This is a genomic window from Streptomyces sp. NPDC059142 (assembly GCF_042755665.1).
Taxonomy (GTDB): Bacteria; Actinomycetota; Actinomycetes; order Streptomycetales; family Streptomycetaceae; genus Streptomyces.
This window is the reverse complement of sequence record NZ_JBHZDA010000003.1, coordinates 63,108-119,450: the sequence shown is the minus strand read 5'-3', so window position 1 is coordinate 119,450 and position 56,343 is coordinate 63,108. Positions and strand designations below refer to the sequence as shown.

General features: G+C 73.3%; 48 protein-coding genes and 1 pseudogene (1 of these 49 cut by a window edge). 16 read left to right on the top strand and 33 right to left on the bottom strand.

Translation table 11 applies throughout. The annotated features are described in order from the left end of the window. Both ACFXPK_RS02785 and ACFXPK_RS02780 read left to right on the top strand, forming a co-directional pair. Positions 1-1,068, top strand: the 3' portion of a protein-coding gene (locus tag ACFXPK_RS02785; RefSeq protein ID WP_385070846.1) for a M24 family metallopeptidase. The gene continues 99 nt to the left of window position 1, outside the view; the window shows 1,068 of its 1,167 coding nt (coding positions 100-1,167); the start codon falls outside the window, past its left edge; it ends in the stop codon at positions 1,066-1,068. 199 nt (positions 1,069-1,267) lie between these two features. Next, the gene (locus ACFXPK_RS02780) at positions 1,268-2,113 is read left to right on the top strand and encodes a class I SAM-dependent methyltransferase (protein ID WP_385070843.1); all 846 of its coding nucleotides are present in this window, start codon (positions 1,268-1,270) and stop codon (positions 2,111-2,113) included. Here ACFXPK_RS02780 and ACFXPK_RS02775 read toward each other — a convergent pair. From ACFXPK_RS02775 to treZ, 3 genes are all read right to left on the bottom strand, one after another. After that, positions 2,110-2,481: a DUF4180 domain-containing protein gene (locus ACFXPK_RS02775; protein ID WP_384993997.1), complete on the bottom strand. Its 372-nt coding sequence runs from the start codon at positions 2,479-2,481 to the stop codon at positions 2,110-2,112. The genes ACFXPK_RS02780 and ACFXPK_RS02775 overlap by 4 nt on opposite strands. After that, on the bottom strand, positions 2,474-2,977 hold the full coding sequence (locus ACFXPK_RS02770) for a helix-turn-helix domain-containing protein (protein ID WP_385070840.1): 504 nt from the start codon (positions 2,975-2,977) through the stop codon (positions 2,474-2,476). Before ACFXPK_RS02770 ends, ACFXPK_RS02775 begins: the two co-directional genes overlap by 8 nt. A 102-nt stretch (positions 2,978-3,079) precedes the next feature. Beyond that, positions 3,080-4,990 (bottom strand): malto-oligosyltrehalose trehalohydrolase, encoded by a 1,911-nt coding sequence (gene treZ / locus ACFXPK_RS02765; protein WP_385070837.1) that lies wholly within the window; start codon positions 4,988-4,990, stop codon positions 3,080-3,082. A gap of 192 nt (positions 4,991-5,182) precedes the next feature. Between treZ and ACFXPK_RS02760 the strand changes: the two genes are divergently transcribed. Next, positions 5,183-5,731, top strand: a complete 549-nt coding sequence (locus ACFXPK_RS02760; protein ID WP_384993990.1) for an FHA domain-containing protein — start codon at positions 5,183-5,185, stop codon at positions 5,729-5,731. A 118-nt stretch (positions 5,732-5,849) separates the two neighbouring features. On the opposite strand, the gene ACFXPK_RS02755 is transcribed toward ACFXPK_RS02760, so the two are convergent. From ACFXPK_RS02755 to glgX, 4 genes are all read right to left on the bottom strand, one after another. Then, complete coding sequence (locus ACFXPK_RS02755) at positions 5,850-6,920, bottom strand: lytic polysaccharide monooxygenase (RefSeq protein WP_385070832.1); 1,071 nt, start codon at positions 6,918-6,920, stop codon at positions 5,850-5,852. A gap of 178 nt (positions 6,921-7,098) precedes the next feature. Beyond that, a complete protein-coding gene (gene treY, locus ACFXPK_RS02750; protein ID WP_385070829.1) occupies positions 7,099-9,441 on the bottom strand; it encodes a malto-oligosyltrehalose synthase in 2,343 nt (780 codons plus the stop codon). 88 nt (positions 9,442-9,529) lie between these two features. Next, on the bottom strand, positions 9,530-10,366 hold the full coding sequence (locus tag ACFXPK_RS02745; protein ID WP_385070825.1) for a GNAT family N-acetyltransferase: 837 nt from the start codon (positions 10,364-10,366) through the stop codon (positions 9,530-9,532). 161 nt (positions 10,367-10,527) lie between these two features. After that, positions 10,528-12,648, bottom strand: a complete 2,121-nt coding sequence (gene glgX / locus ACFXPK_RS02740) for a glycogen debranching protein GlgX (protein ID WP_384993980.1) — start codon at positions 12,646-12,648, stop codon at positions 10,528-10,530. 377 nt (positions 12,649-13,025) lie between these two features. Here glgX and ACFXPK_RS02735 point away from each other — a divergent pair, with 377 nt between their 5' ends. Together ACFXPK_RS02735 and ACFXPK_RS02730 are read left to right on the top strand one after the other, a co-directional pair. Next, the gene (locus ACFXPK_RS02735; protein WP_384993978.1) at positions 13,026-14,258 is read left to right on the top strand and encodes an SAV2148 family HEPN domain-containing protein; all 1,233 of its coding nucleotides are present in this window, start codon (positions 13,026-13,028) and stop codon (positions 14,256-14,258) included. 104 nt (positions 14,259-14,362) lie between these two features. After that, positions 14,363-15,070 carry a 3'-5' exonuclease gene (locus ACFXPK_RS02730; protein WP_385070821.1) on the top strand — a complete coding sequence of 236 codons (708 nt, stop codon included), beginning with the start codon at positions 14,363-14,365 and terminating at the stop codon, positions 15,068-15,070. Between the two features lie 69 nt (positions 15,071-15,139). On the opposite strand, the gene ACFXPK_RS02725 is transcribed toward ACFXPK_RS02730, so the two are convergent. Continuing rightward, positions 15,140-16,012: a phosphotransferase enzyme family protein gene (locus ACFXPK_RS02725; protein ID WP_385070918.1), complete on the bottom strand. Its 873-nt coding sequence runs from the start codon at positions 16,010-16,012 to the stop codon at positions 15,140-15,142. A 172-nt stretch (positions 16,013-16,184) separates the two neighbouring features. Between ACFXPK_RS02725 and ACFXPK_RS02720 the strand changes: the two genes are divergently transcribed. From ACFXPK_RS02720 to ACFXPK_RS02695, 6 genes are all read left to right on the top strand, one after another. After that, positions 16,185-17,144 (top strand): carbohydrate ABC transporter permease, encoded by a 960-nt coding sequence (locus ACFXPK_RS02720; RefSeq protein WP_384993975.1) that lies wholly within the window; start codon positions 16,185-16,187, stop codon positions 17,142-17,144. Continuing rightward, positions 17,141-17,980 (top strand): carbohydrate ABC transporter permease, encoded by an 840-nt coding sequence (locus tag ACFXPK_RS02715; RefSeq protein ID WP_384993972.1) that lies wholly within the window; start codon positions 17,141-17,143, stop codon positions 17,978-17,980. The genes ACFXPK_RS02720 and ACFXPK_RS02715 overlap by 4 nt, the downstream gene beginning before the upstream one ends. Next, positions 17,980-19,326: an ABC transporter substrate-binding protein gene (locus ACFXPK_RS02710; RefSeq protein WP_385070816.1), complete on the top strand. Its 1,347-nt coding sequence runs from the start codon at positions 17,980-17,982 to the stop codon at positions 19,324-19,326. Before ACFXPK_RS02715 ends, ACFXPK_RS02710 begins: the two co-directional genes overlap by 1 nt. Positions 19,327-19,344: 18 nt before the next feature. After that, complete coding sequence (gene mgt, locus ACFXPK_RS02705; RefSeq protein WP_385070813.1) at positions 19,345-20,598, top strand: macrolide-inactivating glycosyltransferase; 1,254 nt, start codon at positions 19,345-19,347, stop codon at positions 20,596-20,598. A 67-nt stretch (positions 20,599-20,665) separates the two neighbouring features. Next, positions 20,666-21,214: a DUF1697 domain-containing protein gene (locus tag ACFXPK_RS02700; protein WP_385070810.1), complete on the top strand. Its 549-nt coding sequence runs from the start codon at positions 20,666-20,668 to the stop codon at positions 21,212-21,214. Next, on the top strand, positions 21,207-21,569 hold the full coding sequence (locus tag ACFXPK_RS02695; RefSeq protein WP_384993962.1) for a DUF4440 domain-containing protein: 363 nt from the start codon (positions 21,207-21,209) through the stop codon (positions 21,567-21,569). Before ACFXPK_RS02700 ends, ACFXPK_RS02695 begins: the two co-directional genes overlap by 8 nt. Positions 21,570-21,578: 9 nt before the next feature. Here the strand turns inward: ACFXPK_RS02695 and ACFXPK_RS02690 are convergent, their stop codons facing one another. Both ACFXPK_RS02690 and ACFXPK_RS02685 read right to left on the bottom strand, forming a co-directional pair. After that, positions 21,579-22,778 (bottom strand): GDSL-type esterase/lipase family protein, encoded by a 1,200-nt coding sequence (locus ACFXPK_RS02690; RefSeq protein ID WP_385070807.1) that lies wholly within the window; start codon positions 22,776-22,778, stop codon positions 21,579-21,581. 83 nt (positions 22,779-22,861) lie between these two features. Next, the gene (locus ACFXPK_RS02685) at positions 22,862-23,443 is read right to left on the bottom strand and encodes a TetR/AcrR family transcriptional regulator (protein ID WP_385070804.1); all 582 of its coding nucleotides are present in this window, start codon (positions 23,441-23,443) and stop codon (positions 22,862-22,864) included. A gap of 71 nt (positions 23,444-23,514) precedes the next feature. On the opposite strand from ACFXPK_RS02685, the gene ACFXPK_RS02680 reads away from it, so the two are divergent. Beyond that, on the top strand, positions 23,515-24,006 hold the full coding sequence (locus ACFXPK_RS02680; RefSeq protein WP_384993956.1) for an FBP domain-containing protein: 492 nt from the start codon (positions 23,515-23,517) through the stop codon (positions 24,004-24,006). A 20-nt stretch (positions 24,007-24,026) separates the two neighbouring features. Here ACFXPK_RS02680 and ACFXPK_RS02675 read toward each other — a convergent pair whose 3' ends face one another. From ACFXPK_RS02675 to ACFXPK_RS02665, 3 genes are all read right to left on the bottom strand, one after another. Continuing rightward, a complete protein-coding gene (locus ACFXPK_RS02675) occupies positions 24,027-24,851 on the bottom strand; it encodes an ABC transporter ATP-binding protein (protein WP_385070801.1) in 825 nt (274 codons plus the stop codon). Between the two features lie 113 nt (positions 24,852-24,964). Beyond that, positions 24,965-25,900, bottom strand: a complete 936-nt coding sequence (locus tag ACFXPK_RS02670; protein WP_385070798.1) for an aldo/keto reductase — start codon at positions 25,898-25,900, stop codon at positions 24,965-24,967. Positions 25,901-26,027: 127 nt separating this feature from the next. Beyond that, positions 26,028-30,326, bottom strand: coding sequence for a molybdopterin-dependent oxidoreductase (locus ACFXPK_RS02665; RefSeq protein ID WP_385070795.1), 4,299 nt, complete (start codon positions 30,324-30,326; stop codon positions 26,028-26,030). Positions 30,327-30,675: 349 nt separating this feature from the next. Here ACFXPK_RS02665 and ACFXPK_RS02660 point away from each other — a divergent pair, with 349 nt between their 5' ends. Then, positions 30,676-31,257 carry a hypothetical protein gene (locus tag ACFXPK_RS02660; protein WP_384993946.1) on the top strand — a complete coding sequence of 194 codons (582 nt, stop codon included), beginning with the start codon at positions 30,676-30,678 and terminating at the stop codon, positions 31,255-31,257. Between the two features lie 69 nt (positions 31,258-31,326). Here ACFXPK_RS02660 and ACFXPK_RS02655 read toward each other — a convergent pair whose 3' ends face one another. Further along, positions 31,327-31,890, bottom strand: a complete 564-nt coding sequence (locus ACFXPK_RS02655) for an adenylate kinase (protein ID WP_384993943.1) — start codon at positions 31,888-31,890, stop codon at positions 31,327-31,329. A 154-nt stretch (positions 31,891-32,044) separates the two neighbouring features. Between ACFXPK_RS02655 and ACFXPK_RS02650 the strand changes: the two genes are divergently transcribed. Further along, the gene (locus ACFXPK_RS02650) at positions 32,045-33,043 is read left to right on the top strand and encodes a ketopantoate reductase family protein (RefSeq protein ID WP_385070791.1); all 999 of its coding nucleotides are present in this window, start codon (positions 32,045-32,047) and stop codon (positions 33,041-33,043) included. Positions 33,044-33,113: 70 nt separating this feature from the next. Here the strand turns inward: ACFXPK_RS02650 and ACFXPK_RS02645 are convergent, their stop codons facing one another. The 14 genes and pseudogenes from ACFXPK_RS02645 to ACFXPK_RS02580 all read right to left on the bottom strand — a co-directional run bounded on the left by ACFXPK_RS02645 (position 33,114) and on the right by ACFXPK_RS02580 (position 46,776). Next, positions 33,114-33,914: a sirohydrochlorin chelatase gene (locus ACFXPK_RS02645; protein WP_385070788.1), complete on the bottom strand. Its 801-nt coding sequence runs from the start codon at positions 33,912-33,914 to the stop codon at positions 33,114-33,116. Further along, a complete protein-coding gene (locus tag ACFXPK_RS02640; protein ID WP_384993936.1) occupies positions 33,914-34,858 on the bottom strand; it encodes an ABC transporter permease in 945 nt (314 codons plus the stop codon). Before ACFXPK_RS02640 ends, ACFXPK_RS02645 begins: the two co-directional genes overlap by 1 nt. Further along, a complete protein-coding gene (locus tag ACFXPK_RS02635; protein WP_384993933.1) occupies positions 34,845-35,645 on the bottom strand; it encodes an ABC transporter ATP-binding protein in 801 nt (266 codons plus the stop codon). Before ACFXPK_RS02635 ends, ACFXPK_RS02640 begins: the two co-directional genes overlap by 14 nt. Before the next feature lie 87 nt (positions 35,646-35,732). Continuing rightward, positions 35,733-36,845: an ABC transporter substrate-binding protein gene (locus ACFXPK_RS02630; protein WP_385070785.1), complete on the bottom strand. Its 1,113-nt coding sequence runs from the start codon at positions 36,843-36,845 to the stop codon at positions 35,733-35,735. 252 nt (positions 36,846-37,097) lie between these two features. After that, positions 37,098-38,459, bottom strand: a complete 1,362-nt coding sequence (locus ACFXPK_RS02625) for a sulfate adenylyltransferase subunit 1 (RefSeq protein WP_385070782.1) — start codon at positions 38,457-38,459, stop codon at positions 37,098-37,100. Positions 38,460-38,461: 2 nt separating this feature from the next. Further along, the gene (gene cysD / locus ACFXPK_RS02620) at positions 38,462-39,400 is read right to left on the bottom strand and encodes a sulfate adenylyltransferase subunit CysD (protein ID WP_385070779.1); all 939 of its coding nucleotides are present in this window, start codon (positions 39,398-39,400) and stop codon (positions 38,462-38,464) included. Further along, entirely contained in the window at positions 39,397-39,942 is a 546-nt protein-coding gene (gene cysC / locus ACFXPK_RS02615) for an adenylyl-sulfate kinase (RefSeq protein WP_385002498.1), read from the bottom strand. Before cysC ends, cysD begins: the two co-directional genes overlap by 4 nt. Positions 39,943-39,977: 35 nt before the next feature. Next, positions 39,978-40,676 (bottom strand): phosphoadenylyl-sulfate reductase, encoded by a 699-nt coding sequence (locus ACFXPK_RS02610; RefSeq protein WP_385002490.1) that lies wholly within the window; start codon positions 40,674-40,676, stop codon positions 39,978-39,980. After that, positions 40,673-40,849, bottom strand: a complete 177-nt coding sequence (locus tag ACFXPK_RS02605) for a hypothetical protein (RefSeq protein ID WP_385002487.1) — start codon at positions 40,847-40,849, stop codon at positions 40,673-40,675. The genes ACFXPK_RS02610 and ACFXPK_RS02605 overlap by 4 nt, the downstream gene beginning before the upstream one ends. Then, the gene (locus ACFXPK_RS02600; RefSeq protein ID WP_385070773.1) at positions 40,846-42,543 is read right to left on the bottom strand and encodes a nitrite/sulfite reductase; all 1,698 of its coding nucleotides are present in this window, start codon (positions 42,541-42,543) and stop codon (positions 40,846-40,848) included. The genes ACFXPK_RS02605 and ACFXPK_RS02600 overlap by 4 nt, the downstream gene beginning before the upstream one ends. A gap of 120 nt (positions 42,544-42,663) precedes the next feature. Then, a pseudogene (locus ACFXPK_RS02595) lies at positions 42,664-42,735 on the bottom strand (putative leader peptide); the annotation flags it as partial. A 162-nt stretch (positions 42,736-42,897) separates the two neighbouring features. Then, positions 42,898-43,473, bottom strand: coding sequence for a GNAT family N-acetyltransferase (locus ACFXPK_RS02590; protein WP_385002481.1), 576 nt, complete (start codon positions 43,471-43,473; stop codon positions 42,898-42,900). 148 nt (positions 43,474-43,621) lie between these two features. Continuing rightward, positions 43,622-44,881: a GAF domain-containing protein gene (locus ACFXPK_RS02585; RefSeq protein WP_385002496.1), complete on the bottom strand. Its 1,260-nt coding sequence runs from the start codon at positions 44,879-44,881 to the stop codon at positions 43,622-43,624. A gap of 260 nt (positions 44,882-45,141) precedes the next feature. Then, on the bottom strand, positions 45,142-46,776 hold the full coding sequence (locus ACFXPK_RS02580; protein WP_385070770.1) for an acyl-CoA dehydrogenase family protein: 1,635 nt from the start codon (positions 46,774-46,776) through the stop codon (positions 45,142-45,144). Between the two features lie 17 nt (positions 46,777-46,793). Between ACFXPK_RS02580 and ACFXPK_RS02575 the strand changes: the two genes are divergently transcribed. Then, positions 46,794-47,987, top strand: a complete 1,194-nt coding sequence (locus tag ACFXPK_RS02575) for a YihY/virulence factor BrkB family protein (RefSeq protein ID WP_385070767.1) — start codon at positions 46,794-46,796, stop codon at positions 47,985-47,987. On the opposite strand, the gene ACFXPK_RS02570 is transcribed toward ACFXPK_RS02575, so the two are convergent. Genes ACFXPK_RS02570 through ACFXPK_RS02555 form a run of 4 tightly spaced genes read right to left on the bottom strand, consistent with a single transcriptional unit; the run spans position 47,984 to position 54,915 of the window. Then, the gene (locus ACFXPK_RS02570; RefSeq protein WP_385070764.1) at positions 47,984-51,574 is read right to left on the bottom strand and encodes an SAV_2336 N-terminal domain-related protein; all 3,591 of its coding nucleotides are present in this window, start codon (positions 51,572-51,574) and stop codon (positions 47,984-47,986) included. The two genes, ACFXPK_RS02575 and ACFXPK_RS02570, sit on opposite strands and share 4 nt — an antisense overlap. Positions 51,575-51,589: 15 nt before the next feature. Then, positions 51,590-52,600, bottom strand: a complete 1,011-nt coding sequence (locus ACFXPK_RS02565; RefSeq protein ID WP_385002470.1) for an AAA family ATPase — start codon at positions 52,598-52,600, stop codon at positions 51,590-51,592. Between the two features lie 42 nt (positions 52,601-52,642). Further along, positions 52,643-54,478: a trypsin-like peptidase domain-containing protein gene (locus ACFXPK_RS02560; protein WP_385070761.1), complete on the bottom strand. Its 1,836-nt coding sequence runs from the start codon at positions 54,476-54,478 to the stop codon at positions 52,643-52,645. Next, on the bottom strand, positions 54,475-54,915 hold the full coding sequence (locus tag ACFXPK_RS02555; protein ID WP_385070758.1) for a CU044_2847 family protein: 441 nt from the start codon (positions 54,913-54,915) through the stop codon (positions 54,475-54,477). The genes ACFXPK_RS02560 and ACFXPK_RS02555 overlap by 4 nt, the downstream gene beginning before the upstream one ends. A 106-nt stretch (positions 54,916-55,021) precedes the next feature. On the opposite strand from ACFXPK_RS02555, the gene ACFXPK_RS02550 reads away from it, so the two are divergent. Continuing rightward, positions 55,022-55,816, top strand: coding sequence for a helix-turn-helix domain-containing protein (locus ACFXPK_RS02550; RefSeq protein ID WP_385070755.1), 795 nt, complete (start codon positions 55,022-55,024; stop codon positions 55,814-55,816). Here ACFXPK_RS02550 and ACFXPK_RS02545 read toward each other — a convergent pair. Further along, positions 55,756-56,160 carry a VOC family protein gene (locus tag ACFXPK_RS02545; RefSeq protein ID WP_385002459.1) on the bottom strand — a complete coding sequence of 135 codons (405 nt, stop codon included), beginning with the start codon at positions 56,158-56,160 and terminating at the stop codon, positions 55,756-55,758. The genes ACFXPK_RS02550 and ACFXPK_RS02545 overlap by 61 nt on opposite strands. Between the last annotated feature and the right edge of the window lie 183 nt (positions 56,161-56,343).

The window sequence follows — 56,343 nt, the reverse complement described above, 5'->3', positions numbered from 1 at the left end:
GCCGCCGACGCCGCGGCCGGTGCCGGCCTCGCCGGGCTGCTCGTCGCCCCCGGGCCCGACCTCGTCCATCTCACCGGCTACCGGCCGACCGCCGACACCGAGCGGCTCACCCTGCTCGTCGTCGCCGCGGGTCGCGACCCCGTCCTCGTGGTGCCCGCCCTGGAGGCGCCGGACGCCGCCCGGGCCGCCGGGGCGCCCGCGCTCACCCTGCGCGACTGGACCGACGGTACGGACCCGTACGGCGTGACGGCGCCGCTGCTCGACCCCGCGGGCCGGTTCGGCGTCAGCGACAACGCCTGGGCGATGCATCTGCTCGCGCTCCAGCGGGCCCTGCCCGGCACCTCGTACGCGGCGCTGACCGAGGCGCTGCCGATGCTGCGCGCGGTCAAGGACGCGCGGGAGCTGGAGCGGATCGCGGCGGCGGGCGCGGCGGCCGACGCCGCGTACGAGGAGATCCTGAAGGTCGAGTTCGCCGGCCGCAGGGAGACCGACGTGGCCGCCGACCTCGCCCGCCTCCTGCGGGAACACGGCCACTCCCAGGTCGACTTCACGGTCGTCGGCTCGGGACCCAACGGCGCCGATCCGCACCACGAGGCCGACGAGCGGGTCATCGACCGCGGCGACATGGTCGTCCTCGACTTCGGCGGCCTCAAGTACGGCTACGGCTCCGACACCACCCGTACCGTCCATGTCGGCGAGCCGACCGCCGAGGAGCGGCGCGTCCACGAGGTCGTACGGGCGGCGCAGCAGGCCGGGTTCGAGGCGGTGCGGCCCGGGGCCGCCTGCCAGGAGGTGGACCGGGCGGCCCGCGCGGTCATCGCGGACGCCGGGTACGGCGCGTACTTCATCCACCGCACCGGCCACGGCATCGGCGTCACCACGCACGAGCCGCCGTACATGATCGAGGGCGAGGAACGGCCGATGGTGCCGGGCATGTGCTTCTCGGTCGAGCCGGGTGTCTATCTGCCGGGGCGCTTCGGGGTCCGGATCGAGGACATCGTCACGGTCACGGAGGACAGCGGCCGCCGGCTCAACAACACCCCGCGCGAGATGGCGATCGTGGAGTAGCCGGAGAGCGGCCCCTGACCGGGACCGGTGGGGGCGCGGAGGGTGTTTCACGGCCGGGCGGGGGGTACGGGGTCCCCGGCCTCCCGAGCGGCCGCCCGGCCCCCGCCCACGCCGCGCCGCCTCCGCCGCCGAACCGGGTCCGACCTGGTCTTCCCCGGCGTGCGCTGACACCGTACTCCCCATGAGTGAAGGGGAGTTGATGGACCGGAGCATACGCACGACCGAGGATGTGCTGAGGCTGCTGGACGGCCTGTTCGCGCCGGAGGCCGACCGCTGGACGGCCGGTGGGGCCGGCTGGTGGGACGGCTTCTACGCCGACCGTTCCAAGGCGGTGCCGTTCTTCGTGGCGAAGCCCGACGAGAGCCTGGTCTCCTTCCTCGACCGGGGCCTGGTCGCACCGGGCCGCGCGCTCGATCTGGGGTGCGGACCGGGCCGTAACGCGCTGCATCTCGCCTCCCGGGGGTTCCGGGTGGACGCCGTCGACCTCTCCGCGACGGCCGTCGACTGGGCACGGGAGCGCGCCCGCGAGGCCGGCGCGGCCATCCGCTTCCACCACGGCGACGCCTTCGCCGCCGACGCGACCGTGCCGGACGGCCCGTACGACCTGATCCAGGACTCGGGCTGCTTCCACCATCTGCCGCCCCACCGGCGCGTCAGCTATCTCGCCCTGGTCGACCGGGTGCTCGCCCCCGGCGGCCATCTCGCCCTGACCTGCTTCGCCGCCGGTGAGGCGGGCATGGGCTCCGAACTCCCCGACGCGGCGTTCTACGGCGCCTCCGGGACGTCCGGGCGCCCCGGGCTGCACGGCGGGCTCGCGTACACACCGGAGGCGCTGCGCCGGATCTTCTCGGACCTCACGGAGGTCGAGCTGCGCCGCATGCGCGACGAGCCGCCCGCCTCGCCCCGCTTCGGCGAGCCCTTCCTCTGGACGGCCCTGTTCCGCCGCCCCTCGTCCGGCGGCCCCCTCGCCCAGGCAGCCGAGGCCGCCCAGGCCGCCCAGGACGTCCAGGCAGCCGAGGCCGCCCAGGACGTCCGGACAGGCTAGGTCGCCGGGGCGAGGCGGGCGGCGAGTTCGTCCATGTCGGCCACGAACCAGACCTGCCTGCCGCGGTTCGACTCACGGACGAGATCGGGCAGGGCCGCGCTCGCCCGCAGATGGCGGGAGATGTCCCCGACGACCACCAGGCGGAGCCGGTAGTTCGCCAGCTTCTGGAGGATCGCGCCGGCCACACCGGTGCTGAGGTCGAAGAACCGCGCGTCGAACCGCTCCGCCGGAACCGCGACCACCTCCGCTCCCTGGAAGGCCGCCGGGACCAGATGGTCGAGCGCGTCCTGCTCGGTGGCGAGGGGCGGCCCCGCGGCGTCGCAGACCAGCACCGGTGTGCCGTGGTGCTCCACGAACAGGTCAGGCACGGTGCGCCGCCCCCGTCCCGCCGGAGGACCCGCCGCTCTCCGTGAACAGGCCGTTGTCCGGGCCGAGTACGCCGTCGATCAGATGCAGCACATCGGCGGTGGTGGCGGCGTCGCCGAGGATCACGATCTTCATACCGGCTCGTTCCTTGTCGTGGACCGTCTGGATGCGCAGCGGCTCCCGGGTGCCCCGTACGGACTGCGCGGCGGCCGTGAGACAGGTGCTCAGCCGGTCGGCCCCGGCCGGTCCGAGCCCGTCGATCCGCACGATGGCCGACACCTCCACACGGCCGGGAGGCGGCCCGGCCCCCGGAGTCTCCTCGGGGGCCGGGCCACTGGTCAGCGCTTCGAAGTCCGCCCGGCTGATGCGGTACTGCTTGCCGATCCTGACGGCCTTCAGCTTGCCGTCGCGCACATAGTTCCGCACCGTCCGCACATGCAGGCCGAGCCGCTCGGCGACCTCGCCGACCGAGTACAGCTCCTGTTCAGGACTCTCCATGCGTCTGTACGTTACCTCAAACGTCCTTCCGGAGAGAATATAGGAGTAGAAAGGGAAGGATGGGGAATGAGGGAGGGGGCTTCCGTGGAGGCGCCCCGCCGGTCAGCGGTCGGCCAGGACCACGCACGACTCCGGCGGCAGCCGCAGCACCCCGTCCGTCCCCGGCGCCGTCACCGGCTCCCACGCCGCGAGCACCCGGCCGGTGGGGCCCGTGGACAGGCCGTCCAGCGGGATCTCCGCCTCCCGCGCGGAGAGGTTCACCGCGATCCGCAGATCGCCTCTGCGGTACGCCAGCCAGCGCGCCCCCTCGTCGTACGCGACCCGTACCGCCGCCAGATCGGGATCGGCCAGGTCCGGCTGGTCGTGGCGGAGCGCGATCAGCTCGCCGTACCAGGCCAGCAGCCGTGCGTGCGGCTCGCGCGCCTGCTCGGAGCGGTCCAGGCACGAGCGGGCGCGCGTCGCCGGGTCCTGCGGGTCGGGGATGTCCTCGGCCGCCCAGCCGTGCGCCGCGAACTCCCGGCGCCGGCCGCTGCGTACGGCCTCCGCCAGCACCGGATCGGTGTGGTCGGTGAAGAACTGCCAGGGTGTGGTCGCGCCCCACTCCTCGCCCATGAAGAGCATCGGGGTGTGCGGCCCGGTCAGTACGAGGGTGGCCGCGCAGGCGAGCAGCCCGGGGGAGAGCGTGGCCGAGAGCCGGTCGCCGAGCGCCCGGTTGCCGATCTGGTCATGGGTCTGGGCGTAGCCGAGGAAGCGGTGCGCGGGCGTGCGCGTACGGTCGACGGGGCGGCCGTGCGTACGGCCCCGGAAGGTCGAGTACGTGCCGTCGTGGAAGAAGGCGCGCGTCAGTGTCTTGGCCAGCGCGGCCAGCGGCTCGCGGGCGAAGTCGGCGTAGTAGCCCTGGGATTCGCCGGTGAGCGCGGTGTGCAGGGCGTGGTGGAAGTCGTCGTTCCACTGGGCGTGCAGCCCGAGGCCGCCCTCCGCGCGGGGGGTGGTGGTACGGGGGTCCCCGAGGTCGGACTCGGCGATCAGGAACAGCGGCCGGCCGAGATCGCCGGAGAGCGCGTCGACGGCCGTGGACAGCTCTTCGAGGAAGGTCAGCGCGCGGTGGTCGGCCAGCGCGTGCACGGCGTCCAGCCGCAGCCCGTCCAGCCGGAAGTCCCGCAGCCAGGCCAGGGCGCTCTCCCGCAGATACGCGCGGACCTCGTCGGAGCCGGGGGCGTCGAGGTTGACGGCGGCGCCCCACGGGGTGTGGTGGGTGTCGGTGAAGTACGGTCCGAACGCGGGCAGATGGTTCCCCGACGGGCCGAGATGGTTGTGGACGACATCGAGGACGACCCCGAGTCCCAGGCCGTGCGCCGTGTCGACGAACCGCTTCAGCGCCTCGGGGCCGCCGTACGGCTCGTGCACCGCCCACAGCGACACCCCCTCGTACCCCCACCCGTGGGTCCCCGGGAAGGGGCAGACCGGCATCAGCTCGACATGGGTGATCCCCAGCTCGGCCAGGGGGGCGAGCCGCGCCGCCGCCGCGTCGAAGGTGCCCTCGCGGGTGAAGGTGCCGATGTGCAGCTCGTAGAGGACCGCGCCGGACAGCGGCCGGCCCGGCCAGGGGACGCGCCAGTCGTACGCGGCCTGGTCGACGACGGCGCTGCGTCCGTCGGGGCCCTCCGGCTGACGGCGCGAGCGCGGATCGGGGTGGACGGGGCCGCCGTCCAGCGAGAAGCCGTAGCGCGTGCCGTCCCCCGTCCCGGCGCCCGTTCCGTCACCCGTCCCTGTTCCCGCGCCCGTCCCGTCATCCGTCCCCGTCTCCGCGCCCGCGCCCGTCCCCGCGCCCGTCGCGTCGGGCGTCCCGGGGTGCGTCTCCGCGGTCCACCAGCCGGGTCTGCCCTGGTCGCGCTCCATGGGCAGCACGACGGGGCCGCTCCCGCCGCCGCGGTCGGGTCCGTCGCGTCCGGTCCGCTCCAGATGGAGGTCGACCCGCTCCTGCGCCTTCGGTGCCCACACCTCGAACTGCACGGGTGGTTCCCCCTTGTCGTCGGCACTGTCCCTCTGACGGTGACACCTCTCATGGTGGCAAGGGAGACGGCCGGGGGCGCGGTGATCACGGTGAATCGGGTGGTCGTGGCGCGGACGGGGACGACGCAGCGTGCTGACGGAAACACCGGTCCGTCTGGACACGTCAGGCCCGCCGGAAGGACAATCACGTCTGTGACGTCCTCCTTCGAGTCTCCCGCGTACCCCGTGCGGCTCTCCGACGCCGAGCGCGACCGTGTCCTCGCGGTACTCAGGGAAGGGATGGCGCAGGGCCGGCTGTCGCACGACACCTTTCTGCGCCGGACGGACCTGGCGCTCGCCGCCCGGGGGATCGACGAACTGAAGCCGCTCACCGCCGACCTGGAGGCCGAAGGCCGCTGGTCCCGTGGGGTGTTCGCGGCGGTCGGCCGGCTCTCCGCGTTCTCGCACCGGCTGAGCAGGGCGTGGCAGGCCGAGCGGCTGCCGAAGCTGCTGCTGCCGTCGCCGGGACCGTATCCGCTGCGGATCGGACGCGACCCGGTCAACGGGCTGCGGCTCAGCCATGACACCGTCTCCCGGCTGCACGCCGAGCTGAGCAGGCAGGACGAGCGGTGGGTGCTGCGCGACCTCGGCTCGACGAACGGGACGACCGTCAACGGACGGCGTGTCACCTCGACGGTCGTCGTGCGGGACGGCGACATGGTGACGTTCGGTCAGATGAGCTTCCGGCTCTCCTCCCACTGAGCGAGCCCGGCCCGCCGCCCGGTGTGGGGGGTGTGACGGCGGGCCGGGTGCCGTCCGGCGTCCGGGTGGGGGCCGGGCCGGAGTGTGCGGGTGGTGCCGCGGTGACCGCGCGCCCGGGTCAGTGCACGGAGCAGGGCGCTGTGGTGGCGGTGTCCGGCGGTCCGCCCGAGGCGACGTAACTGAAGGCGGTCGAGGCGCCGGCCGCCAACGACCCGTTCCAGTCGACGTTGTGGACCATCACCCCCTGACCGCCGTACGTGGCGTTGCCGTTCCAGAGGCTGTCGACCTTCTGGCCGGTCGGCAGGGTGAACTCGACCATCCAGCCCAGGATCGGGTTGGCGCTCGTGTTCTTGACGGTGATCTCCGCCTGGTAGCCGCCGGTCCAGGTGCCGGTGGTCTTCCGGGTGGCGGTGCAGGTGGCCGTCGGGTCGGTCGGCGGGTCCGTCGGGGTGGTGCCCGGCTCACCGACGCCGGTCACCTCGCCGTTGCCGCCGTCGAAGACGACGTCCGAGCAGCTGTAGAAGGTCTCCTGGCTGTCCGAGCGCTGCCACACCATGTAGATGATGTGCCGGCCGCTCTTGCCGGTGGGCAGCTTGCCGGTCCACTTGTACGCGCCGTCCACGGTGCCGACGCTCCCGGTGACCTGCGGGTGGTCGACCGTCATGAACGGGGTGGCCTCCAGGTCGTCCCAGGAGAAGGTCTTCGTGGGGTCGAAGCCGTTCTTGGTGACGTACACGTAGAACCAACCGGGGTGCGCGGCCCACGCGTTGTACGAGAAGTCGAGGGACGCGCCCGAGGTCAGGTGGGTGAGCGGCCAGTCGCTCCGGGACTTGTCGAAGCCGCCGAACGTGGTGTTGCCACCGCTGCACAACTGGCCGTCGGGGATGAAGCCCTTGGTCCGCCCGGCGCCGTCGGAGCGCAGTACGGAGAACCAGTTGTAGAGCGGGGTCGTACCGCTCTCCGCGACGGCGGCCTTGCACGCGGGGTTGACGGGCTTGATCTCACCCGTGCTGGTCAGACCGTCCCGCCAGCACATGAACGTGCGGCTGGCGGGCTTCATCGGGGTGCCGTGGGCGGACGAGGGCCGGCTTTCGGTGACGACCATGAGCAGGGCGGGGAGTACGGCGAGCAGGGCGAGGAGTACGACTCTGCGGGGGTGTAACAGCCACGGTGGGGGGCGGTTCATCATGCGTGTCCCTTCAGCATGATCATGACAAGTGACCGTATGTGCCGGTGATGGGAGCGCTCCCATTTCTCGGAACGTAGCGCGGCCCGGTCACTCTGTAAACGCCGTGGACCGAACTTCCCGGAACCGGCCTTCGGCCCCGGGTCACCTCAGGGCCGCCGCCGCGTTCACCCCGCCGCCTTCATACCGTCTCCAGGAGGGCCACCGGGAACGTGTCGAGCAGCTCCGCGAGCCGCGCCGTCCCCGACACCTCACGCCCCGTCAGCACATCCCGCCACGTGCCCGGCGGCAGCGGCAGCTCCGTCGTACGCCAGCCGCCGGCCCGCTCCAGACCGTACGGAAGCCGGGTCGTCACCGTGACCGTGGCGCCCGTGCGGGCGAAGGCCAGCGCGTGCGCGGCGGCCGGACCCGCCGCGTGCAGCGGGGTGTACGTGCCGGACTCGCCGAAGACCTCGGGCCGCTCCCGGCGCAGCCGCAGCGCCGCCGTGGTGACCACCGTACGGTCGTCGGGCGGCCCCGTCCTGAACGGCCGCCGGTTGTCCGGGTCGACCAGCGCCGTGTACTCGCGCTCCGTGCCCTGGTAGAGGTCGGGCACCCCCGGCATCGTGAGGTGCACCAGCGCCGCGCCGAGCGCGGAGGCCCGTACGTACGGCGCCAGCGCGCGGTTGAACGCCGTGACCGTACGCCGCGCCTGACCCGCGGGGCCCGCCTCGACGAACGCCGCCACCGCCTGCTCGTACAGCGGATCCGGCTCCGTCCAGCTCGTCCGCAGCCCCGCCTCCCGTACGGACTTCAGCAGCGCGGGCACCATCCGCGCCCCGTCCGGCGGGGTCCCGTCCACGGCGGGGGTGAAGCCCACCGCCGTCTGCCACGCCTGCCACGCCACCTGCGGGTCCGGCGCCGCCACCCCGGCCACCTGCTCCAGCAACTGGTCCCACCGCTCGGGGCATTCGGCGAGCATCGCGATCCCGGCCCGTACGTCCGCGCTGCGCTTGGTGTCGTGCGTGGTCAGTACGGTGCCGGTGGACGGCCAGTCCCGCGCGAGCCGCAGGCAGTACGCGTGGAACCGCTCCGGGCTCACCGCCGGGCTGCCCGGGTCGCCGCCCACCTCGTTCGCCGAGATCAGCGGCACGTACCGGTAGAACGCCGTGTCCTCCAGCGACTTGGCGCGCAGCGCGGACGCGGTCTGCGCGAACCGGGCGCAGAACACCGCCTGGTCCTCGCCCGTACCGAGCCGGCCGAGCGCCAGCTCCCGCACCACGTCCACGACGGCCGCCTCCCGCTCCACCGCGAACGCCGTCTTCGCCTGCCGGACCGCCTCCTCGGAGACCGCCGCCTCCGCCGCCTCGGGGCAGGGCCCGCCCGCCGTCGTGTACGGGCGGTAGACCGGTACCCGGACCAGCAGCTCCCGGATCGCGGTGCGCAGCGCCCAGGGCGCGTGGTCGCGCAGCGCCGGGTCGGCGGCGCAGACGCGCAGCGCCGTACGGACCAGGAAGGCGGTCTCGGCGGCCAGTTCGTGGAAGACCACCTTGTACGCCGCGCGCCGGGCCGTACCGTTCCAGTAGCCGCCCCGGTCGCCCGCCGGGCCCGCGACGTCGCGGTAGCGGCGCTCCAGGACCTCGGCGCCCGCGCCGTCCGTGAACACCCCGTCGATGTGGCGCAGCGCGTCGTAGCCGGTGGTGCCGGCGACGGCCCACCCGGCGGGCAGCACCTCGTCGTCCGTGAGGATCTTCTCCACGACCGTCCAGCAGCCGCCGGTCGCCTCGTTCAGCCGGCGCAGATACCGCTCGGGGTCGGCGAGCCCGTCCGGGTGGTCGACGCGCAGCCCCTCGACGACCCCGTCCCGTACCAGCTCGACGATCTTCGCGTGGGTGGCGGTGAAGACCTCCGGGTCCTCCACGCGGACCCCGATCAGCTCCGGGATGGTGAAGAACCGGCGGTAGTTCAGCTCCGTGCGCGCCAGCCGCCACCACGCGAGCCGGTAGTGCTGGGCGTCGAGCAGCGCGGGCAGCGCCAGCTCCTCGCTCCCGGCGGCGAGCGGGAAGCGCTGCTCGCCGTGGTGGAGCATCCCGTCCTCGACGCGCAGCGTCCCGGCCGCCAGCTCGTCCCCGACCGGGGAGGGCAGCACCGGCAGCAGCACCTTGCCGTCGCCCGCGTCCCAGTCGATGTCGAACCAGCGGGCGTACGGCGACGCGGGACCCTCGCGCAGCACCTCCCACAGGGCGCGGTTGTGGGCGGGCGCCGCGGCCATGTGGTTGGGCACGATGTCCAGCACGATCCCGAGGCCGTGCTCGCGGGCGGTGGCGGCGAGGGCCCGCAGCCCCTCCTCGCCGCCCAGCTCGGCCCGTACGGCGGAGTGGTCGACCACGTCGTAGCCGTGCGTGGAGCCCGGTACGGCCTCCAGCACCGGCGACAGATGCAGATGCGAGACCCCGAGCGCGGCGAGATACGGCACGGCGCGCCGGGCGGCCGAGAACGGGAATTCCGGCTGGAGCTGGAGCCGGTAGGTCGCAGTGGGCGTCATACGGTCGTACGTACCCCGCTTCTCGACTTCTGTTTCATCGGTACCAGTGGATTCGGCGGCGGTGGTTTCGGAGGCGACGACTTCGGATTCACCGACTTTCGGCGTGGGCGGCGGACGGGTCGCCCTCCACCGTAGAGCCTGTGGCCTCCACCGTGTGCACGTACGGGGTGGTCGTGGTCAGGGCGGCGAAGCCGAGGCGGGCGAGGATCGGCCGGCTCGTCTCCAACGCGTCCACGTGGAGATGGCGGTAGCCCCGTTCGGCGGCGATCCGCGCCCGGTGGGCGACCAGCGCGCGGTAGACGCCCCGGCCGCGCCACTGCGGCAGCGTGCCGCCGCCCCAGAGACCGGCGAAGTCCGAGCCGGGCGGCAGCTCCGCCCTGGCGGCGCTCACCGGGGTGTCGCCCGCCAGGACGACGGCCGCGGCGACCGTGTGCGGCGCCTCGGCGAGCTGGGCGGAGAGCCGTTCCCCGATCCTGCTCCCGTCCGTGCCGAACGCCTGCTCATGGACGCGGGCCACCAGCTCGGCGCCGGCCGCGTCGGTGACGGGGAGCAGCCGCAGCCCCTCGGGGAGCGGCGGGCCGTGGAGCAGCTCCGCCGTCTCCGCGACCATCAGCGTCTCGGTGGGCCCGGGGGTGAACCCGGCCGCGCGCAGCCGCTCCCCGAGGCCGGCGGGGCGGTCGTGCGCGTACAGCTTCCACTCGCACTCCAGGCCGAGCGCGGTGAAGTACTCCCGCTGCGCGGCGATCTCCGCGTCGGCCGCCCGCCCGTCGGGCAGGTCCGACCAGAGGACACCGTTCCACGTGGAGGCGTCGCCCACCTGGCGGACGACCCGGCCCGCCCGCTCGACCCGGGCGCCGGGGCCGTCCGGGCGGGCGTCCCGCCGCATCTGCCGGTCGTACGCGGCCAGTACCGCTCCGTGGTCCATCCGGCCACTGGAGCACCGGAGGGCCGGTCCGGCAACCGGATTTCGCCGCGACGGGACCGGCCGTCCCGTCACGGCTCCGTCCCCACCGGCCGTCCCGTCGTGGGCCCGTCCGCACCGGCCGTCCCGTCACGGCACCGTCCCGGCGCGGGCCCGGAGGCGCCCTACGCCGGGCGCATCAGCACCGTCATGCTGCGGCCGATCATCTTGAGCCGTTCGCCGCCGTCGACCTTCTCGCCCTGCCCGCGCACCACGCCCTCCGGGCGGGCCGTGTCCACCATGACCTGCCACTGGCGTCCGTGGTTCACCGGCACCCGGAACTCCAGCTCGTCTGCGCTCGCGTTGAACATCAGCAGGAACGAGTCGTCCGAGATCCGCTCGCCGCGCGGCCCCGGCTCCGAGATCGCGTGGCCGTTGAGGAAGACCGTCATCGCCTGGGCGTGGGCCGCCTGCCAGTCCTGCTGGGTCATCTCCTCACCCTCGGGGGTGAACCAGGAGATGTCCGAGAGGTCGTCGTGCGTGCCCTCCACCGGGCGCCCGTGGAAGAAGCGCCTGCGCCGGAAGACCGGATGGTCCCGGCGCAGCCACACCATCGCCTGGGTGAAGGCCAGCATCGTCCGGTCGGTCTCCGCGCCCGGCTCCGGCCAGCGGACCCAGGAGACCTCGTTGTCCTGGCAGTACGCGTTGTTGTTGCCGCCCTGCGTACGGGCGAACTCGTCGCCGTGGCTGAGCATGGGCACGCCCTGCGAGAGCATCAGCGTCGCGATGAAGTTGCGCATCTGGCGGTTGCGCAGCTCCACGATCTCCAGATCGTCGCTCTCGCCCTCCACCCCGCAGTTCCAGGACCGGTTGTGGCTCTCGCCGTCCCGGTTGGACTCGCCGTTGGCCTCGTTGTGCTTGTCGTTGTACGAGACGAGGTCGTGCAGGGTGAAGCCGTCGTGGCAGGTGGTGAAGTTGATGGAGGCCAGCGGACGGCGCCCGTCGTCCTGGTACAGGTCGGACGAACCGGTCAGCCGGGACGCGAACTCGGCGAGGGTCCTGGGTTCGCCGCGCCACAGGTCCCGTACGGTGTCGCGGTACTTCCCGTTCCACTCGGTCCACAGCGGCGGGAAGTTCCCCACCTGGTAGCCGCCCTCGCCCACGTCCCACGGCTCGGCGATCAGCTTCACCTGGCTGACCACCGGGTCCTGCTGGACGAGGTCGAAGAACGACGACAGCCGGTCCACCTCGTGGAACTGGCGGGCCAGGGTCGCCGCGAGGTCGAAGCGGAAGCCGTCCACGTGCATCTCGGTCACCCAGTACCGCAGCGAGTCCATGATGAGCTGGAGCACATGCGGGCTGCGCATCAGCAGCGAGTTCCCGGTGCCCGTCGTGTCCGTGTAGTAGCGCTGGTCCTCGGAGAGCCGGTAGTACTGCGCGTTGTCCAGGCCGCGGAAGGAGAGCGTCGGGCCCAGATGGCTGCCCTCGGCCGTGTGGTTGTAGACGACGTCGAGGATGACCTCGATCCCGGCCTGGTGCAGCGCCCGTACGGCCTGTTTGAACTCCAGGACCTGTTCGCCCCGGTCGCCCCACGACGCGTAGGCGTTGTGCGGGGCGAAGAAGCCGATGGTGTTGTAGCCCCAGTAATTGGCGAGCCCGGCGTCCGCCAGCCGGTGGTCGTTGACGAACTGGTGCACCGGCATCAGCTCCAGCGCCGTGACCCCCAGCTCGGTCAGGTGCTCGATCACCGCCGGATGGGCGAGCCCGGCGTACGTACCGCGCAGCTCCTCCGGGAGCGCCGGGTGGAGCATCGTGAGGCCCTTCACATGGGCCTCGTAGAGCACCGTGCGGTGGTAGTCGGTCCGCGGGCGCCGGTCGTCGCCCCAGTCGAAGTACGGATTGACGACGACCGAGGACATCGTGTGGGGGGCGGAGTCCATGTCGTTGCGCGAGTCGGGCTTGCCGAAGTGGTAGCCGTACACCGACTCGCCCCACTCGACGGAGCCGCTGATCGCACGCGCGTACGGGTCGAGCAGTAACTTGGCGGAGTTGCAGCGGTGGCCGCGCTCCGGCTCGTACGGTCCGTGGACCCGGAATCCATAGCGCTGACCAGGCATGATGCCGGGCAGATACGCGTGGCGCACAAAGGCGTCGGTCTCGCGCAGCTCCACCGCCGTTTCTGATCCGTCGTCGTGCAAGAGGCACAACTCGATCCGGTGCGCGACCTCGGAGTAGACCGCGAAGTTCGTACCGGCGCCGTCGTACGTGGCGCCGAGGGGATATGTCTGTCCCGGCCAGACCTGCATAGGGAGGACTCTTCCATTTCTGATCCGGGTGGAGCGGGCTGTTGAGCCAGATCTTCCCCGAAAGTAGGGCGAGCACCTAGGAACCCGCAGCGTTCTTGGCGCTTCTTGCGCCGAGGGTCAACCTGGTGCACCGTGCCGTCGCCCGGACCGGTCATGGTGCTCAGTGGTCCCACCGGGCTCCTCCCGCCCCGCCGGGCGCGCCGGGAGGATCGGGCGGAATCGTGATGAACCATCCCACTCCGGTCGAAGTCACCACCGGGAACAAGCCTCACGAACAAGGGAGTTGAGAAAGGAGCCTGTGCATCCTGCTGCACCTGGTCCGGTCGGCGGAGTACCCTTCCTTGATCGTTGAAAAGGGAGAAGAAGGCGGTGCGCGGGTGAGCTCGGGAGGGCTGGAGCTGCCCCCAGGTGACGCAGGTCATGCGGGGGAATCCGGCGACATCCAGCCCGGAGTGGTCTCCCTCGCGCGACCGATGGAGATCGGGGCGGAACTGGACTGGGGCGCGGACGCCTGGAACGAGGTCCGTACGCGCGCACAGCGGGCCGGGCGGGCCTACATCTGGCTGAATCTGGTGGAGCAGCGGCTGCGCGCGGTCGTCGCCGCGGTACTGCGGCCCATCTACGAGCCCGTGCACGGCGAGGAGTGGGTGGTCGCCGCCGCCGGGCCCGCCGGGCAGGAGTGGGTGCAGCGCGCCGTCGCCGTACGGGAGGTGTCCCGGCGCAAGGGCTACCTCCTCGACCCGGCCGACGACAACGTGCTGAGCTTTCTCACGCTCCCGCAGCTCAGAGAGCTGATGGTGCAGCACTGGCCGTGCTTCGAGCCGTACTTCGACGACCGCCGCGACGTGGAGCTGGCCCTCGACGAGCTGGAGGTCGCGCGCAATGTCGTCTCCCGCAACCGGGCGCTCTCCGAGACGGTTCTCGCCCAGGCGGAGCGGGCCTCCGCCAGGCTGCTGGAGATCCTCGGCGGCGGCAGCGGCATACCCTCCTCGCAGCGGCTGCGCGTCGACGCGGTGGAGGACCTGGTCGGCGACCGGTACGGCGACGTCGTCTCCGTCCACTCCGACCGGGTCAGGCTCCAGCGCCAGCTCCCCGCGGAGGACCTGTTCGGCGGGGCGCGGCGGCTCGACGCCATCGGTATCGGCCTCAACCTCCTCGTCCAGAACTTCTCCGGGCGCCGGCTCATCCGGCTCGCCGAGTCCGGCTGCCGGACCCGGCTGGTCTTCCTCAACCCGGCGAGCAGCGCGGTCAAGCGCCGCGAGCGCGAGCTGGGGCTGCGCAAGGGGGAACTGAGCCGTTCGGTGGAGATGAACATCCTCCACATGCGCCGGGTGCGCTCCAAGCTGCGCGACCCGGGCGCCTTCGAGATCCACGTCTTCGACGAGACCCCGCGCTTCACCGCCTACCTCGTGGACGGCGACGGCTCCGACGGCCTGGCCGTCGTCCAGTCGTACCTGCGCCGGGCCCGCGGGATGGAGGCGCCGGTCCTCGTGCTGCGGGGCGGCGGGCGTGAGGTCGTCCGTGCGGGGCAGGACACGGAGCACGGGCTCTTCCAGACCTACCGCGAGGAGTTCGACGCGGTCTGGACCGACTCCCGGCCGGTCTCCTGAACCGGGGCGTTGTCAGTGGCCCGTGGCAGGGTGAAGGTCCGGCGGGGAGATCCGACGGGGGGAAGCGGGGGAAGCGCCACCGCACCACGAAGGAGGGCCACACGATGACTTGGCACGGGGAACCACTGGTCGGCTTCGACCTGGAGACCACCGGTACGGAGCCGCTGGAGGCCCGGATCGTGACGGCGGCGGTCGTCGAGGTCCGGGGCGGCGAGGTGATACGGGAGCGGAGCTGGCTCGCGGACCCGGGCATCCGGATCCCCGAGCAGGCGTCCGCGGTGCACGGCATCAGCAGCGAGCGCGCGGCCTCGGAGGGGCGCCCGGCGCCCGAGGTGGCGGCCGAGGTCGCGGAGGTCCTGCGCGGCTACTGGGCGCGCGGGGTCCCAGTCGTGGCGTACAACGCGCCGTTCGACCTGACGCTGCTCGCCGCGGAGCTGCGGCGCCACGGGCTGCCGCGGCTCGATCCGGTCGGCCCGGTGATCGACCCGTACACGATCGACCGGGCCGTCGACAAGTACCGCAGGGGCAAGCGCAATCTGGAGGCCGTCTGCGGGGAGTACGGCGTGGTGCTGGACGCGGCCCACGAGGCGGGCGCGGACGCGCTGGCGGCGGCCCGGGTGGCCACCGCGATAGCCGAGCGGCACGCCTCGGTGGCCGCGCTGACCCCGACGGAACTGCACGAGCGTCAGATCGCCTGGTACGCGGAGTGGGCGGTGGACTTCCAGCGCTTCCTGCGCAAGAAGGGGAACACGGACGCGGTGGTCGACGCGGTCTGGCCGCTGCGCGAGCCGGCCGTCACGACGGCGCCCTGACCCCCCGGGCCGCGCGGATCCGTACCGCCGCGGCCGGTTCCGCGCCCCGGCAGGGGTGGGGCGTACGGGTCAGAAGGGGTACCAGCGGACCTCGGGGTCGTCGGCGCGCAGGGAGGCGACCCGGCGCCGGAACTCCGTGAGCGCCTTCGGGTTGGCCGGGGCGTGCTGCGCCACCCAGGCGCAACTGGCCGTCTCGCGGGCGCCGCGCAGCACCGGGCAGCCGGACCAGGCGCGGACGTCCCAGCCGTAGACCCCGGTGAAGGTGTCGTACGCCTCGGGGGCCAGCCCGTACCGGTCCCGGGACAGCGCCATGACCACCAGGTCGTGTTCGCGGAAGTCCACGGAGAAGGTCTCCAGATCCACCAGTACCGGCCCCTGAGGGCCGACATGGACGTTGCGCGGCAGCGCGTCGCCGTGGATCGGGCCGGGCGGAAGGTGCGGGGTGAGCGTCGCGGCGGCCTCGGCGAAGCCGTCCCTGCGGCCGCGCAGATACTCGGCGTCGGCGGGGTCGATGGTGTCGCCCGCGATCCGCAGCCAGCGCTCCACCCCGCCGAGCAGTTCACGGCGGGGGAGGGTCAGTACGGCGGGATCGGGGGCGGGCAGCGCGTGGACGAGCCGCAGCAGCGCGGCCAGATCGGCGGGCTCCGCCGGGCGTACGGCCTCGGGCAGCCGGTGCCAGAGCGTCACCGGATGGCCGTCCACGGACCGCGCCCCGGATGCGGCGGCCCGTACGGCCGGCACCCCGGACTCCGCGAGCCAGGACGCGAGGGCGACCTCGCGCCCGGCGCGCTCCAGCAGCTCCGGGTGGTCCCGCGCGTCCCTGCCGACCTTGACGACCAGCCCGTCCGTCCCGAACACCGCGTTCTCACCCAGGGCCAGCAGCTCCGCGTCGTGCGGCAGCCCCGTCGCGGTCAGGATCTCCCGCGCCCGCGCCTCGTCCATCGTCGGCTCACTTACTTCCGGTCGTCTCTCGGCGCGTTCCACCGCGTCCTGGTCCACCCAGAAGTCTCCCATCCGCCCGCGTGCGCGTGCTTGACGTACCGCACCGGCGTCCCCACGATGACCAGGACGGACGGGACGGCCCCTGACAGCCCCACCCGAAGGAGTCGTATCCGTGACATCGGCCACCGCGACGACGCGGTCGGCGCGCGAGCCGGCCGGCACGGACCCCTCCGGCACGGGCCGTACGGGACGCCCCCGGAAACCGCTGGACCACGGCGCCTGGTTCCTGGTGCTGCCCGCGCTGCTGCCGATCCTGGTGCTGAGCGTCGGCCCGCTGCTCTACGGCGTCGCGCTCGCCTTCACCGACGCGCAGTCCGGCCGGACCGAACCCACCCGGTGGATCGGCGCCCTCAACTTCCAGGACCTGCTCCACGACACGCTCTTCTGGGACTCCTTCGGCATCGGCCTGCTCTGGGCGGTCGGGGTGACCGTGCCGCAGTTCGCGCTCGGCCTCGGCCTCGCCCTGCTGCTCGACGCGGAGCTGCGGCTGCGCTGGCTGGCCCGCGCCCTGGCGATCATCCCCTGGGCCATGCCCGAGGTCGTCGTCGCCGTCATGTGGCGGCTCGTGTACCACTCCGACGCCGGGGTCCTCAACGAGACGCTGCGCGATCTGGGCCTGGGCGAGGGCCGGGACTGGCTGACCGGTCTGACCACCGCCCTGCCCGCGGTGATCGTCGTGGGTGTCTGGGCCGGTCTGCCACAGACCACCGTCGCCCTGCTGGCCGGCCTCCAGAACACCCCGCGCGAACTGCACGAGGCCGCCGCGCTCGACGGCGCGGGCGCCTGGCGCCGCTTCCGCACCGTCACCTGGCCCGCGCTGCGGCCGGTCGCCCTCGCCGTCACGGCGCTCAACTTCATCTGGAGCTTCAACTCGTTCGCGCTGGTCTATGTGCTGACCAGCGGCGGCCCCGGCGGCCGTACCCGGCTGCCGATGCTCTTCGCGTACGAGGAGGCGTTCCGCTACGGCCAGTTCGGCTACGCCGCCGCGATGGGATGCGTGATGGTCGCCGTGGTCTCCGTACTCCTCGCGCTCCATCTCGTCGGCCGGCTCACGAAGGGGGCGGAGGCATGAGCCCGCGCGTCAGCGGCTCCGTGCGCGCCGGACAGTACGCCGCGCTCCTGTGCTACCTCGTCTTTCTCGCCTTCCCGTTCCTCTGGCTGATGTCCACGGCCTTCAAACCGGCCCGGGAGCTGGGCAGTCTCCACCCGACCTGGATCCCGCACCACCCGACGCTCGACAACTTCCGGCAGGCGTTCGACGAGCAGCCGCTGCTGCGCGCGGCGGCCAACAGCCTGACGGCCGCCCTCGCCGCCGCGCTGATCGCCGTCCTCGTCGCCACCCCGATGGCCTATGCGATGGCCCGCCGGCGCGGCAGGCTCGCGGCGGCGGCCACCGGCTGGGTGGTGGTCAGCCAGGCGTTCCCGTTCGTCCTGGTGATCATCCCGCTCTTCCTCGTCCTGAAGAACCTGCGGCTGATCGACTCCCTGGGCGGGCTGGTCCTGGTGTACGTGGTGTGGTCGCTGCCGTTCGCGCTCTGGATGCTCACCGGGTACGTCCGCGCCCTGCCCGCCGAACTGGAGGAGGCCGCCGCCGTGGACGGCGCGGGCCGGATCCGTACCCTCGTCTCCGTCACCGCGCCGCTGCTCGCGCCCGGCATCGTCGCCACGGCGCTCTTCGCGTTCATCACGGCGTGGAACGAGTTCTTCTTCGCGCTCGTCCTGCTCAAGTCGCCGGGGAAACAGACCCTGCCGGTGGTGCTCACCCACTTCCTCGGGGCCGAGGGCGTCGCGGACCTCGGGCCGCTCGCCGCCGCCGCGTTCCTCGCGACCCTGCCCTCGCTCCTCGTCTTCGCCCTCATCCAGCGCCGGATCACCGGCGGGATGCTGGCCGGGGCGGTGAAGAGCTGATGCGCCGGCCGACGGCCCTCGTGGCGGTCGCCGCCGTGCTCGCCCTGCTGCTGGGCGGCTGCTCCGGTGGCGGCGACGGCGCGCGGGACGGCCGGATCACCCTGCGCTTCCAGTCCCTGGCCTGGCAGGACGAGTCGGTCCGCGCCACCAGGGAGCTGGTCGAGGAGTGGAACGCGGCCCATCCCGGCATCCGCGTCGAGTACGTCCAGGGGAGCTGGGACAGCGTCCACGACCAGCTCCTCACCTCCTTCGAGGGCGGCGAGGCGCCCGACCTCATCCATGACGCCGCCGACGATCTCGCGGACTTCGCCTACGGAGGCCACCTGGCCGACCTGCGTCCCCTGCTCCCCGGCCGGCTCACCCGGGACATCCCCCGGCGCAGTTGGGACACGGCCACCTTCGGGGACGGCGTGTACGGCGTGCCGTTCCTCCAGGAGCCCCGCGTCCTGATCGCCGACCGGAAGGTCCTGGCGGCGTCCGGGGTCCGCGTCCCCACCGCGGAGCGGCCCTGGAGCTGGCCGGAGTTCCGGCGGATCAGCGGTGAGCTGACCGCGTTCATGCGGCAGGGGAAGGACGGGAAGGGGCCGGACGGCAAGCGGTACGCGGTCGCCTGGCCGCTCAAGGACCCCGTCTCCGCCACCCTCAACCTCGGCCTCTCCACCGGCGGCCGACTCTTCCACCGGGGCGCGGACGGGAAGGTGACGATCCGGTTCACCGAGGACGACGCCGTGGTCCCCGACACGATCAGGCGGCAGGTCACCGTCGACCGGAGCGCGTCGGGCGCCACCCTCGGCATGGGCGGCTCCGACACCCTGCCCGGCCTGTTCGGCGGCCGGTACGCGATGGTCCCGCTCGGGTTCTCGTACCGCCGGCAGATCATTCAGCAGGCGCCCGAGGGGTTCGAGTGGACCGTCCTGCCCGCCCCCGCCGGTGACGGCGGCACGGCCCCCGGGGCCGCCGCGTCCGTGCAGGGCGTCAGTCCGCAGACCCTCTCCATCGCCCAGGACAGCCCGCACAAGAAGGAGGCCGCGCGCTTCCTCGACTTCCTGCTGCGCCCCGCGAACATGGTGCGCCTCGCGAAGGGCGACTGGATGCTGCCCACCGGCACGGCGGCCCTCGCGGACCCGTCGCTGCACACCGCCGAACACGGCTGGGCGACGGGCGCGGCGCTCGCGGGCGGACTGAGCCCGGCGCCCGCCCAGTCCGTACGCGGCTACCCGGAGTGGAAGGACAAGGTGGCGACCCCCGCGCTCCAGGAGTACTACAGCGGCGCGATCGACCGGAAGGAGCTGCGTGCCCGCCTGGTCGAGGACGGCAACCGGGTACTCGCCCGTTACCAGCGGTAGTCGGGGCGGGCCCCGGAAATGAAGTTGCACGAGACGTATCGTCTCGCTTACGTTGTGGCCATGACCGCAGCCGAGCCCGCCCACATCGCCATGTTCTCCATCGCCGCCCACGGACATGTGAACCCGAGCCTCGACGTCATCAGGGAACTCGTCGACCGGGGCCACCGCGTCAGCTACGCGATCCCCGAGATCTTCGCGGAGAAGGTCGCGGTCACCGGCGCCACGCCGGTGATCTACACCTCCGTCCTGCCCACCCCGGACGACGACCCCGAGGCATGGGGCACGGAACTCATCGACAACCTGGAGCCCTTCCTCGACGACGCGATCCAGGCCCTGCCGCAGCTCGCCGCCGCCTTCGAGGACGACCGCCCCGGCCTCGTCCTCGGCGACACCACCTCGTTCCCGGCGCCGGTCCTCGCCCACCGCTGGGGCGTGCCGTTCTTCCAGATCTCCACGCACATGGTCGCCTGGAACGGCTACCTGGAGGAGGTCGCGGAGCCGATGCGCGCCGAGCTGGAGAAGTCCGAGCGCGGCAGGGCCTACCGGGCACGGTTCGCCCGGTGGCTCGCCGACCAGCACATGGACCACACCGACCCCGACCGGCTCTCCGCCGAACCGGGCCGCTCCCTCGTCCTGATCCCCAAGGCCCTCCAGCACCGGGCCGACGAGGTGGACGAGTCCGTCTTCACCTTCGTCGGCGCCTGCCAGGGCGACCGCGCCGACCAGGGGGAGTGGCGGCGGCCCGCCGGGGCGGAGAAGGTCCTGCTCGTCTCGCTCGGCTCGTCCTTCACCAAGCAGCCCGCGTTCTACCGGGCGTGCGTCGCCGCCTTCGGCGGGGATCCCGAGTGGCATGTCGTGCTCCAGATCGGCAAGAACGTCGAGGTGTCGGAGCTGGGGGAGATCCCCGCCAACATCGAGGTACGCGACTGGGTGCCGCAGCTCTCCGTCCTCCGGCAGGCCGACGCGTTCATCACCCACGCGGGCGCCGGCGGCAGCCAGGAGGGGCTGGCCACGGCCACCCCGATGGTCGCCGTACCGCAGGCCGTCGACCAGTTCGGCAACGCCGACATGCTGGTCGACCTCGGTGTCGCGCGCCGGATCGACACGGCCGAGGCCACCCCCGAGGCGCTGCGCGAGGCCGTCCTCACCCTGGTCGCCGACCCGGAGGTCGCCCGGGAACTCGCCGGGATCCGGGCCGGGATGGCGGCCGAGGGCGGCACCCGCCGGGCCGCCGACCTGATCGAGGCCGCGCTCACGGAAGCCGGACGGTGATCGCCGGGGGATCCGTGCCCGGCGCACGCCGGGTGCCCCGGGCGCGGCCCCGCCCTATCGTGGGCACATGATCACGACGTACGTGGCGCTCCTGCGCGGCATCAATGTCGGCGGCCACCGGAAGGTCCCCATGGCGGACCTCCGGGCGCTGCTCACCGGACTGGGCCATGGGCAGGTCCGTACGTACCTCCAGAGCGGCAACGCCGTCTTCACCAGCACGTCCGGCGACGAGCGGGCCCTCGCCGCCGGGGTGGAACGGGCCGTCGAGGAGCGCTTCGGCTTCACCGCCGACTGCCTGGTGCGCAGCGCCGCGTATCTGCGGGCCGTGGCCGACGCCTGTCCCTTCCCGGCCGCCACACTGGAGGGCAGGCAGCTCCATCTTCTCTGCGCCTCCGAACCGCTGGAGCCCGAACGGTTCGCCTCGCTCGACCCGGCCGTCTATCTCCCGGAGGAGTTCCGGCTCGGCGACCGGGCCCTGTACCTGTACGCCCCCGACGGGCTCGGCCGCTCCAGGCTCGGCGACGCGCTCGGCCGGCCCGCCCTGTTCAAGGGCGTCACGGTCACCAGCCGCAACTGGAACACCGTCGTCCAACTGCTGGAACTGGCCCGTGACTGACCGCACCTCGCCCATCGCCGCGGCCATCGCCGCCGAACTGCGCCTCCTCGACCCGGTCGTCCGCGCCTCTCCCGCGCTGCTCGCGGAGCTGCTGCACCCGGAGTTCCGGGAGTTCGGCGCCTCGGGCCGGGAGTGGGACCGTGCCGCGATCATCGCCGCGCTCACCGAGCCGGGCGGGCCCCCGCCGCGCCCCGTCACCACCTCCAAGATGCGGGGCGCCCGGCTCGCGCCCGACGTGGTGCACCTCACCTACGACACCGAGACGGACGGCCGCCGCGCGCACCGCAGTTCGCTGTGGCGGCTGACGGGGGACACCTGGCTCCTCCACTTCCACCAGGGCACGCCGTACGGCTAGGAGCCTTCGTTACGAGAGGCCCTCACCCCGGCCGGCCCCGGTGAACGGGCCGCCGGTGGCGAAGGCCAGGCCGGCGAAGCGTTCGCCCATGCGGCGGTGGGCGGTCGCGTCCGGGTGGAGGTCGTCGGGCAGCGGCAGTTCGGCCGAGTCGGCCTCGCCGTAGAGGGCGCGGCCGTCGAGGTGGTGCAGATGCGGGTCCTCGGCCGCCCGCTCCGCCACGATGCGGGCCAGCTCGTCCCGGATGACGGCCAGCGTCAGCTTCCCCTGGGCGCGTTCCGCGGGGTCGCCCGTCGCCCGGAACCGCAGGCGCCCCGCGCTGAGCGCCGCCAGGTCCGGGGCGGTGGGCCCGGGGGTGTCCTCGTGGATCGGGCAGTGGATGGGCGAGACGACGAGCAGCGGGGCGGTGGGGTGGCCCTCGCGGAGGGTGTCGAGGAACCCGTGGACGGCGGGGGCGAAGGCGCGCAGCCGCATCAGATCGGCGTTGACCACATTGATGCCGATCTTGACGCTGATCAGGTCGGCGGGGGTGTCCCGCATGACGCGGGCGGTGAACGGGTCGAGCAGGGCGCCGCCGCCCAGCCCCAGATTGACCAGCTCGACACCGCCGAGGGAGGCGGCCAGCGCCGGCCAGGTGGTGGTGGGGCTCGCGGCGTTGGAGCCATGGCTGATCGAACTGCCGTGGTGCAGCCAGACCGCCCGGCCCGGGTCGGGCGCGGGCTCGACGGGGGCGTCGGTGCGCAGGGCGACGAGTTCGGTGGTCTCGTCGTGCGGCAGCCAGATCTCGATGTCCTTGACGCCCTCGGGCAGCTCGCCGAAGCGGAGGGTGCCGACCGGGCCCGGCGTGGTCTCGGCCGAACCGGTGGTCATGTCGAGGGTCACGGTGTTGCCGCCGGTCACCACCGCCTGCCCGGTGAGCCGGCCGTCGACGAGCAGGTCGTACACACCGTCCGGGCGGGCCGGGGCGCCGACGTAGGCGCGCTTGGTGGGCAGGGTGTCCAGCTCCAGGGCGGTGGCCCGGGTGCGCAGGGCGAGCCGTACCCCGGAGGGCTGGGACTCGGCGAGGGCGAGCTGCGGGTCGGCGCACTGTGCGCGGGCCCGGGCGGTCAGCCGGTGCGGCAGCACGCCGTGCTCGGTGCGCTCCACTTCGATGGCGCCGCGCAGGAGGTCCGCGGTGACGGGCGTGGTGATCCAGGAGGTCCGGGTGGTCATGATCTCAGCCTGTGGGTCGGGGGCCGGGTACGGCCCGGAGGTCGGATGTCCGAGGGGCGGGCGGGGAACCGGGGGCGGGGGAATTAGGTTTTTTCTCCGGGTGTGGACCAGCTCCGCAGCAGGGTGTCGAGGTGGTCGAGGGTCCAGGTCCACGACTCCTGCGCGCCGGGGGCGCTGTGGCTGAAGCCGCCCGCCAGCTCCAGGCTGACGAAGCCGTGGAAGACGCTGCCCAGCAGCCGTACGGCATGCGTCTGGTCCGGCTCCGTCAGGTCGTAGCCGCGCAGGATCGCCCGGGACATCTGTGCGTGCCGGCCCCCGGCGCTCGCCGCCGCGGCCTCCGGGTCGAGCCGGAACTGGGCGGCGGCGTAGCGGCCGGGGTGCTCCCTGGCGTAGTCGCGGTAGACGTCGGCGAAGGCGGTCAGGGCGTCCTTGCCGGCCCGTCCGGCCAGGGCGGCGGCGCCCCGGTCGGCCAGCTCCTCCAGGGCGAGCAGGGCGATCCCCGTCCTGAGGTCGTGGGAGTTCTTCAGATGCGAGTAGAGGCTCGCGACCTTGACGTCGAACTGCCGGGCGAGCGCCGAGAGGGTCACCTGGTCGAAGCCGACCTCGTCCGCCAGCTCCGCCCCCGCCCGGACCAGACGTTCCGTGGTCAGTCCCGCACGTGCCATAACCATCCCTCCATCAGCCTGAACCGATTATGCATTTGCCTATAAGGCTTAGGCAAATTAGCTTACGGAGTATGAAGCCGCTGACCGAGCAAGAGATCCGTACCGCGTTCGTGAACTGCACCAAGGGCGAGGCGAAGCGCCTGTCCGTACCGCGCGACCTGGCCGACCGGCCCTGGGACGACCTGGACTTCCTGGGCTGGCGGGATCCACAGGCACCCGACCGCGCCTACCTCGTCGCCGAGCTGGACGGCCGCCCCCGCGCCCTCGCCCTGCGCTCGCCCGCCCCCGGCGCCTGGCAGACACGGCGCAGCATGTGTGCCATATGTCTGACCCTGCACACCGGCGGCGTCTGTCTGATGGTCGCGCCCAAGGCGGGCAAGGCCGGGCAGCAGGGCAACTCCGTGGGCACGTACATGTGCGGCGATCTCGCCTGCTCGCTCTACCTCCGTGGGAAGAAGGACGCGGGCATCGGCTCCCGGCTCCCCGAATCCCTGACCCAGGAGGAGCGGATCCGGCGGGCCGTGGGGAACGTCGCGGTGTTCCTGGCCAAGGTGACCGCCTGACCCGGGCCCGCCCGAACAGGTCAGGCGGCCGGCCTGTCCATGCCGGCCCGCGGCACCGGGAACCGCTGCGCGCGGGCCGCCCACCGTCCCTCCGTACGGGAGATGCGCACCGGATGGCCGAAGCAGGCGCTGACCCGGTCCGTGGTGAGGACGTCGTCGGCGGGCCCCGACCCCACGCACCGCCCCGCGCGCAGCAGCATCGCATGCGTGGTGGAGGCGGGCAGCTCCTCCAGATGGTGGGTGACCAGCACCGTCGCCAGCTCGGGATGGGCCGACCGCAGCTCGTCCAGCGCGCTCAGCAGTTGCTCGCGGGCCGCCAGATCGAGACCGGTGGCCGGCTCGTCCAGCAACAGCAGCCGGGGCCGCGGCATCAGGGCGCGCGCGATGAGCGTACGTCCCCGCTCGCCCTGCGAGAGCGTCGGCCAGCGCGCCGCCTCCTTGCCGTCCATGCCCAGCGTCGCCAGCAGCCCGGCCGCCCGCGCGCGCTCCTCGGCCGACGGCGACCAGCGCGGCAGCGGCTCGACGGAGTTGGTCAGCCCGGTCAGCACCACGTCGAGGACCCGCAGCGGCGACCGCAGCGGATGGCGCGGGTTCACATGGCCCAGCAGGGCCCGCAGCCCGCGCAGATCGACCCGCCCCAGGGCCTCGCCCAGGATCTCGACCGTGCCGCGGGTGGGGTGCGTGAGCGCCCCCACCATCCCCAGCAGGGTGCTCTTCCCGGCGCCGTTGGCCCCGAGCAGCGCCCAGTGCTCCCCACCGCGCACGGTCAGCGAGACCGAGTCCAGCAGCAGTTTCCCGTCGCGGACGACATCCACGTCGTCCGCGCGCACCACCACGGTCGTCATGCGCGTGTACTCCTTCAGCCGGTCGCTTCGGCCGGTCGGTCAGTCGGCCGGCCCCGGTCCGGTTCGGTTCGGTCGGCCGGTTCGGTTAGTCAGTCAGTCAGTCAGCCAGTCAGTCAGTCGGCCGGCCGGTCGATCTCGGGCGTGCCGAGCGCGTCCAGGCCGCGCATGTCCTCGGCGGACAGCCGGATCGCGGCGGCGGCCAGGTTCTCGTCGAGATGCGCGGGCGAACCGGTGCCCGGGGTCGGGCACAGCACGGGGGAGCGGTGCAGCAGCCAGGCCAGGGCGATCTGCCCGCGCGTGGCGCCATGACGCCCGGCCACGGAGTCGAGCGCCGATGCCGTCGCACCTGTCAGCGCGCCGTTCGCCAGCGGGAACCACGGCAGAAACGCGAGCCCGTGCGTCTCGCACAGCTTCAGCACCTCCGCCGACGCGCGGTCCAGGAGGTTGAAGCGGTTCTGCACCGAGGCGATCCCGGTCAGGGAGAGCGCCCGTTCGAGCTGCTCGGCGGTGATGGTGTCCAGGCCGATGCAGCGGATCTTACCTTCCCGCCGCAGCTCGTCCAGGGCCCCTATCTGCTCCTCCATCGGCACCGCGGGGTCCAGCCGGTGGAGCTGGTACAGGTCGATCGTCTCCGTACGCAGCCGGCGCAGGCTCGCCTCGCACATCGCCCGCAGCCGCTCCGGGCGGCCGTCGACATGCCAGGTGCTGTCGCTCGTCCGCACCACGCCGCCCTTGGTCGCCACGGTCAGCCCGGCCGGATACGGCGCCAGCGCCTCGGCCACCAGCTCCTCCGCCAGCCCCGGCCCGTAGTTGTCCGCCGTGTCGATCAGGGTCGCCCCGCCGTCGACGGCGCGCCGCAGAACGGCGACGGCGTCCGCCCGCTCACCGCGCGGGCCCCAGTAACCGCCCCCGGTGAGCTGCGCCGTACCGAACCCCAGCCGCCGTACCGGCGCCCCGCCGCGCAGCGTGAAGGTCTCCGCGAGCTGTCCGCCCGCCAACTGTCCGCCCGCCAACTGTCCGGCCGTTCGTCCACCTGTACGTTCCGTCATTCCCGGACGGTATCCGACTGCGAACACCGCGCCACGCCGTACGGGAGCATGCGCTGCCCCTGCTCCGGCTGGGTACCGGCGCCCCGCAGGCGGGCCGGGTCCGCCCCGGCGGCCGGCGGCAGCGGGCTCAGTAGACGTCCCGTACGTACCGCTTCTCGGCGGCGAGCCGCTTGACGTACGCGGCGGCCCCTTCCTCGTCCAGACCCCCGTGGGCCATGGCCAGTTCGCGCAGCGCCCGGTCGACGTCCTTGGCCATCCGGGAGGCGTCGCCGCACACGTAGAAGTGGGCGCCGTCCTGGAGCCAGGACCAGAGCCGGCCGCCGTGCTCGCGCATCCGGTCCTGGACGTAGACCTTGGCCCGCTGGTCGCGGGAGAAGGCGGTGTCCAGCCGGGTCAGGGTGGCGTCGCGGCGCAGCTCCGCCAGCTCCTCCTGGTAGTAGAAGTCGGTGGCGCGCCGCTGCTCGCCGAAGAAGAGCCAGTTCGGGGCCTGGTGGCCACGGGCGCGCCGCTCCTGGAGAAAGCCGAGGAAGGGGGCGACCCCGGTGCCGGGGCCGACCATCACCATGGGGGTCGCGGGGTCGGCCGGCGGCCGGAAGTGCGGGGAGCGCCGCACGTGGACCGGTACGGGGCTGCCGGGCGCGGCGTCCGCGAGGAAGGCCGACGCGACCCCCTTGCGCGGCCGGCCGAGGCGGTTGTCGTACCGGACCACGGAGACCGTCAGCCGGACGAGCGCGGGATCGGTCAGCGGGCTGGACGAGATGGAGTAGAGGCGCGGTCGCAGGCGTTTGAGGGTGTCGGCCCACTCCGCGGCGGTGGCCCGTACGGGGTACTCGGCCATGATGTCGACGCACTGGCGCCCCCATGTCCACTGGGCCAGCTCGCCCTTGTTGTCCGGCCGCAGCAGCTTCTTGAGGGCGCGGTCGTGGGTACGGTCCGCGACGAGGCGCAGCAGCGCGGGGGTGATCGCGGCGATGTCGAGATGGCGGTGGAGCGCGTCACCGAGCGCCACCTCGCCGGGGCCGGAGAGGTCGACGGGCGTGGCGGCGTCGAGCCCGGTGACGGCGAGCCATTCGGCCACGAGGTCGGGGCAGTTGCGGGGCTGCACACCGAGGGCGTCGCCCGCCTCGTAGACGAGCGGGACGGGGCTGTCGCCGGTGTCGAAGGTGAACTCGCGCACCTCCTTGGTGGCGCCGGGGAGGCTGAGCAGCCGGTTCCCGGCCAGCCGGGCGGTGACCGGCGCGGCCTCGGAGGGACGGGCCTCCGGCGCGGACGGCGTGCTCCCGGCCGCCTGCTCCGACAGGGTCGCGCCGGGACCGGCGACGGCGTCCTCAGTGGCGACGGCGTCCTGACCGCCGGTCGCGCCCGGACCGCCGCTCGTGTCGGGACCGGTGGCCGGCTCCGTACGGAGGGCCGTGCGTACGTGGTCGAGCCACTGCTCGGCGGGCTGTTCGTACTCCGGTTCGCAGTCGGTACGGGGCACCAGACGGACGGCGCCCAGCTCGTCGAGGCGCGCGTCGAGCCGGCGGCCGTGGCCGCAGAAGTCGTCGTACGAGGAGTCGCCGAGGGCCAGCACCGCGTACCGGACGCCGTCCAGCCGGGGGGCGTCGGGCGCGCTGAGCGCCGCCCAGAAGCCGGAGCCGTTGTCGGGGGCGTCGCCGTCGCCGAACGTGCTGGTCACGACCAGCAGATCGGCGCCCCGCCCGACGGTGTCCCGCGCCGTGTCGTCGTCCATGTCGAGCAGCCGCGCCGCGTGTCCGTCCTCGGCCAGCCGCCGGGCCACCAGGGTCGCGGCCTCCTCGGCGTTGCCGGTCTGCGAGGCCCACAGGACGACGATCTCGCGCCCCGGCGCGGCGGCCGGGGAACCGCCGGGCAGCGGAGTCGCGGGGGTCGCGGGCGTGCCGGAGGTCGCGGGGGCGGCGGAGGCCGCGGTACGGGAGTACATCCCGGCGAGGACACCGTTGACCCACAGGGCGTGCGCCGGGGCGAACGGCGCACGGTCCGGCAGCACCGGCGTGGCGCCCCCGGCCCCCGCGCCCGCCTCCGTCCCGGCGCCCGCTTCACCGGCGCCCAGCCCGGTGAGGAACCCCGCCAGGTAGTGGCGCTCCTCCTCGGACAGCACCGGCGGCGCGAGATCCGCCCCGAACACCGCCGCCAGCGCGGCCACCCTCCCGTGCCCTTCGACCGCCGTGGACGCCTCCTCCACGGGAGGCGCGGCGGGCGGGGTGGCGAGCCGGGTCAGCGACACCGCGCACACCTTGAACTCCGGCTGGAAGGAGATCGGGTCGACCGCGTCGTTGGTGACCGCGTTGACGCAGGTGTACTCCCCGAACAGGTCGTTCCAGTGGAAGGGCGCGAAACAGCCCCCGGGCCTGACCCGCTCGGTCACCACCGCGGGCAGCACCGCCCGGCCCCGACGCGACGCCACCTCCACCGGGTCGCCCTCCGTGATGCCCAGCTCCCGAGCGTCCTGAGGATGGATCTCCACGAAGGGCCCGGGGTCGAGCTTGTTGAGCTTGGCGACCTTGCCGGTCTTGGTGAGCGTGTGCCACTGGTGCGGGAGCCGGCCGGTGTTCAGCACGTACGGGAAGTCGTCGTCCGGCAGTTCGGCGGCGGGCAGGTGCGGGCGCGCGTGGAACACCGCCCGGCCCGAGGCGGTGGGGAAGACGAGCCGGGGCCTGCCGCCGTCGGGACGTTCGGCCAGGGTCTGGCTGACACCGTCGTTGAGGTAGCGGACCGGGTTGCGCTCGGGGCCCGAAGCGGAGGCGCTGGGCCACTGCACGGGGGTGCGGCGCAGCCGCTCGTAGCTCACCCCGCGCAGGTCGTAGCCGGTCCTCGGGTTCCAGGCGCGCTTGATCTCCTCGAAGATCTCCTCGGCGCCGCCGTAGCCGAAGGCGTCCTCGTACCCCATCTCGCAGGCGATCCGCGCGATGATCCGCCAGTCCGGCCACGCCTCGCCCGGTGGCTCCACGGCCTGCCGGCTCAGGGTGAGGGTGCGCTCCGAGTTGACCTGGACGCCCTCGGACTCGGCCCACAGGGCGGCGGGCAGGGCGATGTCGGCGTACGCGTTGGTCTCGGTCTCGGCGAAGACGTCCTGCGTGACGACGAACTCGGCGCGTTCGAGCCCTTCGATGACCGTCCTGCGGTTGGCCACCGACGCGACGGGGTTGGTGCAGATGATCCAGCACGCCTTGACCTCCCCGTCGGCCATCCGCCGGAACAGGTCCACCGTGCCCTCGCCGAAGCCGTCCGCCCGTACCGTCCCGGGCCCGACGCCCCACAGCTCCTCGGTGAACGCCCGCTCCTCCGCCACCAGCACCGACCGCTGGCCCGGGAGCCCGGGGCCCATGTACCCCATCTCGCGCCCGCCCATCGCGTTGGGCTGGCCCGTGAGGGAGAACGGGCCGCTGCCGGGGCGGCAGATCGCCCCCGTCGCGAGATGTAGATTGACCAGCGCGTTGGTGTTCCAGGTGCCGTGCGTGGACTGGTTGAGCCCCATCGTCCAGCAGCTCATCCACTCGCCCGCGTCGCCGATCCACTCGGCGGCGCGCCGGATGTCCGCCTCCGGGATGCCGGTGATCTCCGCGACCTTCGCGGGCGGGTACTCCGCGAGGAAGGCGGGCATCTCCTCCCAGCCCTCGGTGTGCTCGGCGATGAACTCCGGGTCGGTACGGCCGTTCTCGACGAGGAGGTGCAGCAACCCGTTGAGCAGGGCGAGGTCCGTGCCCGGCCGGATCTGGAGGAAGAGATCGGCCTTCGCCGCGGTGGCCCCGCGTCGCGGGTCGACCACGATCAGCTTCGCGCCCGCCCTGACCCGCTCCATGAGGCGCAGGAAGAGAATCGGATGGCAGTCGGCCATGTTGGAGCCGGTGACCAGGAAGACGTCCGCGTGCTCGAAGTCCTCGTACGAGCCCGGCGGGCCGTCCGCGCCCAGCGACAGCTTGTAGCCGCTGCCCGCGCTCGCCATGCACAGCCGCGAGTTGGACTCGATCCGGTTGGTGCGCAGAAAGCCCTTGGCCAGCTTGTTGGCGAGGTACTGCGCCTCCAGCGTCATCTGCCCCGACACGTAGAAGGCGATCGCGTCCGGGCCGTGCTCGTCGAGGATCGCGCGCAGCCGCCGCGCGGTCTCCTTGACCGCCGCCTCCGTCGGGGACGGTACGGGCTCGTCGCCGCGCTCCGCCCGTACCAGCGCGGTCGTCAGCCGCCCCGGGGCGGTCAGCAGCGCGGCGGAGGTGGCGCCCTTCGTACAGAGCCGGCCGCGGTTGGCCGGGTGGGCCGGGTCCCCGGACGCCTTGAGGACGGTCCTGCGCCCGTCGGGCTCGGCGCCGACGTCGAGCAGGATTCCGCAGCCGACACCGCAGTACGAGCAGACGGTCCGCACCTGGGTGGCGGTGGCGGTGGCGCCGTCCTGGGGTTGTGCTGCGGTCACGGGCGGCCTCTTTCGTGGACGCGGGGGCCGCCGGGGGTCCGGGGCGTGCGGCCTGTCCTCCGACCGCCTTCCGACCGTACGAAGGGCCCGTTACCCGGAGATCACGCCGGACGCGTACGACGCGTTACGCCTGCCACACAGCCGCCCGCGCCGCCCCGTGAGGAGCTTCCGCTCCCCCTCCTGAGCAGTGGGGGAGCGGAGCCTCCTCAGCGAGGAGGCTTCTCACCGACGCGGCTCCTCACCCGATCAGGTGGAGCGGTCCCGCTTCCGCCCCGCACGCTCCCCGGTGTCCGTCACGCTGTCCCCGTGCCCGTCCGCCGCCCCCACGCCACCCGCTGAGGAGCCCGCCATGCCCGATCTCTGGATGCCCGGTGCGGAAAGACTCGACATCAGGGACCACGCCCCCACCGACGGCGGCCCGGCCAAGGCCGTCGCCCACATCACCTGGGACCGGAACGCGACCGAGGCCGAGCCCCGGGACCTCGTCCCGTACGCGAACCTCAGGGCGTACTTCTCCGGGGACGGCAAGGGCGTCGCCCCGCACCTCCTCTGGGACCCCTTCACCGGCACCTTCTGCCAGTTCGTCCCGGCCGACTCCCGGTCCAAGTCCCTCGCCGACCTGCCGGGCGGTACCCGGACCAACCGCGCCGGGGCGGTGGTCCTCCAGATCGAGGCGCTCTTCTTCCCCTGGTGCGTCGTGAAGGGGAAGGTGTACGAGTCGCTCAGGGACACCCCGTGCGAGGGGTGGCCCGCGCTGCACGCCTGGATCAAGGCGTGGGGCGTCCCCGACACCTGGCCGATGGGCAGGCCCGACGGGTTCGTGAGCCGGCGCGACGAGAGGGTCTGGGCGGAGAAGGCCGGCTGGTACGGCCACGCCCAGGTCCCGGAGAACGACCACACGGACCCCGGCACCTGGCCGGACTTCCCGTAGCCCGTAGCCCGTGGTTCTTGGGCCGTGGGCCGTGGTCCCCGGCCCGTCCTCGGAACTCCGGCCGGGGAGCTACCGGCCGAGGCGGTCGAGGCCGTCGAGACGGTCGAGCACGCGCCGCGTGACCTCCTCGACCTCGCCCAGCGCGTCGACGACGGCCGTACGCCCCGCGTAGTAGGCCAGCAGGGACTCGGTCTGCTCGTGGTGGATCCGCAGCCGGTGCCGGACCACGCCCTCGGTGTCGTCGGCGCGACCGCGCGCGAGCAGCCGGCGCACGACGATCTCGTCGTCGATCCGGAACTCCAGGACCCGGTCCAGCCTCTTCCCGAGCCCGGCCAGGATCGTGGTGAGCGCGTCCGCCTGGACCACGCTGCGGGGGAACCCGTCGAGCAGGAACCCCTGGGCCGCGTCCGCCGCGCCCAGCCGCTCCGTGACCAGGGCGGCGGTGAGTTCGGTGGGCACCAGCTCGCCCGCGCGCAGATACTCGTCCGCCTCCAGGCCCAGCGGGGTCCCCTCGGCGATGTGCGTACGGAACAGGTCACCGGTCGAGACATGGGGCACGCCGAACTCCGCGGCGAGAAGGGCTGCCTGGGTCCCCTTGCCGGCGCCGGGCGGGCCGAGAAGCACAAGTCGCACGCTGGGATCCTTCGCGGTCGCCCTCCGTCCCCGTCTTCCCGCGAGGCCGTCCCGTCGTTATACCCGCGCCCACCGGGCCCAGACGTGACGCCGCTCACGGCGGTGTCGGTGGGCTCGCCTATGCTGAAGGCGTCGTACCGGAACGGGGGTCGGGATGCGTTACGTCATCATCGGGGCGGGAGCGGTCGGCGGCAGCGTCGGCGGCCGGCTCGCCGAGGCGGGCCAGGACGTGGTCCTGGTCGCGCGAGGCGCGCACCACGCGGCGCTGCGCGACCACGGCCTGCGGCTCACCACACCGGACGGCACCCGCACGCACCGGCTGCCGGTCGTCGACGGACCCGACGCCCTCGACCTGCGCCCGGACGACGTCCTGGTGCTCTCCGTGAAGACCCAGGACAGCACGGCGGCGCTGGACGCCTGGTCGGCCCGGCCCGTCGCGGGCGGCGGTACGGCGGGCGAGGTGCTGCCGCTGGTCTGCGCGCAGAACGGGGTGGAGAGCGAGCGGCTCGCCCTGCGCCGCTTCCGGCACGTGTACGCGATGTGCGTCTGGCTGCCCGCGACCTATGTCGAACCGGGCGCGGTGAGCGCCGGAGGCGCCCCGTACACCGGCATGCTGCACCTCGGCCGGTACCCCTCGGGGACGGACGGGACGGCCGCCGCGATCGCCGCCGGGATCGAGAAGGGCAAGCTCCTCGCGCCGGTCGTGCCGGACGTGATGCGCTGGAAGTACGCCAAACTGCTGGCCAACCTCGCCAACGCGATCGAGGCCGTCACCGGGGCGATCGGCGAGGAGAGCTGGGAGCTGGTCCGGCGCGCCACGGCGGAGGGCGCTGCCGTCCTCGACGCGGCGGGCATCGCATACGCGGGCCCCGAGGAGCAGGCCGAGACGCGCGGCGACCACATCACCTTCGCTCCGGACAGCGGCGTCGAGCGCGGCCACGGCTCGTCCTGGCAGAGCCTCAGCCGGGGCACGGGCACGATCGAGGCGGACTATCTGAACGGCGAGATCGCCCTGCTGGGCCGGGCCCACGGGGTCCCCACCCCGGTCAACGACACGCTCCAGCGCACCGCCAACGCCTTCGCGCGGGAGCACCGCGCGCCGGGCTCGATGAGCGTCGCGGAGCTGGCCGCCCTCATCGACGCCGCAGGCTGACGGCCCGCGCCGCAGGCTGGCGGCCCGCGCCGCGAGCTGACGCCGCACGCCCGAGCTGACGGCCCACGCCTCACGCGTGGCCGACGAGTTCCCTGGCCGGGGCCGCCGCCGCGCTGTCGTAGCGGCGCAGGAGCAGCGACGCCACCTCCGGCGCCGCGCCCAGCACCCCGGCGAGTACATCGGCGCCCGCCTCCCGCGCGCCCGCCGCGATCCGGTCGGGGAGCCGGCCCGGGGCGATGACGTACGGGGCCACCGCCACCCGCCGGACGCCCTCCACCCGCAGCGCGCGGACCGCGTCCTCGGTGCGGGGCAGGGATGCGGAGGCGAACGCAGGCCGCACGGCGCACCAACCGGTGTGCCGCCACTCCCGCGCGATATCAGCGATCACTGCGATCGCCTCCGGGTCGGAGGAGCCCGCCGAGGCCAGGACGACCCCGGTCGAGCACTTGTCGGCGGGCGTCAGGCCCGCCTCGTACAGCCGCCGTTCCAGCGCGGCGCCCAGCAGCGGCGACGGGCCGAGCACCCCGGCCTGCCGGATCCGCAGGCGCGGATGGCGGAGCGTCGCCGCGCGCAGCACCGCGGGGATGTCGGCCTTGGCGTGGAAGGCGCGCGTCAGCAGCAGCGGCAGCGCGACCACCTCCCGTACGTCCTCCACCGCGAGCCGGTCGAGGACGCTCTCCACGGACGGGGTGTCGAAGTCCAGGAACCCGGTCTCCACCCGCAGCCCCGGCCGCAGCGCCCGCAGCCGCCGGGTCAGGGCGCGTACGGTCGCGGCGTGCCGGGGGTCGCGGCTGCCGTGCGCCACGAGCAGCAGCACGGGCCGCGGCGCGCGGTACGACAGCAGACGGCGCACGGCTCCTGTCATCGCCATCAGCTCTTCACCAGCAGGCCGCGCCCGCGCAGCACCCGCCGCTCCAGCGGGCTGAAGATCAGCAGGTCGATGGCGATCCCGACGATCAGGATCAGGAAGATGGCGAGGAACACCATCGGCATGCTGCCGACCGTACGGCCGTTCTCCAGCAACTGACCGAGCCCGACGCCGAGATCCGGTGAGGACGCGATGATCTCCGCGGCCATCAGCGAGCGCCAGGAGAACGCCCAGCCCTGCTTGAGCCCCGCCAGATAGCCGGGCAGCGCGGCCGGCATGACGATGTGCCAGGTGCCCCGCAGCCCCGTCGCGCCGAGCGTGCGCCCGGCGCGCAGGAAGAGCGGCGGCACCTGGTCGACCCCGGAGACCAGCCCGTTGGCGATCGAGGGGACCGCGCCGAGCAGGATCACCGCGTACATCATCGAGTCGTTGAGACCGAGCCAGATCACGGCCGGCGGCACCCAGGCCACCGACGGCAGCGACTGGAGCCCGGAGAGGATCGGGCCGATGGCCGCGCGGACGAACTTCACCCGGGCCACCAGGAGCCCCAGCGGGGTGCCGATCAGCAGAGCCAGCAGGAAGCCCAGCAGACCGCGCGAGACGCTGGTCCAGATGTAGCCGAGCAGGGTGCCCTGCGCCCACGCGTCGGAGACCTCGCCCCACACCGCGCCCGGCGACGGCAGCTTGTAGCTGTCGGTCACCTCGGCCCACACCAGCACCTGCCACACCACCAGCACCACCGCGACGGCGATCGCCGGCGGCAGCGCCTTCGAGACGAGCGTCCGGCGCAGCGGTGTGCGCCCGGTCTGTACGGTGTCCAGCGCGTCGAGCCCGGCGCCCAGACCGGCCAGGTCGACGCCGGGCGCGGCGTCCCGCTCGGCGGCGTCCCGCCCGGTCGCGTCCCCGCGCGGCGTCCCCTGCTCGGACGTCGTCTCAGTGCTGGCCATGACGGCGGATCTCCCCACGCAGTTCTTCGGTGATCTCGACGGACAGCTCCGCGACCGCGGCGTCCTCGATACGGCGCGGCTGCGGGATGTCCACCCGCCACTCGCGGGCCACCCGGCCGGGCCGGGACGACAGCAGGACCACGCGCTGGGCGAGCCGTACCGCCTCACGGACGTTGTGCGTGACGAACAGCACCGACAGGTCGGTCTCCCGCCAGATCCGGGTCAGCTCGTCGTGCAGCACGTCCCGGGTGATCGCGTCGAGCGCCGCGAACGGCTCGTCCATCAGGAGCAGTTGGCTGTCCTGCGCGAGTGCGCGGGCCAGCGCGACACGCTGGCGCATCCCGCCGGACAGCTCGTGCACCCGCTTGCCGTACGCCCCGTCGAGCCGGACGAGCCCGAGCAGCCGCTCCGCCTCGCCGCGCCGCTCCTGCTTGGCCACCCCGCGCAGCCGCAGCGCCAGTTCGATGTTCTTGCCCGCGGTGAGCCACGGGAACAGCGCGTGCTCCTGGAACATCAGCGCGGGCCGGCCGCCGGGCGTCTCGATGGACCCGGTGGACGGCCGGTCGAGCCCGGCGACCAGATTGAGCAGGGTGGACTTGCCGCAGCCCGAGGCTCCCAGGAGGGTGACGAACTCGCCGGGCGCGACGTCGAGCGTGATGTCGTCCAGTACGAGCTGCCGCCCCGCAGGGGTCGCGAAGGACTTCGAGACGTGCGCGATTCGGGCGGCGTGGTCCACCGCCGGGGTGGCCTCGGCGGCCTTGGCAAGGGTCGATGCCACGGTCGTCACCTCCTGGGAACGGTGTGGTTTCGGGGGTTTCGGGTGCGGGGGCGGGTGCGGGTGTGCGCACCCGCCCGTGCGTACGGCGTCACGGATCTACCGGTCGCCGAGACCCGCGTCGCCGACCTCGGTCTTCCCCTCGGCCTTCAGCACCTTGTTGAGCGGCCGCACGTCGTAGATGCCGTTCAGGTCGGGCTTCTTCAGCAGTCCTGCCTTGACCGCGTGGTCCGCCTCCGAGCGGAGCGTCGAGGCCAGCGGGTCGTCGGTGATCTTGATGGACTTCCACGCCGGGTCCAGGACGTCGGCGGGCAGTGCCTTGCCGGAGAGCTTCTTCAGCGCGTCGTTGGCCGCCGCCTTCGCCTGGGCGTCGTTGGCGTTGATCCACGCGTTCGTCTTCACCGTGCCGCGCAGGAACGCCTCGACGACGTCCGGGTGCTCCTTCAGGAACGTCTGCGACACGATGATGTTGGTGATCACGAACTGCTGGTCGGGCCAGAGCGTCGACTCGTCCAGGATCTCCTTGGCGCCCTCGGCGACCAGCTTGGAGGCGGTCGGCTCCGGCACCCACGCGCCGTCGATGTCGCCGGACTTGTAGGCGTCCGGGGTGATCTTGTTGTCCGTACGGACGACGGAGACATCGCCCTTGCCGGACTGCGCGTCGACCTTCCACCCCTGCTCGGAGATCCAGTTCAGGAACGCGACGTCCTGCGTGTTGCCGAGCTGCGGGGTGGCGATCTTCTTGCCCTTGACGTCGGCCAGGGACTTGATCTTCTCGGGGTTGACGACGAGCTTCACCCCGCCCGACGCGGAGCCGCCGATGATGCGCAGCCCCTTGCCCGCGGTCTGGGTGTAGCCGTTGATGGCGGGGGAGGGGCCGATGAAGCCGATGTCGATGGAGCGCGCGTTGAGCGCCTCGATCTCGGAGGGGCCCGCGTTGAACGTCGTGGCCGACACCTTCGTGCCGCCCAGCTCCTTCTGGAGGATGCCCTTCCCGATACCGACCAGCGCCGTGGCGTGCGTGAGGTTCGGGAAGTAGCCGACGCGCACGGTGTCGGCCGACAGCGCCTTGCCGGTGGGCGCGGGGCCCGACTCCTCGGAGGAGGAGTCGGCGGCGGAGCCGTAGCCGCACGCGGAGAGCACGACGGCGAGCAGGGGCAGTGCGGCGACGGCGGCCAGTCGGCGGCGCGGGACGGTGCGGGAGGCAGGCACGGGAGGGGTTCCTCTCGTTGGCCCGGTGCTCACGCCCCGGTCGGACAGGGGGGCGTGGCCGGGATGTCGGCAGATCTTCGGCGAGACGCGTGGGACGGGTGCGGCTGGTGGGGCATACGGGCGCGCGAGCGGTGCGCGTACGTCATCGCGCACATCGCGCCACCCCGCCCGTCCCCGCGCCGAGGGCGCCGCTGCCCACCCGGCCGCCCTCCTTCGCGAACGTCGCGTAGACGTCGTGTGCGACGCCCGCCATCAGAAGTCCCAGCCCTCGTCGTCGGCCGCCGGGGCGGCGGCCTCGGCGTCGCCGTCGGCGAACGCCTCGCCCGCCATACCGGCGCTCAGCGTCGTCCCGTCGGCGGGGTCGATCAGCAGAAACGATCCGGTACGCCGTGAGTCCGCGTACGCGTCCAGCGCCAGCGGCTCGGCCGTACGGACCACGACCCGGCCGATGTCGTTGGCGACGAGCTGCCCCGGCGCCGGGTGCTGGGAGAGGTCGTCCAGCGTCAGCCGGGACGGGATGTCCTTGACGATCGCCTTGACCGTACGGGTGGTGTGCTTCAGCAGCACCCGCTGGCCCACCCCGAGCGGCCGGTCGGCCACATGGCAGACGGTCGCCTCGATGTCCTGCGTGGTGGCGGGCGCGTCGCCGGTCGGCACGATCAGATCGCCGCGCGAGACGTCGATGTCGTCGTCGAGCAGCAGCGTGACCGACTGCGGGGTCCAGGCGATGTCCACCGCCCCGCCCAGCAGGTCGATCCCGGCGATCTTCGAGGTACGGCCGGACGGCAGGACGGTCACCTCCTCGCCCACCCGGAAGGTGCCCGCGGCGATCTGGCCCGCGTACCCCCGGTAGTCGGGGTGCTCGGCGCTCTGCGGCCGGATCACGTACTGGACGGGCAGCCGCGCGTGGCAGCCGGTCAGGTCGTGGCTGACCGGAACGGTCTCCAGGTGCTCCAGCACCGTCGGGCCGCCGTACCAGTCCATGTGCGCGGACGGCTCCACGACGTTGTCGCCGGCCAGCGCCGAGATCGGGATCGCGGTGATCTCCGGAACGCCGAGGGAGGCCGCGTACGCCGTGAACTCCTCGGCGATCCGGGCGAATACGGGTTCCGCGTACTCCACCAGGTCCATCTTGTTGACGGCGAGGACGACGTGCGGGACGCGTAGCAGCGCGGCGACGGCGGCGTGGCGGCGGGTCTGTTCGACCACGCCGTTGCGGGCGTCCACCAGGACCACGGCCAGTTCGGCGGTGGAGGCGCCGGTGACCATGTTGCGGGTGTACTGCACATGGCCCGGGGTGTCGGCGAGGATGAACCGTCGCCGGGGCGTGGCGAAGTAGCGGTAGGCGACGTCGATGGTGATGCCTTGTTCGCGCTCGGCGCGCAGTCCGTCGGTGAGCAGCGCCAGGTCGGGCGCCTCCTGGCCGCGGCTCAGGGAGGCCCGCTCGACGGCCTCCAGTTGGTCGGTGAGGACCGACTTGGAGTCGTGGAGCAGCCGGCCCACCAGGGTGGACTTGCCGTCGTCCACGGAGCCCGCGGTGGCGAAGCGCAGCAGCGTGGTCGCCGCGAGCGGCCCGCCGAGCGGATCCGAGGTGTGCGTGTGCGTGCTCGGCATGGCTAGAAGTACCCTTCGCGCTTGCGGTCTTCCATCGCGGCCTCGGACATCTTGTCGTCGGCGCGGGTGGCGCCGCGCTCGGTGAGCCGGGAGGCGGCGATCTCGGTGATCACCGCGTCGAGGGTGGTGGCGTCGGAGTCGACGGCGCCGGTGCAGGACATGTCGCCGACGGTGCGGTAGCGCACGAGGCGCGTCTCGACGGTCTCGGTCTCCTTGGGGCCGCCCCAGTCACCGGCGGTCAGCCACATCCCGCTGCGGCTGAACACCTCGCGCTCGTGGGCGAAGTAGATCTCCGGCAGTTCGATCCCCTCGCGGGCGATGTACTGCCAGACGTCCAGCTCGGTCCAGTTGGAGAGGGGGAAGACCCGGACGTGTTCGCCGGGGGCGTGCCGGCCGTTGTAGAGCTGCCACAGCTCGGGGCGCTGGCGGCGCGGGTCCCACTGGGAGAACTCGTCGCGCAGGGAGAACACCCGTTCCTTGGCGCGTGCCTTCTCCTCGTCGCGGCGTCCGCCGCCGAAGACCGCGTCGAACCGTTCGGTCTGGATCTTCTCCGTGAGGGGCACGGTCTGCAGCGGGTTGCGGGTGCCGTCGGGCCGCTCGCGTAGTTTTCCGGCGTCGATGTACTCCTGTACGGAGGCGATGTGCAGCCGCAGTCCGTGCTGTTCCACGGTGCGGTCGCGGTACTCCAGGACTTCGGGGAAGTTGTGTCCGGTGTCGACGTGCAGCAGGGAGAACGGTACCGCCGCCGGGGCGAAGGCCTTCAGTGCCAGGTGGAGCATGACGATGGAGTCCTTGCCGCCGGAGAAGAGGATCACCGGCCGCTCGAACTCGCCCGCGACCTCGCGGAAGATGTGGACGGCCTCGGACTCCAGGGAGTCCAGATGGCTCAGTGCGTACGGTGCGTTCGTGCCCTCGGTGACGGCTGCGACGGTGGTGGTCACGCGAGACCCCTCTCGGTGAGCAGCGCGTGGAGCGCGGCGGCGGACTCCTCGACGGACTGGGTGTGCGACTCGATCCGCAGGTCCGGTGCCCCGGGGGCCTCGTAGGGGTCGTCGACCCCGGTCAGCCCGGTCAGCTCGCCGGCCGCCTGCTTGGCGTACAGGCCCTTCACATCGCGTACGGAGCACACCTCGACCGGGGTGGCCACATGCACCTCCAGATACCCGGTGCCCTCGGCCCGGTGGCGTTCGCGGACGGCCTCCCGGCTGTCCGCGTACGGCGCGATCACCGGGACCAGCGCCTTGACGCCGTTGGCCGCGAGCAGTTCGGCGACGAAGCCGACGCGCTGCACGTTGGTGTGCCGGTCCGCGCGGCTGAAACCGAGGCCCGCGGAGAGGAACTCCCGGATCTCGTCGCCGTCCAGCACCTCCACCCGGTGTCCCTCGCCGCGCAGCCGCTCGGCCAGCGCGACCGCGATGGTGGTCTTGCCGGCGCTCGGCAGCCCGGTGAGCCAGACCGTGGCGCCCCGTTCCGTCGCGCTCAACCGTTTCTCCACTTCCTGTTCCTGGTGGACCGTCATCAGTGCAGCCCGCATTCGGTCTTGGACCGGCCCGCCCAGCGGCCGGCCCGCGCGTCCTCGCCCGCCAGCACCCGGCGGGTGCACGGCGCGCAGCCGACCGAGGCGTAACCGTCCTCCAGCAGCGGGTTGGTGAGTACCCCGTGCTCCCGGACGTACGCGTCCACGTCGTCCTGCGTCCAGCGCGCGATCGGCGAGACCTTCACCTTGCGGCGCTTCTCGTCCCAGCCGACCACCGGAGTGTTCGCGCGGGTCGGGGACTCGTCGCGACGCAGCCCGGTGGCCCACGCGTCGTACCCGGTCAGGCCCTCCTGGAGCGGCCCGACCTTGCGCAGCGCGCAGCACCGGTCCGGGTCGCGGTCGTGCAGCTTCGGGCCGTACTCGGCGTCCTGCTCCGCGACGCTCTGCCGCGGGGTGAGCGTGATGACGTTCACGTCCATCACCGCGTCCACGGCGTCCCGGGTCCCGATGGTCTCGGGGAAGTGGTAGCCGGTGTCCAGGAAGACCACGTCGACGCCCGGCCGTACCCGGGCGGCGAGGTGGGCGACCACCGCGTCCTCCATCGAGGAGGTCACACAGAACCGGGCGCCGAAGGTGTCCGTGGCCCAGGTCAGGATCTCCAGGGCCGACGCGTCCTCCAGGGCGCGCCCCGCCTCTTCCGCGAGGGCCCGGGGATCGTCGGTCTCCGTCAGTGCCGTCATGTCTCTTCCCCTCCGTCACTTCGCCGGAGCCCCCGGGCGAGCAGCCCGAGGAACTTCAACTGGAAGGCCCGATTGCACGCTCCGCATTCCCAGGCGCCGTGACCCTGCTCGCCGGGGCGCAGGTCCTCGTCGCCGCAGTAGGGGCAGTAGAAGGGGGCCGCGCGTTCGCTCATGACAGGGCCTCCTCGCTGGCCCGGGCCGCCCAGGTGGCGAAGCGCTCGCCGTCCTCGCGCTCCTTCTCGAAGCGTCCGAGGACCCGCTCGACGTAGTCGGGCAGCTCCTGCGAGGTGACCTTCAGCCCCCGGACCTTGCGGCCGAACCCGGCCTCCAGGCCCAGCGCGCCGCCCAGGTGCACCTGGAAGCCCTCGACCTGGTTGCCGTCCTGGTCCAGCATGAGCTGGCCCTTGAGACCGATGTCCGCGGTCTGGATACGGGCGCAGGCGTTGGGGCAGCCGTTGATGTTGATGGTGATCGGCTCGTCGAAGTGCGGGATACGGCGCTCCAGCTCGTCGATGAGGGTGGCGCCGCGCTCCTTGGTCTCGACGATCGCCAGCTTGCAGAACTCGATGCCGGTGCAGGCCATCGTGCCGCGCCGGAACGGCGAGGGCTTGACGCGCAGGTCCAGCGCTTCCAGACCGGCGACCAGGGAGTCGACCCGGTCCTCGGCCACATCGAGGACGATCATCTTCTGCTCGGCGGTGGTACGGAGCCGGCCCGAGCCGTGGGCCTCGGCCAGCGCGGCGATCTCCGCCAGCTTCACACCGTCCACCCGGCCGACGCGGGGCGCGAAGCCCACGTAGAAGCGGCCGTCGCGCTGACGGTGCACACCGACGTGGTCGCGCCACCGCTGGAGCGGCTGCTCAGGGGCGGGCCCGTCGATCAGCTTCCGCTCCAGGTACTCGTCCTCCAGGATCCGGCGGAACTTCTCCGCGCCCCAGTCGGCGAGCAGGAACTTCAGCCGGGCGCGGGTGCGCAGCCGGCGGTAGCCGTAGTCGCGGAAGATCGAGATGACCCCGGTGTAGACGTCCGGCACCTCGTCGAGGGGCACCCAGGCGCCGAGGCGCTGGCCGATCTTGGGGTTGGTGGAGAGTCCGCCGCCCACCCAGAGGTCGAAGCCGGGGCCGTGCTCGGGGTGGTTCACCCCGACGAACGCGATGTCGTTGATCTCGTGGGCCACGTCCAGCGACGGCGATCCGGAGATCGCCGACTTGAACTTGCGCGGCAGGTTCGAGAAGTCCGGGTTGCCGATGACGCGGCGCTGGATCTCGTCGATCGCGGGGGTGCCGTCGATGATCTCGTCCTCGGCGATCCCGGCGACCGGCGAGCCGAGGATCACCCGGGGGGTGTCCCCGCACGCCTCGGTGGTGGAGAGCCCGACCTCTTCGAGGCGCCGCCAGATCTCCGGGACGTCCTCGATCCGGATCCAGTGGTACTGGACGTTCTGCCGGTCCGTGATGTCGGCCGTACCGCGCGCGAACTCCTGCGAGATCTCGCCGATGACCCGGAGCTGCTCCGTGGTGAGCCGCCCGCCGTCGATCCGTACCCGCAGCATGAAGTACTCGTCGTCCAGCTCCTCCGGCTCCAGGATCGCGGTCTTGCCGCCGTCGATCCCGGGCTTGCGCTGGGTGTACAGCCCCCACCAGCGCATCCGGCCGCGCAGATCGTTGGGGTCGATCGAGTCGAAACCGGCCTTGGAGTAGATCGTCTCGATGCGTGTCCGCACATTGAGACCGTCGTCGTCCTTCTTGAACTGCTCATTGCCGTTGAGCGGAGTGAAGTGACCCCTGGCCCACTGGCCCTCGCCGCGGTGACGGCTCACCTTGCGGCGTGGCGTGGCGGGGGACGGCTGTTCCGGCGTGACGGCCATGGCGGTTACGTCCATTCGAGACATGCGGGAGGGCTGCTCCGAGCCGCACGGGCGCGCGGACGCGGCGGTGCGCGGAAGCAGGGACAGGGAAAAGGGGTGAACGCGGCGGTGCTGGGACTCTCAGCCCGCCGGACAGATGGCGCTGGACATGCGGCAGAGATCGACGTGCCGTCGACTCACCAAGGCGATTCCAGAGCTGGACATGACGGAAGCGTGTCACGCGGATCTCTGGCCAGTCCACCGTTATCCATCATGTGGACCATAACGTACCGCTATGTGAGACGGTGTGTTGTCCGTCACGGAGTGTCGGTGTTTAACCCCTGATCCGGGGCCGTTCCGTACGCCCGGTCCGGGTCAGGCCGCCGGGTGCGCGCCGGGCCACGGGCCGGGGGACGCCACCTCGGGCTCCTCCGCCGTCTCCGTCCCGAAGAGCCGGAAGCCCCGCCGCAGATAGTTGTCCATGGCGTGCTCGCCGTCCTTCGAGCAGGTGTGCAGCCACACCCGCTTCACCGGATCGGCCCCCGGCCACCGCTCGGCCAGGTCCCAGGCGCGCGCCACCCCGTACGACAGGAGGTGGCCGCCGATCCGGCGGCCACGGAAGGCGGGGACCAGCCCGAAGTACGCGATCTCGACCGCCGCGCCCTCCTGCGCCTCCATCTCGATGTACCCGGCCGGGGTGCCGTTCTCGTACGCCACCCAGGTCTCCACACCGGGCCGCGCGAGATACGCCGACCACCGCGCGTAGGTCCACGGCAGCCGGTCCGTCCAGCGGACGTCGCCGCCGACGGCCGTGTACAGGAACCGGCTGAACTCGGGCGAGGGCGCCTCGGCCCGTACGATCCGCACCCCGTCGCCCGGAGGAGCCGCGGCGGGCCGCAGATCGGCGGGCGAGGTCTGCTCCAGGGACCAGGTGGTCACGGTGATGGTCATACGGGCCAGGAGACCACGGCGCGGCGGACGGGGCGGCGGCGGCCCCCGTCCCCGGTGCGGGCAACCCGGCGCCGGGCCCTTGTCCCCGGGTGCGTCCACTCCGGTGGCGGGCCCTCGTCCCGGGTGCGGACACCCCGGCGGCGGGCCCTCAGGGCAGAGGCAGCCCCCGGGCGCTCACCACCGCGGGCGCCGTCGAGTGCGGCAACAGCTCCGCGGGGTGCTCCGGGGCGACCAGCTCCACCTCGACCTCCTCGCCGAAGCGGTACGGCCGGTGCGCCAGCACCCCCGGGAGACGGCGCCGTAACCGCGACATCTCGGCCCGGACCGTCACCGTGCGGCCGGCGTCCCCGAAGACGTCGGCGGCCAGCTCGGCGGCGCTGCGGCCCGCCCGGTGCGCCGCCAGGACGTACAGCAGCTCGGCGTGGCGCGGGGTCAGCTCCTGCGTCCAGCTCCCCGCCTGGCCCGACACGGTGACCGACCGGCGCCGGGGCCCGCTCAGATCCAGCACCACCCGGCCGGGCGGCCCGTCCGCGCGCTGTCCCCCGTCCACCCGGATCAGCCAGCCGCCGGGCAGCGGCTCGGCCGTGCACATGCCCAGCGACGGCTGCCAGAGCGGGCCCGCCCCGAGCGACTTGGGCAGCGGCAGCCGGTCCACCGGCGCCATGCCCGTGACCGCGGCCGTCCAGCCGTGGACGTCGACCACCAGGGCGCGCCCGTCCAGCCGGCACAGGATCGGCGCCGCCACCGAGCGCAGCCGCTCGACGCTCCGCGCGTGGCGCTCGCGCAGCTCGCTCTCGGCGAGCCGGGCGACCGAGGTGACCAGCGCCAGCGTCGTCGGATGGAACCCCGCCGCGGGGCCGCTCACATCGATCACCCCGAGCAGCCGCCCGTCCCTCGGGTCGCGGACCGGGGCCGCCGCGCAGGTCAGGGAGTGCAGGGCGTGCGCGAAGTGCTCGGCCGAGTGGACCTGGACCGGCCCGCCGAGCGCCAGCGCCGTACCGATGGCGTTGGTCCCGGTGCCCCGCTCCGACCAGTTCGCGCCCTCCTCCAGGCAGACGGCACCGGCCCGGCGCAGCGCCCCGAGGCCGCCCTCGCGCCAGAGCACCCGGCCCTCGGCGTCGCCGACCACCATGACCTGGGCCGAGGCGTTCACGATGCCGCCGAGCGCCTTGTCGAGCGACCGGGTCACCTCGCCCAGTGCCGAGGTGCGCCGCCGGTGCTCCAGCTCGTCCCGGCCGAGCAGGGCGCCGCCGCCCGCCGGACGGTCGGGGTCGAGGCCCATGCCCAGCGCCCGCGACCAGGAAGCGCCGATCACCGGCCGGGGCGCCACCGGGGGCCGCTCACCGGCCAGGGACGCGTCCCGGACCCGCCGCAGCAGCCGTCCGGCGCGGTCGCCGCCCATCGCCATGAGGCGGTTCAGATCGATCGGCGGATCCTTCGGCGGCAGATCCCGCACGGAGGTGTCCTCCGGCGGCAGGTCCTGCACAGGGGTGTCGTTCATCGGGGTCTCCAGGGCACCAGGGGCGCCATGTCGGGTCTCAAGGTGCCGTATCGATTCTTCTGCAACGGCCTGCAACCCTGGCGCATCGCTGACACGTGCGTGAAAGTGACTACCGGTCAGAGGTGGCGCCGTGTCGGCGCGGCACCACCTCTGGCGTGAACGGCCGGTCAGACGACGGGCCGCGCCCGCTCCACGACCGACGCCAGGTCGAGCGTGTGCGGCAGGGTGCCGAAGGCCGCGCCCCAGTCCCCGCCGAGCCGTGACGCGCAGAACGCGTCCGCCACCTCCGGCGGCGCCCACCGCACCAGCAGCGAACCCTGGAGCACCAGCGCCATCCGCTCCACCAGCCGCCGCGCCCTGGCCTCGATCCCGTCGAGATCGGCCAGTTCGGTCAGCAGGTCCTTGATCGCACGGTCCAGCCGGTGGTCGGCGCCCCGGGCCCGCCCCACCTCCTGGAGGAACGCGTTCAGCGCTGCGGGCTCCCGCTGGAGCGCCCGCAGCACGTCCAGCGCCTGCACATTGCCCGCGCCCTCCCAGATCGAGTTGAGCGGCGACTCGCGCAGCAGCCGCGGCATCCCCGACTCCTCCACGTACCCGTTGCCGCCCAGGCATTCCAGGGCCTCGGCGGCCAGCGGCGCCGCCCGCTTGGTCACCCAGTACTTGGCCGCCGGCACCGCGAGCCGCAGAAAGGCCCGCTCCTCCTCCGTGTCCGCGTCGTACGCCGCGGCGAGCCGCAGCGCGAGCGTCGTGGCCGCCTCCGACTCCAGCGCGAGATCGGCCAGGACGTTGCGCATCAGCGGCTTGTCGACCAGCTCACCGCCGAAGGCCGCGCGGTACGTGGCGTGGTGCACCGCCTGCGCCACGGACTGCCGCATCAGCGACGCCGACCCCACCACGCAGTCCAGCCGGGTCGCCGCGACCATCCCGATGATCGTCCGGACCCCGCGCCCCTCCTCGCCGGCCCGGCGCGCCCAGGTCCCGTCGAACTCGACCTCGCCCGAGGCGTTGGACCGGTTGCCCAGCTTGTCCTTGAGGCGCTGGAGGCGGAAGACGTTGCGCGTGCCGTCCGCCAGCACCCGCGGCACGAGGAAACAGGTCAGCCCGCCCGGTGCCTGCGCGAGGACCAGGAACCCGTCGGACATCGGCGCGGAACAGAACCACTTGTGCCCGGTCAGGACGTACTCCCCGGACGCGTCCAGCGGGACCGCCGCCGTCGTGTTCGCCCGTACGTCGCTGCCGCCCTGCTTCTCCGTCATGCCCATGCCGAACAGGACGCCGCTCTTCCCCGCGGCGGGCCGCAGCCCCGGCTCGTACACGTGCGCCGTCAGCCGCGGCTCCCACTCGGCCGCGAGCACCGGATCCGCCCGCAGCGCGGGCACCGCCGCGTGCGTCATCGACACCGGGCACAGATGCCCCGCCTCCGCCTGGCTCCACACCAGGAATCCGGCCGCGCGCCGCAGATGGCCGTCCGCCCTGCCCCAGGCGTCCGTCAGTCCCGAGGAGACCGCCCGCCCGAGCAGGTGATGCCAGTCGGGGTGGAAGTCGACCTCGTCGATCCGGTTCCCGTACCGGTCATGGGTGCGCAGGACCGGGGAGTGGTCGTTGGCCCGCGCCCCCCACTCCTGGACCTCGGCGGACCCGGCGGCGCCGCCGCGCGCCGAGAGCTCCGCGCGGGTCGTGTCGAGGAGACCGGGCGCGCTGTGCCGCTCCACGGCCTCGCCGAGGACCCGGTCCGCGCGGAAGACGTCGTACCCCACCAGGGGCGGAACCTGGTTGGTCACTGTGTGGGTGCTCGCTGCCATGCCGATACGGTAAGGAGGTGCAGGCAGCAAAAGAAACACCTGAGCGGCCGACTGGCCGACTCCACCGGGCCCGGGTCCTCTACCGCAACGTATCCAAGCGGAAGATGGCCTGGCTGCTGCTGAAAGACACGGTCAACTCGTGCATCGAGTACCGGATCCTGGGCCTCGCGGCCGAGGCGGCGTTCTTCACCCTGCTCTCCCTGCCGCCGCTGCTCCTCGGGCTGATCGGCCTGCTCGGCTACGTGGACGACTGGACCAACTCGACCACGGTCGCCTCCATGGAACGGAACATCCTCAGCGCCTCGGGCACGGTCCTCTCGGCACGCGGCGTGGACGAGATCGCCAAGCCCCTGCTGGCCGACCTCACCCGGGGCGGCCGGCCCGACGTCATCTCCCTCGGCTTCGCGATCGCGCTCTGGTCGGGATCGAGGGCGGTGAACGTCTTTGTCGACACCATCACCGTGATGTACGGCCTCGACGGGCGGCGCGGCATCGTCGCCACCCGGCTGCTCGCCTTCCTGCTCTACGTGGTGGCGATCGTGATCGGCGCGGTGGTGCTGCCCCTCGCGGTGGTCGGCCCCGACCGGGTGGTCGAACTGATCCCCTGGGGCACGGAGGTCGTCAGCGTCCTCTACTGGCCCGTGGTGATCGTCCTCTCCATCGCCTTCCTCACCACGCTCTACCACGTCTCCGTACCGGTCAGATCCCGCTGGATAGAGGACATGCCGGGCGCGCTGGTCGCCCTCGGCATGTGGGTCCTGGGCAGCTTCCTGCTCCGGATCTACCTGACGAACGCGGTCGAGGGTCCCACGATCTACGGCTCACTGGCCGCGCCCATCGCCGTACTGCTCTGGATAGGAGTCTCCGCGTTCGCGGTGCTGGTGGGGGCGGCGGTCAACGCGGCGATCGACCGGGTCTGGCCGTCGGTCTCCACGGCCGCGGCCCGCGCGGCCAACGAACGGCTGCGCGCGGCGCAGGCCGCGGAGCTGATGGCCCGCGCCTCGGCGCCGGCGGAGGGCCCGCAGGACGACGACGTGACCGATCCGGACATGCCGTCGGAGTTCCCGGAGCGCTGGTCCAAGTTCCTGCCGCCGGACGACGTCAAGTCACGGGTGACGGCGCGGCTGCACGGGGGGCGGCACCGGCACCCGAAGCAGCCGGGCGGGAGTGGCGGCGAGGGCGGGAGCGGGAAGGGCAACGACACGCCCTAGGAGGGCTCTTCCGGCGGCGGCGTGGTCGGTGGGCTCTCGTCGCTGCCGCCGCCGAAGAGCCGGCGCAGCCAGGAAAAGCCCGTACGCGGCTGCTCCTGCGGAGGGCTGATGCGCAGAAGCCAGAGGGGAGGCCCGTCGGCCCCCACAGCCTTCTTCATGTCCACGTGTACGAATCCGTTGGGCACGCCGATCCGCCGGACCAGGTCCTCGGTCATCGCCGCGACGACGGTGATCTTCGCGGGCCTCGAGACGCCCGCCTTTCCTGGCCCAGTCGTGCGGCGCTTCGGTGCTTCGGCCGCTCCGGCCGAATCGATCAACACGATCATGAACGGGGGCTCGGAGAAGCCGGGCGCGGACATCCTCGCGTTGAGGGTCTCGCTGAACGGACCGGCCAGCCGGTCCAGCACCTCGGACAGGGTGGACGCGGGATCGGGTGTCACCGAGAGCGAGATCAGAGGAGTGAGCGGCCGGGTCCTGTGGTCGACGACGGTGCCGGGCGAGCCGAGGACCTCCCGGCAGACCTGCCTGACCAGGGAGAGGAAGAGACCCCGGGCGGAACGGTCGTCCGGGGGGACGTTGTACACGACGATGGCGAGGCGGACGGCGTCACCGGAGGCGGGCGGGGAAGGCGGCACCGCCTCGGGGGCCGGGGGCCGGGGAGTTTCGAGTGCGGAGCGCCACTCCCGCAGTGACGCCCGCTGGGACGCGGCCCATTCCCCCTCGACACCGCGGAGCGGTTCGCCGTACCAGAGTGCCAGTGCCGAGCGGCGCAGCTCCGCGCTGCGCGCCGGATCGCCCTCCTTCCCGGTCTGCTGTGCCTCGGCCGCCAACTGGCCGACCCGGTACAGGTCCACCTGGTCCTGCCCGATGTCGAGACGGTAGTAGCCGTCCTCCTCCACGACGGGATGCCCGCCCGCGAGCAGTTCACCGATGGCGTCGGCGACCAGGACGTCCGTCCGCGTCGAGGGCTCGTCGTGCAGGGCGAGCACCAGCCCGTCGAGGGAGACCCAGGCGCCCTGGGCCAGCAGGAGCCTGCTGAGGACGACCCGTCCTGCGGGCGTTCCGGGCGTACGGTCCCGCCCGCCGTCGACCGCCCGCAGTGGCCCCAGCACTCCGTACTGCCACCGGGGCCCTGGAACGGCCCCCGAGTCCGGGAGGCCCTCCGCCGTCAGCGCCTCCGCGCCGCGCCGCCGCTCCTCCGGGGTCTTGGCCAGCAGATCCAGGATCGCGTTCTCCAGCACGGCGGGCAGTCCGGGCCGCAGCTCACCGGGCGACCGGGGCCGCTCCTCCCGGTGGGCCGTGAGCGTCCGCCAGATGTCCGGGTACGCGAACGGCGGCTGCCCGGTGGCGAGTTCGTAGAGGACACAGCCGAGCGAGTAGAGATCACTGAGCTGGTCGACCTCCCCGCCCGCGATCTGCTCGGGCGACATGTACTGCGGGATCCCCGTGGCCGTGGACCTGCGGGCCACCTGGGAGATGCGGGTGGAGTCGAGGCCGCCGGTCTTCACGACGCCGTCCGCCCCCAGGATGATGCTCGCCGGTGAGAGATTCCGGTGCCAGACGCCCTGGTCATGGGCGTACGCGAGGGCGGCGAGTACCTGCCGGGCGAGGTCGGTGATCTCGGCCGCGGAGAGCGGCGGATGCCCGGGGTCCGCCGGCCGCGCGTCGAGACTGGGGCCGGTCACCAGCTCCATCACCACGTAGCAGGAGCCGTCGTCGGCCGTGCCGAAATCATGGATGGTGATGATGCCCGGGTGCCGCAGCCCGGCGACCACCCGCATCTCACGGTGGAACCGCGCCTGGGCCCGGGTGGCCACCGCGCCGATCTCGGGACCGGCACCGCGCACCCACTTCACCGCGACCTGACGCCGCTCCGTCAGGTCGTACGCCCGCCACACCAGGCTCCGCTCGCCGCGCCCGATGACCTCAAGCAACTCGTACCGCCCGGCCAGCACCTCGTGTTCGGGCGCCGTCGGCACCGGCTCCGGATCCGGCGGCTCAGGCCCCCGCAGCAGCCGTACGCTGTCCCGGCTCACCAGGGCGAACGGCTCGCCGTCCGCCGCGCCGCCCAGCAGCGCGCGGAACTCGCCGCGTGCCGAGCCCGCGCGGGACTCGATCTCCGCGCCCACCCGGTCGAGCAGGCCCACCGTACGGGCCAGGCTCGTCCGGGGGAGCGAGCGGAGCAGGACCTCGCGGACGCCCGGGCGGAAGTCGTACGAGCCGGGCGGGCCCGGTACGGAGCGGAGCATGCCGCTCAGGACCACCTCCGCGAGGTGCTGCGGCCGGGGGTGTTCCTCGACGGCCGCCTGGACCAGCCGCATCACCGGCAGGTGCGCCGGGCCCACCGCCAGATGCCCGGCCAGCCGGACCGCCTGCGGCGAGGCGGCCGCACGGAAGCGCAGCACCAGTTCGGCGGCCGGGACATCCTCGGGGACCAGCCCCTCCGTGGCCCCGCTCTGCCACGTTTCCGGGAGGGCACGGGCCCGCCCCGCCGGGAGCAGCGCGGCGGCGCCGGGGAACGACGCGCCGCCCGGCGAGGCCACCAGCCCCGCCCAGTGTGTGAGCCACCCCGCCGTCGGCTCCAGTACCGGTACGGGGATGCCGCGCGCCGGACCGTCGTACGGCATGAAGCGCAGCGCGGTGTTGGGCGCGCCGGGGCCCGGCGCCGAGAACAGGCCCGGCACCGGGGCGAGCGCGGTCTGCTGCCACATCCGTTCCGGCAGCGGCTGGAGCACCGCCACCGGCAGCCGCCGCGCCCAGCCCCGCAGGGTGTCGTACCAGCGCCGCCCCGCCGGTCCCTCCCGCCACTGGGGTCCCATCGCGTCGCTGATGACCAGGGTCAGCGTGCGCCCGGCCGTCCACTGCCGTGGCGGTACGGCGCCGTCCGCCCCGAGCCGGACCGGCTCCACCGTGCGGAACGCGCCCGTCTGTCCGAAGGCCGTGAACAGATCGCGGGCCAGCGGCTGCCACATGGCCATCGTCGGCCCCTCGTCCACCACCAGCCTCAGGTGAAGCCAGCGTTCCCGCGCGGGACGCAGTTCGGGCAGCCACTGCTCCCGGCGGGTGCCGAGCGAGGCGATGCGGTACGCCGTGCCCGCCTCGTCCAGTTCCCGTCGGCTCGTCGACGGCACCGTCCTGCGCAACGGGCGCAGCGCCCGCTGGAGCGCCAGCGGGCGGGAGATCATCGGGGGCGCGGGCGCCAGCACCCCGGGCGGCTTCGCCGACTCCCGTTCCTCCGGGGGTGCGGCGCCGGAGGGCGCGGGGGCGGTGCGCAGCACCACGGGCTCGGGGGGACGGGGCGCGGGTGCACCAGGCGTGTCCCGGGCACCGGGCCGGCTGATCCGTGGCAGTTCGACGGACGGGACATCGACCGCCATGCCGGCCTCCGGCCACACGACCTCGGCCGGGCCGGCAGACGGTCCGGGCGGGGTACCCGACGCGCCCGGAGGTCCCGGCGCGGGGCGCATCCGCGCGGCCAGCCACAGCAGCTCCGCCAGCTCGCGGCCGGTCGGCGGCTCGCCGCTCGCCGCTGTCAGTACCTCGCGCAGGGCGCCCAGTTCGGGGAACGTCTCGTCGTCAGGGGTCATGGTCGCAAGCCGTCGTCAGAAGTCGTCGTCGGGTTCCGGCGCCCGGCTCAGATAGCGCAGGAGGTGGTCCGCCAGTTGTTCGCGCGAGGCCCCGGCCAGCCCCGAGGTCCGCGTCAGATAGATCGCGTTGAGCAGCTGGTCCGTCGCCAGCTCGCCGCCGCTGCCGCGCTCCAGGAACGTACGGATCAACTCCCTGCCCGGTGCGTCCAGCTCCCCGAGGTGGGCCCGGACGATCTCCTCCAGATGGGCCGCGACCGGCTGCCTCAGCTCCAGCGTCACACACCGCCGCAGAAACGCGGGCGGGAACTCGCGCTCCCCGTTGCTCGTCAGCACCACGAACGGGAAGGCCCGGCAGCGCACCCGGCCGCGCTCCACCGCCACCAGCCGGTCGGCGTCGGCGGTCAGCACCCGCGCGCCGGGCCGGGTCCTGGCGGCGCGGACCAGCTCGGGGATCTCGTACTGCCCCTCCTCCATGACGTTCAGCAGATCGTTGGGCAGGTCCAGATCGCTCTTGTCGATCTCGTCGATCAGTAGCACGCGGGGCCGCTCGTACGGCAGCAGCGCCGTGCCGAGCGGGCCCAGCCGGAGGTGGTCCTCGATGTGCCCGCCGCTCTCCCCGCCCGGCCCCTGCGGGCCCTGGCCCGCCGCGTAGAGCCGGGAGAGCGGGTCGTACTGGTAGAGCCCGTCGCCCAGCGTGCTCCGGCTGGTGATGTTCCAGCGCAGTACGGGGCCGAGCCGCAACTCCCGTGCCACCGCGTACGGCAGGCTCGACTTGCCGCTGCCCGGCGGTCCCGTCACCAGCAGCGGACGGCGCAAGTAGAGCGCCGCGTTGACCAGTTGGACGCTCTCGTCGGTCGCCCGGTACGCCCGTGCCCGGTGTTCGCGGTCCGGCGAGGAGACCTCGTCGTCCGGGGGCGGCTCGACCGCCGGGCCGCCGTCGAAGTCCCGCCACGGCGGCGGCGCGGGCAACCGCCGTACGCCGTCGTGCGGTTCGTCGGCTCCGGTGTAGACCGGCCACAGGGACATTCGGGGCTCCAGCTCTGGAGGGGGAGGGGGAGGGATGATCGGTCAGCCGACGGGGGTCCCGCTCAGCCGGGGGACGGCGGGGAACCAGCGGGGATCCTCCCAGACGAAGGACAGCTCCGCCGCCCAGTGCGGTTCCGGGCCGTCGTGCGCGAAGGCGGTCCTGCGCAACGCGAGTATCTGCTCGGGCAGTTCACCCGGCGGCAGCGCCGCCAACCGCTCGGCCAGCGCGTCCAGGAACTCCTCCCCGCGGCACGCGCCGTCACACTCCGCCCCGCCGGGGCATCCGGTGCGCGGCCAGAGCACGATCGGCGCGGGGGCGTCCAGCACCGCGCCGTGCAGCGCCCGGTCGCGCGGGGCCTTCGGCGGTCTGGTCAGCGCCACCGGGCCGGTCACGTCCTGGAGCTGTACGGTCAGCCGCTCGGGTCTGACCGGTCCCGTGCAGGAGATCCGGTGGACGGCCGAGCCGGGCTGCCGGTCGAGTACGTCCCAGATCTTCTTCAGCCGGAACTGGAGCCTGCCGCTGGCGCGCCGGTCGTGGTCCATCACCACCACCGGTGCCACACACCCCAGCGGTGTGCTCATCGCCTTGCGCCCCGCCCATCGGTCGACCGGTTTGTTCAGCCAGCCGCGCGGCAGGGCGAAGGCGATCAGCTCCCGGCCCGCCGGGTCGATCTCCGCGAACGCGTCGTCGATCCGGTCGAGCACCCAGGCGCGGACCTCGCGCTCCGCCAGCCGTTCCTCGCCGACCAGCCGGCGGCGGCCGTCGCGGTACGCCGAGACCTCCACCAGCAGCGCGTTGCGTCCCGCGCCGCTGCGTCTGATCTCGACCAGGATCGGTGACCAGCGGCGCACGGGCGGCACCGGCACCGCGGGCGACGGCGCGGGCACCGGCACCGCGGGCGGCTGTATCGCGGACAGCGGCGCGGGCGCGGGCGGTGCCAGCGGGCCCGGCGGGGCGGAGGACCACGGCCGCGGCGCGTCGTGCCGGGCCCGGTGGGCACGGGCCCACTCCCGCAGCTCCCGCCCCAGCGCCTCGTCCCCGACCAGCCCGCCGAGCCGTACCGCCAGTTCGGCCAGGGGCAGCGCGCCGGCGGTGGGCGTCGACTCCGACAGCAGGTACCAGACCGCCTCCCACAGCGAGCGCGGCTCGCCGGGCGGCAGGTCGACGCGGAGCGGTCCCGCCGCCTCGCGCAGCAGCCGGTCCAGCGGGCCCGGTACGGCGGGGGAGCGGGCGATCAGCCTGCGCAGCCCGCGCTTCTCCTCCGCCGGATAGCCGGGTGTGGGGACGAGATCGCCCAGCGGCGCCCAGTGCCGCGCCAGCACCGTCGCCGGGATCATCCGGCTGTTACGGGTCACCGGGTCGTGCGAGACGACCATGCCGGCCACCGTCCCGCTGCCCTCCAGCATCACGGCGGCGCCGCTGAAACCCCGGTCGGTCTGCTGCCCGTACCCCCGCGCGAATTCGAGCTGTGCCCACTCCGCGCCGATCAACTGGCGCGAGGTGAGGAGAAGTTGGCTCTGGACGCCCTCCTCGCCGTATCCGTGGGGGAAGCCGTACGCCACCAGCGTCGGCGACGGTGCGGCGTGCGGCGCGTCGACCGCCGCGAAGACCGCGGGCGCGATGGCCACCGGGCGTTCCAGCTCCAGCACGGCCAGATCCCCCGGATCACGGTCGCCGCCGGCCCACGCGCCCCGGGCCACGACGCGGGCGGCGAGCGGGGCGAGCCCCGGGGCGCCGGGGAAGACCGCCTCGGCCCGGTCGTGGTGGCCCAGCACATGGGCGCAGGTCAGCACCGTACGGTCGGAGACGAGGAAACCTGAGCCCTCGACCAGCCCCGCGACGTCGATCCGCGCGTGCCAGGCGGGCGAACGCGTCACCGGCCCGCCGCTCCCGGGTCCCCCGCCGGGGCCGGATCCCCGGCCGCAGCCGCGCCCGGGTCCCCCGCCGGGGCCGGATCCCCGGCCGCAGCCGCGCCCGGGTCTCCCGCCGGGGCGGTGGCCGCGCCCGGGTTCCAGGACAGCTTCACCGTCAGATGGCCCTCGGTGGCCGTCCTGGCGATCACCGCGCCCGCCTCGGCCATCATCTTCACGCCGAACTCCAGCTCCACCCCGTCCGGCCGGAGCGTGCCGTCCCGGAACACGGTGAGCGCCGACTCGGCCGCCGCGCGGATGCCCTGGAGCGCCGCGTCGAAGCTGCGGCCCGCCTGCGTCAGGGAGTTGGCGCGCGACACCGGCCGTGCACCGGGGGCGTCCTGCGCCACCTCCACCGTGACGGTCGCCCCGCTGTCCGTGGTGAATTCCATCAGTGCTGTCATCGGTCGCCCCCGCGATAGACGCCGCGGCATCCCCGTCCGGACACCCCGCAGAGCGACCATTCTGGATCAACGGCCGTCGGCGGGGCGAGGCTTTAGCCTGAATCGTATGTATGAGGAACGGACGTCGCGGCTCGACGGAGCGATCGTCTGGACCCGGTCGCCGACGACGGATACGGATACGGATACGGCGAAGAGTGCCCGGGACCCCGGGGCCGTTCCGTATCCCGTACTCCCCGACGGCTGCATGGATCTGCTGTGGATCGGCGGCAGACTGCTGGTCGCGGGTCCCGACACCCACGCGTACACCCCCGAGGGCATGTCCGGGCTGTACTGCGCCGGTGTACGGTTCGCGCCCGGGACCGCGCCCGCGCTGCTCGGGGTGCCCGCGTACGAACTGCGCGACCGGCGGGTCGAGCTCGCCGACCTCTGGTCACCGGCGAAGGCGCGCGCCGTCACCGAGCTCACCGTGCGCGTCGCCGCCGCGACCGATCCGGCCACCGCGCTGGAGACACTGGCGCTCCGGTGCGCCGCCGGGGCCGATCCGCCCGACCCGCTGCTGCGGGCCGTCGTCACCGGGCTGAACGCGGGGCGCACCGTCGCCGCGGTCGCCGACGCCGTCGGCCTCGGCTCCCGCCAGTTGCACCGCCGCTCCCTGGACGCCTTCGGCTACGGCCCCAAGACCCTCGCCCGGGTGCTGCGGCTCCAGCGCGCGCTGGAGCTGGTACGGCGCGGTGTGCCCTACGCCGCCGCCGCGCTCGCCGCGGGCTGTGCCGACCAGGCGCATCTCGCCAGGGAGACACGCGCGCTCGCCGGACTCACCCTCCGCGCCTACGAGCGCGCCTACGCGGCGTCCGCGAACAGCGAGACCCCGCAGCCGTCCGGGTCCAGGACGACGGCGTAACGCTGACCCCAGACCGCGTCCCACGGCTTGAGATGGCCGCGGTACCCGGCCTCGGTCAGCGCGGTGTACAGGGAGTCCACCGCCGCCGGACCGTCGCAGCGGAAGGCGAGCCCGATCCGCTCGCCGGCCCCGGGCCTGGTCCACCCCGGGTCGAAGGAGCGCATGGTCTCCTCCGTGTCCCAGAGGACCCGCAGCCCGTTCGGCAGCGTCGCCTCGGCGTGCGGCGCCGTCTCTGCCCCGGCGGGCGGTTCGAGGCCGAGCAGGCGGTAGAAGGCGAGCGAGGCGGCCATGTCGGAGACGACCAGGCCGATCGCGTCGAGTCGTGGAGCGGGGGTTCTCGTCATGCGCCCACCGTAGGGGCGCCGCTCCCGGCCGGTCTTGAACGAATCGGACGCGGTCTCCCCGCGGGGGGACGAACCGGGCGCGGTCTCCCCGCGGACGACGGAAGGCGGGCCGCGCGTCGCAGCGCGGCCCCCCCGGGGGGCGCGGGGCGGGGTCGGGGGGGGGCCGCTGATCGCGTTCGACCA

What these genes read in the sequence shown, in the direction of transcription:
- ACFXPK_RS02590 (WP_385002481.1), bottom strand. Translation starts at nt 43,473, where the DNA reads ATGACCATCACCGTGACCACCTGGTCCCTGGAGCAGACCTCGCCCGCC.
- ACFXPK_RS02690 (WP_385070807.1), bottom strand. Translation starts at nt 22,778, where the DNA reads ATGACCACCCGGACCTCCTGGATCACCACGCCCGTCACCGCGGACCTC.
- ACFXPK_RS02545 (WP_385002459.1), bottom strand. Translation starts at nt 56,160, where the DNA reads ATGACGAGAACCCCCGCTCCACGACTCGACGCGATCGGCCTGGTCGTC.
- ACFXPK_RS02780 (WP_385070843.1), top strand. Translation starts at nt 1,268, where the DNA reads ATGGACCGGAGCATACGCACGACCGAGGATGTGCTGAGGCTGCTGGAC.
- ACFXPK_RS02625 (WP_385070782.1), bottom strand. Translation starts at nt 38,459, where the DNA reads ATGCCGAGCACGCACACGCACACCTCGGATCCGCTCGGCGGGCCGCTC.
- ACFXPK_RS02675 (WP_385070801.1), bottom strand. Translation starts at nt 24,851, where the DNA reads ATGACGACCGTGGTGGTGCGCGCGGACGACGTGGATGTCGTCCGCGAC.
- ACFXPK_RS02555 (WP_385070758.1), bottom strand. Translation starts at nt 54,915, where the DNA reads ATGACAGCACTGATGGAATTCACCACGGACAGCGGGGCGACCGTCACG.
- ACFXPK_RS02770 (WP_385070840.1), bottom strand. Translation starts at nt 2,977, where the DNA reads ATGGAGAGTCCTGAACAGGAGCTGTACTCGGTCGGCGAGGTCGCCGAG.
- ACFXPK_RS02725 (WP_385070918.1), bottom strand. Translation starts at nt 16,012, where the DNA reads ATGGACGAGGCGCGGGCGCGGGAGATCCTGACCGCGACGGGGCTGCCG.
- glgX (WP_384993980.1), bottom strand. Translation starts at nt 12,648, where the DNA reads ATGCAGGTCTGGCCGGGACAGACATATCCCCTCGGCGCCACGTACGAC.
- ACFXPK_RS02755 (WP_385070832.1), bottom strand. Translation starts at nt 6,920, where the DNA reads ATGATGAACCGCCCCCCACCGTGGCTGTTACACCCCCGCAGAGTCGTA.
- ACFXPK_RS02585 (WP_385002496.1), bottom strand. Translation starts at nt 44,881, where the DNA reads ATGGCGATGGGCGGCGACCGCGCCGGACGGCTGCTGCGGCGGGTCCGG.
- ACFXPK_RS02700 (WP_385070810.1), top strand. Translation starts at nt 20,666, where the DNA reads ATGATCACGACGTACGTGGCGCTCCTGCGCGGCATCAATGTCGGCGGC.
- ACFXPK_RS02600 (WP_385070773.1), bottom strand. Translation starts at nt 42,543, where the DNA reads ATGGCCGTCACGCCGGAACAGCCGTCCCCCGCCACGCCACGCCGCAAG.
- ACFXPK_RS02645 (WP_385070788.1), bottom strand. Translation starts at nt 33,914, where the DNA reads ATGGCGATGACAGGAGCCGTGCGCCGTCTGCTGTCGTACCGCGCGCCG.
- ACFXPK_RS02685 (WP_385070804.1), bottom strand. Translation starts at nt 23,443, where the DNA reads ATGGCACGTGCGGGACTGACCACGGAACGTCTGGTCCGGGCGGGGGCG.
- ACFXPK_RS02680 (WP_384993956.1), top strand. Translation starts at nt 23,515, where the DNA reads ATGAAGCCGCTGACCGAGCAAGAGATCCGTACCGCGTTCGTGAACTGC.
- ACFXPK_RS02610 (WP_385002490.1), bottom strand. Translation starts at nt 40,676, where the DNA reads ATGACGGCACTGACGGAGACCGACGATCCCCGGGCCCTCGCGGAAGAG.
- ACFXPK_RS02715 (WP_384993972.1), top strand. Translation starts at nt 17,141, where the DNA reads ATGAGCCCGCGCGTCAGCGGCTCCGTGCGCGCCGGACAGTACGCCGCG.
- ACFXPK_RS02650 (WP_385070791.1), top strand. Translation starts at nt 32,045, where the DNA reads ATGCGTTACGTCATCATCGGGGCGGGAGCGGTCGGCGGCAGCGTCGGC.
- ACFXPK_RS02730 (WP_385070821.1), top strand. Translation starts at nt 14,363, where the DNA reads ATGACTTGGCACGGGGAACCACTGGTCGGCTTCGACCTGGAGACCACC.
- treY (WP_385070829.1), bottom strand. Translation starts at nt 9,441, where the DNA reads ATGACGCCCACTGCGACCTACCGGCTCCAGCTCCAGCCGGAATTCCCG.
- ACFXPK_RS02670 (WP_385070798.1), bottom strand. Translation starts at nt 25,900, where the DNA reads ATGACGGAACGTACAGGTGGACGAACGGCCGGACAGTTGGCGGGCGGA.
- mgt (WP_385070813.1), top strand. Translation starts at nt 19,345, where the DNA reads ATGAAGTTGCACGAGACGTATCGTCTCGCTTACGTTGTGGCCATGACC.
- ACFXPK_RS02745 (WP_385070825.1), bottom strand. Translation starts at nt 10,366, where the DNA reads ATGGACCACGGAGCGGTACTGGCCGCGTACGACCGGCAGATGCGGCGG.
- ACFXPK_RS02570 (WP_385070764.1), bottom strand. Translation starts at nt 51,574, where the DNA reads ATGACCCCTGACGACGAGACGTTCCCCGAACTGGGCGCCCTGCGCGAG.
- ACFXPK_RS02580 (WP_385070770.1), bottom strand. Translation starts at nt 46,776, where the DNA reads ATGGCAGCGAGCACCCACACAGTGACCAACCAGGTTCCGCCCCTGGTG.
- ACFXPK_RS02710 (WP_385070816.1), top strand. Translation starts at nt 17,980, where the DNA reads ATGCGCCGGCCGACGGCCCTCGTGGCGGTCGCCGCCGTGCTCGCCCTG.
- ACFXPK_RS02565 (WP_385002470.1), bottom strand. Translation starts at nt 52,600, where the DNA reads ATGTCCCTGTGGCCGGTCTACACCGGAGCCGACGAACCGCACGACGGC.
- ACFXPK_RS02640 (WP_384993936.1), bottom strand. Translation starts at nt 34,858, where the DNA reads ATGGCCAGCACTGAGACGACGTCCGAGCAGGGGACGCCGCGCGGGGAC.
- ACFXPK_RS02605 (WP_385002487.1), bottom strand. Translation starts at nt 40,849, where the DNA reads ATGAGCGAACGCGCGGCCCCCTTCTACTGCCCCTACTGCGGCGACGAG.
- ACFXPK_RS02550 (WP_385070755.1), top strand. Translation starts at nt 55,022, where the DNA reads ATGTATGAGGAACGGACGTCGCGGCTCGACGGAGCGATCGTCTGGACC.
- ACFXPK_RS02660 (WP_384993946.1), top strand. Translation starts at nt 30,676, where the DNA reads ATGCCCGATCTCTGGATGCCCGGTGCGGAAAGACTCGACATCAGGGAC.